At 70.0% G+C, this 54,799-nt stretch carries 52 protein-coding genes (2 of these 52 only partly in view); 28 read left to right on the top strand and 24 right to left on the bottom strand.

The genetic code is table 11. The features are described 5' to 3' along the window. The 6 genes from ACEUEL_RS01315 to ACEUEL_RS01290 form a co-directional block, all read right to left on the bottom strand. Positions 1–550, bottom strand: the 5' portion of a protein-coding gene (locus ACEUEL_RS01315) for an isochorismatase family protein (RefSeq protein WP_405701371.1). The gene continues 179 nt to the left of window position 1, outside the view; the window shows 550 of its 729 coding nt (coding positions 1–550); the start codon lies at positions 548–550; its stop codon lies off the left edge, out of view. Between the two features lie 255 nt (positions 551–805). Beyond that, the gene (locus ACEUEL_RS01310) at positions 806–2,029 is read right to left on the bottom strand and encodes a Zn-dependent hydrolase (protein ID WP_405701369.1); all 1,224 of its coding nucleotides are present in this window, start codon (positions 2,027–2,029) and stop codon (positions 806–808) included. Between the two features lie 40 nt (positions 2,030–2,069). Next, positions 2,070–2,861: an amino acid ABC transporter ATP-binding protein gene (locus tag ACEUEL_RS01305; RefSeq protein WP_405701367.1), complete on the bottom strand. Its 792-nt coding sequence runs from the start codon at positions 2,859–2,861 to the stop codon at positions 2,070–2,072. Then, positions 2,858–3,697 (bottom strand): amino acid ABC transporter permease, encoded by an 840-nt coding sequence (locus tag ACEUEL_RS01300; protein ID WP_405706507.1) that lies wholly within the window; start codon positions 3,695–3,697, stop codon positions 2,858–2,860. The genes ACEUEL_RS01305 and ACEUEL_RS01300 overlap by 4 nt, the downstream gene beginning before the upstream one ends. A 41-nt stretch (positions 3,698–3,738) precedes the next feature. Beyond that, on the bottom strand, positions 3,739–4,575 hold the full coding sequence (locus ACEUEL_RS01295) for an ABC transporter substrate-binding protein (RefSeq protein ID WP_405701366.1): 837 nt from the start codon (positions 4,573–4,575) through the stop codon (positions 3,739–3,741). A 111-nt stretch (positions 4,576–4,686) separates the two neighbouring features. After that, entirely contained in the window at positions 4,687–5,601 is a 915-nt protein-coding gene (locus tag ACEUEL_RS01290; protein WP_405701363.1) for a polysaccharide deacetylase family protein, read from the bottom strand. A 323-nt stretch (positions 5,602–5,924) separates the two neighbouring features. Between ACEUEL_RS01290 and ACEUEL_RS01285 the strand changes: the two genes are divergently transcribed. From ACEUEL_RS01285 to ACEUEL_RS01260, 6 genes are all read left to right on the top strand, one after another. Then, complete coding sequence (locus tag ACEUEL_RS01285; RefSeq protein WP_405701360.1) at positions 5,925–6,530, top strand: TetR/AcrR family transcriptional regulator; 606 nt, start codon at positions 5,925–5,927, stop codon at positions 6,528–6,530. A gap of 119 nt (positions 6,531–6,649) precedes the next feature. Next, positions 6,650–7,654, top strand: a complete 1,005-nt coding sequence (locus tag ACEUEL_RS01280) for a dimethylarginine dimethylaminohydrolase family protein (protein ID WP_405701358.1) — start codon at positions 6,650–6,652, stop codon at positions 7,652–7,654. Between the two features lie 2 nt (positions 7,655–7,656). Then, positions 7,657–9,249 (top strand): zinc-binding metallopeptidase family protein, encoded by a 1,593-nt coding sequence (locus ACEUEL_RS01275; protein WP_405701356.1) that lies wholly within the window; start codon positions 7,657–7,659, stop codon positions 9,247–9,249. After that, entirely contained in the window at positions 9,234–9,935 is a 702-nt protein-coding gene (locus tag ACEUEL_RS01270) for a nitroreductase (protein WP_405701354.1), read from the top strand. Before ACEUEL_RS01275 ends, ACEUEL_RS01270 begins: the two co-directional genes overlap by 16 nt. 14 nt (positions 9,936–9,949) lie before the next feature. Beyond that, the gene (locus ACEUEL_RS01265) at positions 9,950–10,723 is read left to right on the top strand and encodes a class II aldolase/adducin family protein (RefSeq protein WP_405701353.1); all 774 of its coding nucleotides are present in this window, start codon (positions 9,950–9,952) and stop codon (positions 10,721–10,723) included. Continuing rightward, positions 10,720–12,342, top strand: coding sequence for a thiamine pyrophosphate-dependent enzyme (locus ACEUEL_RS01260; RefSeq protein WP_405701352.1), 1,623 nt, complete (start codon positions 10,720–10,722; stop codon positions 12,340–12,342). The genes ACEUEL_RS01265 and ACEUEL_RS01260 overlap by 4 nt, the downstream gene beginning before the upstream one ends. 55 nt (positions 12,343–12,397) lie before the next feature. Here the strand turns inward: ACEUEL_RS01260 and ACEUEL_RS01255 are convergent, their stop codons facing one another. Next, the gene (locus ACEUEL_RS01255) at positions 12,398–13,870 is read right to left on the bottom strand and encodes a DMT family transporter (protein WP_405701350.1); all 1,473 of its coding nucleotides are present in this window, start codon (positions 13,868–13,870) and stop codon (positions 12,398–12,400) included. A 183-nt stretch (positions 13,871–14,053) separates the two neighbouring features. Between ACEUEL_RS01255 and ACEUEL_RS01250 the strand changes: the two genes are divergently transcribed. Next, positions 14,054–14,560, top strand: coding sequence for a hypothetical protein (locus ACEUEL_RS01250; RefSeq protein WP_405701348.1), 507 nt, complete (start codon positions 14,054–14,056; stop codon positions 14,558–14,560). Between the two features lie 102 nt (positions 14,561–14,662). On the opposite strand, the gene ACEUEL_RS01245 is transcribed toward ACEUEL_RS01250, so the two are convergent. The 4 genes from ACEUEL_RS01245 to ACEUEL_RS01230 form a co-directional block, all read right to left on the bottom strand. Beyond that, complete coding sequence (locus ACEUEL_RS01245; RefSeq protein WP_405701347.1) at positions 14,663–15,214, bottom strand: hypothetical protein; 552 nt, start codon at positions 15,212–15,214, stop codon at positions 14,663–14,665. Next, positions 15,204–15,956, bottom strand: coding sequence for a carboxymuconolactone decarboxylase family protein (locus ACEUEL_RS01240; RefSeq protein ID WP_405701344.1), 753 nt, complete (start codon positions 15,954–15,956; stop codon positions 15,204–15,206). Before ACEUEL_RS01240 ends, ACEUEL_RS01245 begins: the two co-directional genes overlap by 11 nt. 44 nt (positions 15,957–16,000) lie before the next feature. After that, positions 16,001–16,390, bottom strand: a complete 390-nt coding sequence (locus ACEUEL_RS01235) for a VOC family protein (protein ID WP_405701342.1) — start codon at positions 16,388–16,390, stop codon at positions 16,001–16,003. Between the two features lie 64 nt (positions 16,391–16,454). Beyond that, the gene (locus tag ACEUEL_RS01230; protein ID WP_405701340.1) at positions 16,455–17,630 is read right to left on the bottom strand and encodes a BKACE family enzyme; all 1,176 of its coding nucleotides are present in this window, start codon (positions 17,628–17,630) and stop codon (positions 16,455–16,457) included. A gap of 213 nt (positions 17,631–17,843) precedes the next feature. On the opposite strand from ACEUEL_RS01230, the gene ACEUEL_RS01225 reads away from it, so the two are divergent. From ACEUEL_RS01225 to msrA, 6 genes are all read left to right on the top strand, one after another. Further along, on the top strand, positions 17,844–18,875 hold the full coding sequence (locus ACEUEL_RS01225; RefSeq protein ID WP_405701338.1) for an AraC family transcriptional regulator: 1,032 nt from the start codon (positions 17,844–17,846) through the stop codon (positions 18,873–18,875). A gap of 86 nt (positions 18,876–18,961) precedes the next feature. After that, complete coding sequence (locus ACEUEL_RS01220; RefSeq protein WP_405701336.1) at positions 18,962–19,921, top strand: hypothetical protein; 960 nt, start codon at positions 18,962–18,964, stop codon at positions 19,919–19,921. A gap of 8 nt (positions 19,922–19,929) precedes the next feature. Next, entirely contained in the window at positions 19,930–20,454 is a 525-nt protein-coding gene (locus ACEUEL_RS01215; protein WP_405701334.1) for an FUSC family protein, read from the top strand. A gap of 208 nt (positions 20,455–20,662) precedes the next feature. Next, positions 20,663–21,145, top strand: a complete 483-nt coding sequence (msrB, locus tag ACEUEL_RS01210) for a peptide-methionine (R)-S-oxide reductase MsrB (protein ID WP_405701332.1) — start codon at positions 20,663–20,665, stop codon at positions 21,143–21,145. 5 nt (positions 21,146–21,150) lie between these two features. Further along, on the top strand, positions 21,151–23,088 hold the full coding sequence (locus tag ACEUEL_RS01205) for a cytochrome c biogenesis protein DipZ (RefSeq protein WP_405706505.1): 1,938 nt from the start codon (positions 21,151–21,153) through the stop codon (positions 23,086–23,088). A gap of 35 nt (positions 23,089–23,123) precedes the next feature. After that, positions 23,124–23,825, top strand: a complete 702-nt coding sequence (gene msrA, locus ACEUEL_RS01200) for a peptide-methionine (S)-S-oxide reductase MsrA (RefSeq protein WP_405701330.1) — start codon at positions 23,124–23,126, stop codon at positions 23,823–23,825. Between the two features lie 23 nt (positions 23,826–23,848). Here msrA and pcaF read toward each other — a convergent pair whose 3' ends face one another. Genes pcaF through ACEUEL_RS01185 form a run of 3 tightly spaced genes read right to left on the bottom strand, consistent with a single transcriptional unit; the run spans position 23,849 to position 26,452 of the window. Beyond that, complete coding sequence (gene pcaF, locus ACEUEL_RS01195) at positions 23,849–25,051, bottom strand: 3-oxoadipyl-CoA thiolase (RefSeq protein WP_405701328.1); 1,203 nt, start codon at positions 25,049–25,051, stop codon at positions 23,849–23,851. Positions 25,052–25,058: 7 nt separating this feature from the next. Continuing rightward, the gene (locus ACEUEL_RS01190; RefSeq protein ID WP_405701325.1) at positions 25,059–25,748 is read right to left on the bottom strand and encodes a CoA transferase subunit B; all 690 of its coding nucleotides are present in this window, start codon (positions 25,746–25,748) and stop codon (positions 25,059–25,061) included. Further along, on the bottom strand, positions 25,745–26,452 hold the full coding sequence (locus tag ACEUEL_RS01185; RefSeq protein WP_405701323.1) for a 3-oxoacid CoA-transferase subunit A: 708 nt from the start codon (positions 26,450–26,452) through the stop codon (positions 25,745–25,747). Before ACEUEL_RS01185 ends, ACEUEL_RS01190 begins: the two co-directional genes overlap by 4 nt. A gap of 123 nt (positions 26,453–26,575) precedes the next feature. Between ACEUEL_RS01185 and ACEUEL_RS01180 the strand changes: the two genes are divergently transcribed. Beyond that, positions 26,576–27,331, top strand: coding sequence for an IclR family transcriptional regulator (locus ACEUEL_RS01180; RefSeq protein WP_405701322.1), 756 nt, complete (start codon positions 26,576–26,578; stop codon positions 27,329–27,331). Between the two features lie 323 nt (positions 27,332–27,654). After that, entirely contained in the window at positions 27,655–29,016 is a 1,362-nt protein-coding gene (locus tag ACEUEL_RS01175; RefSeq protein WP_405701319.1) for an LLM class flavin-dependent oxidoreductase, read from the top strand. 173 nt (positions 29,017–29,189) lie between these two features. Here the strand turns inward: ACEUEL_RS01175 and ACEUEL_RS01170 are convergent, their stop codons facing one another. The 4 genes from ACEUEL_RS01170 to ACEUEL_RS01155 form a co-directional block, all read right to left on the bottom strand. Beyond that, positions 29,190–30,581, bottom strand: coding sequence for an MATE family efflux transporter (locus tag ACEUEL_RS01170; protein WP_405701317.1), 1,392 nt, complete (start codon positions 30,579–30,581; stop codon positions 29,190–29,192). Between the two features lie 86 nt (positions 30,582–30,667). Further along, positions 30,668–31,987 carry an MFS transporter gene (locus tag ACEUEL_RS01165; protein ID WP_405701316.1) on the bottom strand — a complete coding sequence of 440 codons (1,320 nt, stop codon included), beginning with the start codon at positions 31,985–31,987 and terminating at the stop codon, positions 30,668–30,670. Positions 31,988–32,039: 52 nt separating this feature from the next. Further along, complete coding sequence (locus ACEUEL_RS01160) at positions 32,040–32,438, bottom strand: MarR family winged helix-turn-helix transcriptional regulator (RefSeq protein ID WP_405701314.1); 399 nt, start codon at positions 32,436–32,438, stop codon at positions 32,040–32,042. 105 nt (positions 32,439–32,543) lie between these two features. Beyond that, the gene (locus ACEUEL_RS01155; RefSeq protein WP_405701312.1) at positions 32,544–32,849 is read right to left on the bottom strand and encodes a hypothetical protein; all 306 of its coding nucleotides are present in this window, start codon (positions 32,847–32,849) and stop codon (positions 32,544–32,546) included. Positions 32,850–33,128: 279 nt separating this feature from the next. Between ACEUEL_RS01155 and ACEUEL_RS01150 the strand changes: the two genes are divergently transcribed. Beyond that, the gene (locus ACEUEL_RS01150; protein ID WP_405701311.1) at positions 33,129–34,967 is read left to right on the top strand and encodes a monovalent cation:proton antiporter-2 (CPA2) family protein; all 1,839 of its coding nucleotides are present in this window, start codon (positions 33,129–33,131) and stop codon (positions 34,965–34,967) included. Here ACEUEL_RS01150 and ACEUEL_RS01145 read toward each other — a convergent pair. Then, complete coding sequence (locus ACEUEL_RS01145) at positions 34,964–35,869, bottom strand: AEC family transporter (RefSeq protein WP_405701309.1); 906 nt, start codon at positions 35,867–35,869, stop codon at positions 34,964–34,966. The two genes, ACEUEL_RS01150 and ACEUEL_RS01145, sit on opposite strands and share 4 nt — an antisense overlap. 88 nt (positions 35,870–35,957) lie before the next feature. Next, complete coding sequence (locus ACEUEL_RS01140) at positions 35,958–36,797, bottom strand: SDR family oxidoreductase (RefSeq protein WP_405701308.1); 840 nt, start codon at positions 36,795–36,797, stop codon at positions 35,958–35,960. A 140-nt stretch (positions 36,798–36,937) separates the two neighbouring features. Here ACEUEL_RS01140 and ACEUEL_RS01135 point away from each other — a divergent pair, with 140 nt between their 5' ends. From ACEUEL_RS01135 to ACEUEL_RS01125, 3 genes are all read left to right on the top strand, one after another. Further along, on the top strand, positions 36,938–37,318 hold the full coding sequence (locus ACEUEL_RS01135) for a winged helix-turn-helix transcriptional regulator (RefSeq protein ID WP_405701306.1): 381 nt from the start codon (positions 36,938–36,940) through the stop codon (positions 37,316–37,318). 295 nt (positions 37,319–37,613) lie between these two features. Further along, complete coding sequence (locus tag ACEUEL_RS01130) at positions 37,614–38,849, top strand: lipase family protein (RefSeq protein WP_405701304.1); 1,236 nt, start codon at positions 37,614–37,616, stop codon at positions 38,847–38,849. Positions 38,850–38,949: 100 nt separating this feature from the next. Then, on the top strand, positions 38,950–40,188 hold the full coding sequence (locus tag ACEUEL_RS01125) for a M23 family metallopeptidase (protein ID WP_405701302.1): 1,239 nt from the start codon (positions 38,950–38,952) through the stop codon (positions 40,186–40,188). 3 nt (positions 40,189–40,191) lie between these two features. Here ACEUEL_RS01125 and ACEUEL_RS01120 read toward each other — a convergent pair whose 3' ends face one another. Beyond that, positions 40,192–41,886, bottom strand: a complete 1,695-nt coding sequence (locus tag ACEUEL_RS01120) for a SulP family inorganic anion transporter (RefSeq protein WP_405701301.1) — start codon at positions 41,884–41,886, stop codon at positions 40,192–40,194. A 302-nt stretch (positions 41,887–42,188) separates the two neighbouring features. On the opposite strand from ACEUEL_RS01120, the gene ACEUEL_RS01115 reads away from it, so the two are divergent. The 4 genes from ACEUEL_RS01115 to ACEUEL_RS01100 are packed head-to-tail and all read left to right on the top strand — an operon-like array spanning position 42,189 to position 45,049. Further along, positions 42,189–42,461, top strand: a complete 273-nt coding sequence (locus tag ACEUEL_RS01115; protein WP_405701300.1) for a PepSY domain-containing protein — start codon at positions 42,189–42,191, stop codon at positions 42,459–42,461. A 2-nt stretch (positions 42,462–42,463) separates the two neighbouring features. Continuing rightward, positions 42,464–43,021 carry a cytochrome b/b6 domain-containing protein gene (locus ACEUEL_RS01110; protein ID WP_405701298.1) on the top strand — a complete coding sequence of 186 codons (558 nt, stop codon included), beginning with the start codon at positions 42,464–42,466 and terminating at the stop codon, positions 43,019–43,021. A 10-nt stretch (positions 43,022–43,031) separates the two neighbouring features. Next, positions 43,032–43,709, top strand: coding sequence for a response regulator (locus ACEUEL_RS01105; RefSeq protein WP_405701296.1), 678 nt, complete (start codon positions 43,032–43,034; stop codon positions 43,707–43,709). Next, positions 43,706–45,049 (top strand): sensor histidine kinase, encoded by a 1,344-nt coding sequence (locus tag ACEUEL_RS01100; protein WP_405701294.1) that lies wholly within the window; start codon positions 43,706–43,708, stop codon positions 45,047–45,049. Before ACEUEL_RS01105 ends, ACEUEL_RS01100 begins: the two co-directional genes overlap by 4 nt. A 7-nt stretch (positions 45,050–45,056) precedes the next feature. Here the strand turns inward: ACEUEL_RS01100 and cofH are convergent, their stop codons facing one another. The 3 genes from cofH to ACEUEL_RS01085 form a co-directional block, all read right to left on the bottom strand. After that, positions 45,057–47,510 carry a 5-amino-6-(D-ribitylamino)uracil--L-tyrosine 4-hydroxyphenyl transferase CofH gene (cofH, locus tag ACEUEL_RS01095; RefSeq protein WP_405701291.1) on the bottom strand — a complete coding sequence of 818 codons (2,454 nt, stop codon included), beginning with the start codon at positions 47,508–47,510 and terminating at the stop codon, positions 45,057–45,059. A 199-nt stretch (positions 47,511–47,709) separates the two neighbouring features. After that, the gene (locus tag ACEUEL_RS01090) at positions 47,710–47,991 is read right to left on the bottom strand and encodes a hypothetical protein (protein WP_405701290.1); all 282 of its coding nucleotides are present in this window, start codon (positions 47,989–47,991) and stop codon (positions 47,710–47,712) included. 605 nt (positions 47,992–48,596) lie between these two features. Next, the gene (locus ACEUEL_RS01085) at positions 48,597–49,301 is read right to left on the bottom strand and encodes a FadR/GntR family transcriptional regulator (protein WP_405701288.1); all 705 of its coding nucleotides are present in this window, start codon (positions 49,299–49,301) and stop codon (positions 48,597–48,599) included. 370 nt (positions 49,302–49,671) lie between these two features. Between ACEUEL_RS01085 and ACEUEL_RS01080 the strand changes: the two genes are divergently transcribed. The 5 genes from ACEUEL_RS01080 to ACEUEL_RS01060 all read left to right on the top strand — a co-directional run. Continuing rightward, positions 49,672–50,064, top strand: coding sequence for a VOC family protein (locus tag ACEUEL_RS01080; RefSeq protein WP_405701287.1), 393 nt, complete (start codon positions 49,672–49,674; stop codon positions 50,062–50,064). Positions 50,065–50,066: 2 nt separating this feature from the next. After that, the gene (locus tag ACEUEL_RS01075; RefSeq protein WP_405701286.1) at positions 50,067–51,131 is read left to right on the top strand and encodes an ABC transporter ATP-binding protein; all 1,065 of its coding nucleotides are present in this window, start codon (positions 50,067–50,069) and stop codon (positions 51,129–51,131) included. A 4-nt stretch (positions 51,132–51,135) separates the two neighbouring features. Then, positions 51,136–52,200 (top strand): ABC transporter ATP-binding protein, encoded by a 1,065-nt coding sequence (locus ACEUEL_RS01070; RefSeq protein WP_405706502.1) that lies wholly within the window; start codon positions 51,136–51,138, stop codon positions 52,198–52,200. Continuing rightward, on the top strand, positions 52,197–53,819 hold the full coding sequence (locus tag ACEUEL_RS01065) for an ABC transporter substrate-binding protein (RefSeq protein WP_405701285.1): 1,623 nt from the start codon (positions 52,197–52,199) through the stop codon (positions 53,817–53,819). Before ACEUEL_RS01070 ends, ACEUEL_RS01065 begins: the two co-directional genes overlap by 4 nt. Before the next feature lie 75 nt (positions 53,820–53,894). Next, positions 53,895–54,799: the 5' portion of an ABC transporter substrate-binding protein gene (locus ACEUEL_RS01060; RefSeq protein ID WP_405701283.1), read on the top strand. 679 nt of this gene lie beyond the right edge of the window; 905 of the gene's 1,584 nt are visible here — the first part of the coding sequence; the start codon lies at positions 53,895–53,897; the stop codon falls past the right edge of the window.

Here is a 54,799-nt window from a genome sequence, read left to right as displayed (position 1 = left end):
ATTCCACGCACATATTGGCCAGCATGCCGGCGAGGATCACCTGGTTGATGCCCTGCTTGCCGAGCTGCAGCTTCAGGTCGTTCGCCTGCGGCCCATAGAGCTTGTGCGGCGAACAGATGATGGTCTTGCCGTCCTCGATATAGGGCTTGAACTCCTCCATGAAGTCCGCGCCGGACGCCCGGAAACCTTCCACCGTATACGGACCCCGGCGGTCGAAGGCGCCGACATCATGCTGGAATTTCTCCAGCGGCGCCTGGCAGCGCCAGTGATGATCCCAGCCGTAATAATAGTGCGGCGACACCGCCACGACGATGCCGGCCTTCTTCGCCGCCGCGAACAGCTCGACGAGATTGGGCACCAGATTGTTCTCGGTGACGCTCTCGCCGACCGCCGGCCAGGCCTTGCCCTGCGGGCTCATCACATCGACCTGCGGATCGATCACCACCAGCGCGGTGCGCGTCAGGTCGAGCACCATGTCGACCGTCGGCAGCACGGGGGTCGCGGTGTCGGCGTAGAGTTCGGCGGAGCGGGGGGAATAGTCGGGCTTCATGGCACGGTCTCCAAGCGGGCTGGACGAGGATCGGCGACCGGAACAGAGCTGCGGCGGGTGGCAGCCGCGTCATGCCGGGCGATCCGCGAATCCCTGCCGGTCGCGTGATCCGGTCACGCCGCGAGCAACCCGCTTCCGCCGGCCGGCTGCATGTCGGGCAGCCGGGGCGAACAGTAGCGGATCGGGGCAGGCGATCGACGCCGTAGTTGCCTTGTTTCGGGCCACGCTCCCGCGCGCCGTCCCGCGGCCGCGTAGCTACCGGTCCGCGTAGGCGACGACGGCGTTGAGCAGGGTCTGCGCGCCGGCGGCGCAGTGCTCCGGGGTCGCGCTTTCGGCCGGATTGTGGCTCAGCCCGTCCTTGCAGGGGATGAAGATCATCGCGGTCGGCATGACCCGCGCCGCATAGACGGCATCATGACCGGCGCCCGAGACGATCTCGCGCGCGGCAAAGCCTTCCGCCGCCGCCCCGGCCGCGACCGCCGCGATGCAGCCGGCGTCGAAGACCACCGGCGGGCTGTCCCAGATGCGCGTCATCCGCGCCGGCGTGTCGTGGAAGTCCACGCCCGACAGGTAGTCCGTCATGGCGGCCTCGACCGCGTCCAGCACCGCCACCTCCGGATGCCGCACGTCGAGCGTCAGCCGCACCTCGCCCGGCACCACATTGCGCGAGGCGGCGACGACGCCGATCTCGCCGACCGTGGCCAGCGCGCCATGGGCGAGGGCGAGGCGCCGGGCCTCGAGCACCACGCGGGCCGCCGCGCACAGCGCGTCGCGCCGCAGCGCCATCGGCGTCGTGCCGGCATGGGCGGCGCAGCCCTCGACCACGAGATCGTACCAGCGCATGCCCTGCACGCCGGTGACGATGCCGATGGTGCGGTCCTCCGCCTCCAGCACCGGCCCCTGCTCGATGTGCAGCTCGAACATGGCGCCGAGCCGGGTCGCGCCGAGCGGCACCGTGCCGCGATAGCCGATGGCCTCCAGCGCCGCGCCGAAGCTGATGCCCTCGCCATCGGTGCGGCTGTTGATGTAGTCGGCGGTGAACACCCCGGCATGCGCGCCCGCCGCCATCATCGCCGGCGCGAAGCGCGAGCCCTCCTCATTGGTCCAGTTGACCAGCATGAGCGGGCGGCGGGTGACATAGCCGGCCGCGTCGAGCGTGCGCAGCACTTCGAGCCCCGCCAGCACGCCGAGCACGCCGTCGAACTTGCCGCCCGTCGGCTGGGTGTCGAGATGGCTGCCCATGGCGACGGGCGTCGCATCGGGGTCGCTCCCGGGCCGGAGCGCGAACATGTTGCCGAGCTCGTCGACCGTCACCGTGCAGCCGAGCGCCGTGCAGGCCGCGTGCAGCCAGTCGCGCACCTGCCGGTCCTCCTCGCTGAGGGCGAGGCGGCGCACGCCGCCGTCCGGCGTCCCGCCGAAGCGGGCCGTCTCCATCAGCGTGTCCCAGAGGCGGTCCCCGTCGATCTTCAGATTCGGCATCGCGCGCACCCGTCATGTTCGCGGGAAGGGTCGTCGGCCCCTACTCCCGCGTCAGCACCGTCTTCAGGAAGTTGCGCGTGCGCACCTCGACCGGATTGCTCATCAGCGCCTTGGCCTCGCCGGATTCCACCACGCGCCCCTGGTCCATGAACACCACCCGGTCGCCGACGTCGCGGGCGAAGCCAAGCTCGTGGGTGACGACAATCATGGTCATGCCGCTCGCCGCGAGATCGCGCATGACGCCGAGCACCTCGCCCACCAGTTCCGGATCGAGCGCGGAGGTCGGCTCGTCGAACAGCATGAGCTTGGGCTGCATGGCGAGCGCGCGGGCGATGGCGATGCGCTGCTGCTGGCCGCCCGAGAGGTGGGAGGGATATGCATCCGCCTTGTGCGCCAGCCCCACCTTGTCGAGCAGCAGCATGGCCGCGTCATGCGCCTCCTCGCGCCGGCGGCCGAGCACCTGCACCGGCCCCTCGGTGACGTTCTCGAGCGCGGTCATGTGCGGGAACAGGTTGAAGCGCTGGAACACCATCCCGGTCTTGCGGCGCTGGCGCGCGATCTCCTTGTCGCTCAGCGCGCGCAGGGCATCGCCCACGCGGCGGTAGCCGAGCAGTTCGCCGTCCAGCCAGAGGCCGCCGCTGTCGAACGTCTCCAGCTGGTTGATGCAGCGCAGGAAGGTGGTCTTGCCCGACCCGGACGGGCCGATGATGCAGACCACCTCGCCGGGCATGACGTCCATCGTCACATCGGCGAGGGCGTGATGCCCGCCGAATTTCTTGCCCACACGCACCGCGGAAACCATGGGCGTGGCGCCGGGGGAGCCGACCTTCATCGGGCGCCCCCGGTGCCGAAGCCGCGGCCGAAGCGCCGCTCCAGCATGCGCTGCAGCACGGTGAGGATGGTCACCACGACGAGGAACCAGAAGGTGGGCACCATGAGCAGTTCGATGACCTTGGCATTGGAGTAATAGATGTCCTGGGCGCTGCGCACGATGTCGCCGAAGCCGATGATCGAGGCGAGCGCCGTCATCTTGACGAGGCCGATGAATTCGTTCCCGAGCGGGGGCACCACGATGCGCATCGCCTGCGGCAGGATGATCCGCCGGAGCGCCGTGCCGTTGGTCATGCCCATCGCCTTGGCGGCTTCGTACTGGCCGCGATCGACGCCCAGCATGCCCGAGCGGATGATCTCCGACACATAGGCGCCGAGGTTGAGCCCGAGGCTCAGTATGGTCGCCACCGCCGGCGTGATGATCACCACCGTCTTGTATTCGAACAGGCCGGGAATGCCGATGGTGGGAAACACCAGCGCGAGGTTGAACCAGATTAGCAGTTGCAGGATGACCGGCGCCCCGCGGAAGAACCAGGCGTAGAATATCGCCGCCCCGCGCAGCACCGGGTTGGAGGAGCTCTCCGCCACCGCGCAGGCGAGGCCGATGACGAGGCCCACCGCCATGCAGACGATGGACATCCACACCGTATTGAACAGCCCCCACAGGATGGTGGGCCAGAACAGGAATTCCCACGTCGTCGCCCAGTCGATCTTGCCGTTGGCGAAGGCGCGCACGAGCAAGAAGGCGAGGACGAGGATCGCCGCGACCGAGGCGATCCTCCCGTAGCGCGGACGCCGGACATGGCGGAGGCGCGCGATATCGAGCTCCTCCGCCATGCTGGGTCCCCCGCGCGCGGTATCGGCGTGGGACGAAAGGCTCACGGCTGCGGTCCGGCGTTGATGGTGGCGTCGGTGTAGGTGGAGATGTCGAGCTTCCACTTCTTGATGAGCTCGGCGTAGGTGCCGTCGGCGATGACCTTCTTGAGCGCGTACTGGAAGGCGTCGCGCAGCATCGTGCCTTCCGCGTCCTTGTTGAAGGCCATGCCCATCAGCGCCGCGGAGATCGGCTCGCCGAGGATCATGAAGGTGCCCGGCTCGGTCTGGACGATGGTCGGGACGGCTTCGAGGCCCTGCACGCCGGCGACGGTGCGGCCGGTCTTCATATTGGTGATCTGCTGGCCGAGATTGGTGTCGAGGATGACCGTGATCGGCTCCTTGCCGACGCAGATCTTGTCCGAGAACGCCTTGATGACATCCGGATAGGAGGTGCCGCGCACGCTGGAGACGGTCTTGCCGCACAGGTCCTCGAGCTTCTGCACCTCCTTGTTGCTGGCGAGCGAATAGAACTGCGCGCCGGCCTTGAGGTAGTCGATGAAGTCGAAGATCGCGCGGCGCTTGGGCGTGTCGTAGAAGCCGCTCATGATCATGTTGACGCGGCCCGACTGCAGCGAGGGCGTCATCTGCTCGAAGGAGCCGTCATGGTGCTCGATCTTCACGCCGAGCACCTTGCCCATGGCGCGGGAGAGGTCGATGTCGAACCCCTCCAGTTCGCCGGCCGTGTTGCGCATTTCGAGCGGCGGGTAAGCCGCTTCGATGGCGATGTTCACCACCTTCGACTTTTCGATTTCGGGCGGGAGCGTCTGGGCGGAGGCGACGCCCAGCTGACCGATGAGGCCGAGGGTCGCGAGTACCGGAAGGATCGTCTTGGTGAGCATCGAGGTTCCCTGTTTTCTGATCGGGCCCTGCCGGGCCCTGGAAGGTTTTGGGGCGGAAGGCGTCGGCGGCGGAAAAGTGTCGGCGGCGGAAAACGTCAGCGGCGGAAAACGTCAGCGGCTCGCCCGCGCGAGTTGCGGCACGGGCTCGGGCCAGAACGGCAGGCGTTCGACGGGCGGGGCCCATTCACCCCGCGCGACAAGGCCGTCGATATGGGCGGCCATCTCGGCCAGCGTGGCGAACCAGACGCCACCCTTGGCCTGCATGTACTCGATGAGCTCGACCATCGCCTCGGCGCGGGCGAGGCGGCCCGACACGAACGGGTGCCAGATCGCCGCCCACACCCCGCCATGGTTCCAGGCGGCGTCGAACTCCGCCCGGAAGACGTCCATCGCCCGCGCCGGCGACTGGATCGTCATGCCCATGTTGAATTCCTTGAGGTTCACATATTGCGGCCAGTCGTCGAGCGTGTGGTCGGACGGCAGCTCGATCAGCCGGCCGCCCTTGCCTTCGAGCAGGTAGGGAATGTCGTCGCCCGGCAGCGAGGCGTCATAGGTGAAGCCGTGCTCGATCAGGAGGTCGAGCGTGTGCTCGGAAAAGGCTCCCGACGGGCAGCGATAGCCCACCGGCGGCTTGCCGGTGACCTTCTCGATCGCCGCCATGCCGCGCTCCAGCACGGCGCGCTCGTCGTCGCGCGAGAGCTGGTTGGGGCGCTCGTGCAGCCAGCCGTGATGGCCGAGCTCGTGTCCGTCGGCGAGCAGCGCCTCGATCGCGGCGGGGTAGGTCTCGATGCACCAGCCCGGCACGAACACGGTCTGGCGGATGCCGAAATGCTTCCAGATGCGGGCGATGCGCGGGACGGCGACCCGCGCGCCGTAGCGCAGCGAGGACGACAGGCTGATCCGCCGGGTCGCATCCTCGGGGTAGTAGAGGTGGAGCAGGCTTTCGGCGTCGAAGTCGAAGGAGAAGCACACGGCGCAGCGCGCGTCATTGGGCCACGGGGGCGGATTGTCGATCAGCTGCAACATGCGTCTCTCTCAGGGATCAGACGGCAGCGTGCGTCGCCGGTCATCGGGATACGCTGCCGAACCGCACCGACCGAACGCCACCCGGCTCCCGGCCATCGACATTCGAGCCCCGCTGGCACCGAAGTGCGTTGGCGATGGTTGCGGTGCCGATGTCCGCTATAATTCGAAGAGAAAATTTTATCGTCAACTCTATTTTTAGAGCAGAGTATATAGCGCACTCGGCCGCCGGTTCGGCTAAAAGCGACGGGAAATGAGGGAAGAGGTTGGCGATGGCGGGCGGCAGGCTAAGAGAGAAGCACAAGCGGCGCAGGGCTGAACAAGTTTTGGACGCTGCGGAACACCTGTTCAGCCAGAAGGGCTACGAGGCGACGCGCATCGAGACGATCGCCGAGAAGGCCTCCGTCGCACCCGCGACCGTCTACAATTATTTCGCCACCAAGCCGAACCTGCTGATGGAACTGGCGATGCGGCACGTCCACGCCGCCCTGCCCGAGCGCCGCAGCTTCATCCGCAACCTGCCCGACGATCCGGTCGCCGGCATGCTGGCCTTCGAGCGCCTGCTGGCGGAGCAGGCCATGCGCCACCTCTCGCGGGAATCCTGGCGGGTGATCATGTCGGCCCAGCATATCGAGCCGGAAGGGCGCGCCAGCCGCACCGGCGCACGGCTGAACACGCTGATCAAGCGGCACTACATCCGGCTGATCCGCACCTACCAGCAGCGCGGGCGGCTCGACCCGAACGTCGACCCGATCCTGCTGTCCGAGCTCATCGTCGGCATAACTACCTTCATCTTCAGCAATTTCGTGTCGAGTTCGAGCGGCACGGTCGAGGAGATGCTGAGCAAGGGTGCGGCCCATATCGACCTGATCCTGCGCAACATGGTGCGGGTGCCCGAACCCGAGCTGGCCGCCACCGCCGCGGTCGGCTGAGCGGCCGGCAATAATTTGGAGTGGACTCCAAATTATTGTTGCAACGCGGTGGACCCGCTCCTAGGCTTGCCCGCGAGCATCGTTGCGATGCGCGAGATCCAGCAAGTCCGGAGCCTGCCGTGGGCGCGATCACCGAGAATGAGTGGCGTTACAACCAGCTGATCAAGCAGTTCCCCTCCGAGGCCGAGCCGGCCTTCGAGGACGAGGAGCAGCAGCGCCGCTGGTGGGGCCGCAAATGGGGCTGCACCAACGATGTCGGCCGCTTGCGCGTCGTGCTCATGCACCGCCCCGGCCACGAGGTGAACGTCGTCGATCCCGCCCGGCGCCTCGACAACAACGCCTTCGGCGACACCCAGGCCGGCTGGTACTGGCGCGGCGACGAGCCGCCCGATCTCGCGGCCATGCAGGCCCAGCACGACGGCTATGTCGCCGCGCTGCGGGCGGAGGGCGTCGAGGTCGTGTTCATCGACGAAGCCGCGCCCGGCCGCATGAAGACCTGCTATACCCGCGACGCGGTGGTGGGCATCGGCGGCGGCGCGATGGTGATGCGCCTCGGCCCGCGCATCCGCCGCGGCGAGGAACTGCCCGCCACCCGCACGCTGGCGAAGATCGGCTGCCCGATCCTGCGCACCATCTCGGGCACCGGCGTCGCCGAGGGCGGCAGCTTCTGCTGGCTCGCCCCGAACATCGCCGCCACCGGCGTGTCCTCGCGCACCAACGAGGAGGGCGCACGGCAGATCGAGGAGGTGCTGCGCTCGCAGGGCGTCGAGCTGATCAAGGTGCCGCTCACCGGCTACCGTCTGCACATCGACGGCCTGTTCGTGATGATCGGCCCCGACCTCGCCCTCGCCAATTTCACCCTGCTGCCGTTCTGGTTCATCGAGCGGCTGACCGCGCTCGGCATCCGTCTCGTCGAACTCCATCACGAGGATGACGGCGCCATCATCAACTCGCTCGCCGTCGCGCCCTATCGCGTGCTGATGCCGGACGGCGTGTCCGGCTACACGCGGGACCGGCTCGCCCTGCACGGCGTCGACGTCATCACCGTGCCCTACGACAAGATGATCTCCGGCGGCGGCGGCCTGCACTGCTCGACCGCGCCGCTGATCCGCGACGAGATCTGACCATGAGCGACGGCACGCCCGACTGGAGCCCGGCGCAGGCCGGCGCCCTCGCCTTCCTCGCCGAGCGTCATGCGGCCTTCTCCGCCGACCACATGACGATCTGGAACCTGCACGAGCCGTCCTGGCGGGAATACCGATCCTCGGCCTGGTACATGGACCGACTGGAAGCGGAGGGCTTCACGGTCGAGCGCGGCACCGCCGGCATGCCGACCGCCTTCCGCGCGCGCTGGTCGAACGGACCGGGACCGGTGATCGCGGGCTACGCCGAGTACGATGCCGTGCCGGGCCAGGCGCAGGCGCCGGTGCCCTATCGCGCCCCGCGCGAGGGCGTGAGCCGCCACGCCGCCGGCCACACGGACCCGCATTCGGCGCTGGGCATCGGCTCCTTCGCCGGCTTCCTCGCCGCCAAGCACGCGATGGAACAGCATGGCATCGGCGGCACGCTGGTCTATTTCGGCGAGCCGGCAGAAAAGATGTGCGGCGCCAAGCCGGTGCATGCCGCGCATGGCTATTACGACGGGCTGGACGCGGCCTTCAGCTTCCACCCGCATTCCTTCCCGGCGCTCACCAATGGCTGCTTCTGGGAGACCACCAGCGCCCCCTATTGGAGCCGCATCTACACCTTCGAGTGCGCCAACCCGGAGACCTGGCAGAACGAGGCGGCCGGCGGCACGGTCAGCCATGTGCACGCCATGGCGCGAGCCCCCGGCGCCATCGACGCGGTGTGCCTGATGTACACCAACTCGAAGATGATGAAGGAATCCATGCTGCCGCATTCCGGCTCATGGACGCTGAACGAGTTCATCCCCATCGCCGGTCAGGCGGCGGCGGACAACATCGCCCCCGGCATCGGCCAGATCCAGTATTCGATGCGCGCGCCGACGCTGGCCATGTGCGAGGCCGCCTTCGCGGTGCTGGACCGCAATGCCGACCACATCGCCGCGATGACGCACTGCACGGTGGAGAAGGCGTGGATCACCAAGACCCGCGCCGGATTGCCCAACAAGGCGATGGCGGCGCTCACCTTCGCCAATTTCGAGAAGCTCGGCGCCCCGGTCTGGTCGGAGGAGGCAAAGACCTTCGCCCGCCAGCTTCAGGAGGGGCTCGGGCTCGCGCCGATGGACGAGCCGTTCCTCGCCGGCCTGCAGAAGCTGACCCCGCCCTGGGAGGCGGAGGAGGCGTTCCGTGCCCAGCTTCCCGCCTGGCAGCTCAACTACGCCGCCGACGACTATGTCGATTACACGTGGCACGCGCCGACCGTCCGCCTCTATGTCGCCCGCCCGACCCTCCAGCCCGCCGCACCCGGCCATCGCTATCCGGAGTGGACCCGCAACGCCATGGGCGGCGTGCCGGCCTGCATCGATCCGATGTGGAGCAAGGCGGCGCAGGTGATCGCCACCACCCTCCTCGACCTGATGACCCGCCCCGACGCGCTCGCCGCGATACAGGCCGAGTTCCGCGAGCGCACCGGCGGCGGCGTGGGCGGGAGCAAATGGGTGGCGCCGCTGCTGCCGCCGGATTTCGCGGCGCCGATCGGCTATCGCTGGCCGGAATATGTCGACACGCCGCGCGGCCGCGAATGGAGCGTGCCCTGATGGAGGGCGGCCGGCCCGCATTGAGCGTGTCGGACGCGGTGGACCGCCGCGCCGCGGTGCGCGCCTTCCTCGACCGGCCGGTCGAACGCGCCACGGTCGAGGACATTCTGCGCCGCGCCGCCCGCGCGCCGTCGAGCGGCAATCTCCAGCCCTGGGTGGTGCGCCTCGTCGACGGCCCGGAGATCGCCGCCCTCAAGGCGCTGATGCGCGACACGCTCAAAGAAATACCGGACGGCGAGCCGGGCGCGCCGGACTTCTACCCCGACCCGATGAAGCCGGCCTATCTCGCGCGGCGCCGGCGCAATGGCGAGATCCTCTATGGCGCGCTCGGCATCGACCGTAACGACGCCGTGGCGCGCAAGGCGTGGATCGACCAGAACTTCCAGTTCTTCGGCGCGCCGACCGGGGTGCTGTTGTTCATGGAGCGCCGCTCGACCCCCTATCAGTGGCTCGACATCGGCATCTATCTCCAGACCGTGCTGCTGCTCCTGCGCGAGGCCGGGCTCGACAGCTGCCCGCAGGCGGATTGGGCGCTGTTCGAGGCCACCGTGAAGCAGGCGCTCGACGCGCCGCCCGACCTCGCCCTCGTGTGCGGCATCGCCATCGGCTATGCCGACCCCGCCCACCCGGAGAATGTCGCCCGCACCGAGCGGGACGATCCGCTCGCCTCCTATTCCATCCGTTGACGCCGGAGCCCGCCATGCCCATCCCCTCGCAGCCTCCCGTGCCACCCCCGCCCGGCTATGAGCCGAGCGAGCAGGAACTGCGCGAGGATCTCGCTGCCGCCTACCGGCTGATCGCCCTGTTCGGCATGTCCGACACCGTCTTCACCCACCTGTCCGTGCGGGTGCCGGGCGAGGGCCATCGCTTCCTCGTCAACCCCTATGGCCTGCTGTTCGAGGAGATCACCGCGAGTTCGCTGGTGCTGGTCGATGCCGATGGCGAACCGACGCAGGCGACCTCCTGGCCGGTCAACCCGGCCGGTTTCGTGATCCATTCGGCGGTGCACCGCGAGCGCGCGGACGCCGCCTGCGTCATGCACACCCATACGCTCGCCGGCATGGCGGTCGCGGCGCAGGAAGGCGGGCTCCTGCCGCTCAACCAGATGAGCATCGAGTTCCACGGCGAGGTCGGCATCCACGACTATGAAGGGATCGCCGCCGACGACAATTTGAGCGAGCGCGAGCGGCTGGTGCGCGATCTCGGCGACAAGCACGCGCTGATCCTGCGCAACCACGGCCTGCTCACCGTCGGCGCCACCGTCGCCGAGGCGTTCTACTGGATGTATTACCTCGAACAGTCCTGCCGGCTGCAGATCGCCGCGCAGTCGACCGGCGTGCCGCTGTCCATGCCGCCGACGCAGGTGGTGGAGCGCACCGCCCGGCAGTTCGCCGGCGAGATCAACAAGGGCTGGCTGCCCTGGCAGGCCTTCCGCCGCAAGCTCGACCGCGACCAGCCGGATTACCGCTCATGACCGACCCCGCCACGCTTCAGACCGGCGGCGAGGCCGTCGTCGCCGCCCTCAAGGCCAATGGTGTCACCACGCTCTACGGCGTGCCCGGCATCCAGCTCGATCACCTGTTCAACGCCCTGCACGGCGCGCAGGACTGGCTGACCATCGTCAATGCGCGCCACGAGCAGGGCGTCGCCTACATGGCGCTCGGCCATGCCCAGTCGACCGGCGAGCCGGGGGTCTATGCTTGCGTGCCCGGCCCCGGCTTCCTCAACACCACCGCCGCGCTCTCCACCGCCTATGCCGTGCGCGCGCCGGTGCTCGCGATCATCGGGCAGATCGCCGCGCCGGCCATCGGCGTCGGGGGCGGCGAGCTTCACGAACTGCCGGACCAGACGGCGATCGTGAAGGGGCTGACGCGCTGGAACGGCATCGCCCGCAGCCTCGAGGAGGTGCCGGCGCTGATGGAGGCCGCCTTCGCCAAACTGAAGGCCGGCATCGCGCCGGTGGCGGTGGAACTCCCCGCCGACGTGCTCAAGGCGGCCGCCCTGCTGCCGCCGGCGCGCCCGGCCGCCGCGCCCGCCGCGAAACCCCCGCAGGACGCCGATATCGCCCGTGCCGCCGCCCTGCTGGCCGGCGCGAAGGCGCCGCTGATCCTCGTCGGCTCCGGCGCCTATGGCGGGGAAGCCGCCCTCGCCCGCCTCGCCGAGCATATCGAGGCGCCGGTCGTCGCCCATCTGCAGGGGCGCGGCGTGCTGCCGAGCACGCACCCGCTCGCCGTCGGCTTCGCCGAGGGCCAGCGGCTGTGGCCGCAGGCCGATGTCGTCCTCGCCGTCGGCACGCGGTTCCACGAGGCGCGCCGCAACTGGGGCGAGCCGGCCCATCACCAGGTGATCCGCATCGACACCGACCCGGCCCGCTTCGCGCTCGGCCGCGCGCCGGACCTCGCCATCGAGGCCGATGCGCCGCTGACCCTCGCCGCGCTCGCGGCCGCCGTGGAAGCGCTCGGACCGGACCGCACGGATCGCGGCCCCACCATCGCTGCGCTGAAGCGGGAGATCGCCGACGCCTTCACCGAGCGCCTCGCCCCGCAGATGGCCTATATCCGCGTCCTGCGCGAGGAACTGCCCCCGGCCGCGCGCATCGTCGCCGACTACACCCAGATCGGCTATGTCGCGACCGCCGCGCTCGACGTCGATGCTCCCCGCCGGATGCTGACCCCCGGCTATCAGGGCACGCTCGGCTTCGCCTACGCGACCGCGCTCGGGGCGAAGTCGGCCAATCCGCACGTACCCGTCGTCGCCCTCTGCGGCGATGGCGGCTTCCTCTTCACCGGCAACGAGCTCGCCACCGCCGTGAAGCACGCCATCGCGGCGATCGGCATCGTCTTCGTCGACGGCGCCTTCGGCAATGTGCGGCGGATGCAGGAAGACCTTCACGGCGGCAAGGTCGTCGCCACCAGCCTCGCCAACCCGGATTTCGTGCGCTTCGCCGAGAGCTTCGGGGCGAAGGCGCGCCGCGCCGAGGGGATCGACGCCTTCCGCCGGGCGCTGGCCTGGGCCGTCGCCGAGACCGGGCCGACGCTGATCGAGGTGCCGGTGCCGAAATTCCCCGACCCCTGGGACCTCGTCGAGCCCTGACGCGGCCGCGCCGGAGCCGGAAAGGCCGGGTCGCGCGAGCGCCCGGCCCTTGTCGTCACGCGGCGGCGATGTCGGTGACCTGGTGGTCGTAGGGGTCGCCCTTGGTGACCGAGGGCACGACCTTGACCGTGCCGTTGGCGTTCACCGTGAAGCCGCGCACGCCGGCATAGGAAATGCCGTTATCCTCCAGCAGCTTCTGCGCCACCGCCTCCTGGCCGGCCGGCACATAGACGAAGAAGTGCTTCACATGCGTCGGGGTGTCGTTGTCGGTGAGTTCCGAACCGGCCTTGAGATAGGGCACCGCCTCCGGGCCGATGTTCATCTCGACCTCGCCGAGCTCGCGCACCCGGCCGGTCCGGTCGGTGATCACGATGTCCGGATAGTGCTCGCCCGCCGGGGTCGGGATGGCGGACTTGCGCTCCGGCACATTGGTCGTGGTCACGTAGCCGTCCGGCCAGGTGGTCTGCCCCGGGAACGGGAAGCGGTACTTGGCGATGTAGTTCACCACGAGGTCGTGGGTATCCTTCGACATGGTCGTCTCCTGTTGCGAAGGGGGGAGGAAAGCGGCGAGCGGCAGCGCGGGCACCGCCGCGATGTCCGCCGCCGGCATGCGCGTGGCGCGCGAGCGGGCATGCTCGATCAGCACCACCTGCACGCCCGAGGCGATGACCAGGCAGGCGCCGAGCGTGACCAGCGCGGTCGGCACATCGCCGAACATCAGGTAGCCGAGCGCAAATCCGCTGATCAGCCCGCCATATTCGAGAACGGCCAGCACATGCGCCGGCAGATGCCGGGCCGCCTCGTAGAGCGCGAACTGCCCGGAGCCGCCGACCACGCCGATCAGCACCATGGCGCCGGTCTGCGGCCAGGAGGCCTGCCAGCCGAGCCAGGGCAGTTGCACCGCCGCGGCCAGCACGAAGACGCCGTTCGCCACCGCCACCTGCACGAGGCTGCTCTCCTCGCTCGCCATGGAGCGCAGCATCAGCAGCGCCGCCGCCCACAGCGCCGAGGACAGCAGCCCGATGGCGACGGCCGTCGAGACCTCGAACGTCACCAGCCCGCTCGCCGTCACCACGCCGGCGAAGCCGACCGCGATGGCCAGCCAGTGGCGCGGGCCCGGCCACTCGCCGAGCACCGGCCCGGAGGCCACGGCGACGAGGATCGGCGAGACGAAATAGAGGGTGATCGCCTGCGCCAGCGGCAGCGAGCGCATCGCGATGTAGAAGGTCGTCCAGGCCGCGAACATGACCAGCGCGCGGATGAGCATGGTGCGCCGCAGGCGCGAGTGAATGATGCGGGAGACCATCGGCGCCCGGCCGATCGCCAGCACCAGAACGAGCACGGTGAAGCTGCGCACCAGCAGCACCTGCGCCACCGGCAGGCCCTCGACCAGCATCTTGGTCAGCGCGTCCTGCAAGGGCAGCAGCAGGTTAGCGACCATGACCAGCGCCACCGCGAGCGGAAACACGCCCCGCCCCGCCGTCAGCGCAAGCGCCCAGGAGCCAGGAGGTGCGGGACGGCCGATCATGCAGGTGAGATCCCGGGCGCGCTCGAAGGAGGAGGCACAGCGCACCGCGCCAGCAGCGCGATACAAACTTGATGCAGACTCTATTTTTGGAGTTTGATCTGAAATTCGCGGCCCGTCAATCGACCCCTCGCCCGCGCGGGCGCCCGCCGACACGGCACGCAGCGGGAGCGATCACCGATATCCGTGGCGCTCGGCAGCGCTCTGCGGAAGAATGGCGGCAGCGGCACGGGCCGGCCCGCCCGGCCGGCACGTCACCCCCCGACCGGACGGCCCGACGATGGAGATCGCGACGCGCAGACGCCGGCCGACCGTCGCAGCCGGGAGCCGCCGGGCATGCTGATCTGGCGGTCGATCCTGTTGTTCTTTCTCGGCCTGTTCGCCAACAAATATTACGATCACATGTATGTCTGCGACGATGCCGGCAGGAGATGCGTGACGATCGCGCACGAAACGGGCGCGTCCTTCAATTCAAGCACCGAGACTTACGTATTCATCGGAAAATACCAGGCGATACCGTCGATCGATAAAAAATATCTCAAGTTTGAAGACGGAGTCGACCTGTGCGTCCGGCATGAAGCCGACGGAAAAATACATGTATATCACCGATACCCGCCGATCCTGAATACGATCGACGGGGAACTGACCTTGGAGGATTGGCACGGGGCGCCCGGCACTTGCGTGTGGCCTTGACCGCCATGCCCGCGCTTTCGGCCCGCATCACCACGACTGCGGCCCTTGCCGACCCGCCACGGCGCGGCGGCATCGGCCGGCGGGGTCATCGCCGGCCGCCCCTCACCACTCGTGCGGCGGGCGGTGGAACAGCACCCGCCGCATGCGGTCGGGGCCGATCGCCCGCGCCACGTTCTTGAAGGCGAAGAAGGGGAGCATCGACACGAACAGGATCACCGCGACGATCAGCACGCCCGCGAAGCCGCCGCCGCCGATCGCCACCTCGCGGGTCGCCTCGCCGGGCCCTCGGAAATAATCCACCACATGCCGTTCGAGCACGTGGAAGAGCAGGAAGAAGGTAGTGCACAGCGCCGCCTCGTAGATGATCACCACGATCGCCGGCCGGCTGCGCAGCCACCGCGCCAGTTCGAGGCCCTCGACCACCAGCATCACCTTGGCCAGCACCAGCGCATTGATCAGCGCGAAGCCCTGCAGCTTGAGATCGAGCCCATGCTCGCGCGAGACCACCGTCTCGTTGAGCACGAACAGGCTGAGCAGCACCCAGAGATAGACGAACATGATCAGGAAGCTGCGCACCTCGTGGAGGGCGCGCTGCTTGAGCGCGTGCGTCTTGCCGGCCGGCCGGCCGCCGTGATGGGGGGTCTCAGGCGTCATGATCGGCTCCCGGCGGCGGAACGTTGCGCAGCTCTTCGGCGAGGATAGGTATCGCGATATTGGCCGCGCAGATTCCACGCCCGACGCAGATTTTCAAGACCTCCATGATTTCCGCAACACGCGCGCCGGCCGCCAGCGCGTTGCGGATGTGCCGGCGCGTGCCGGGCGCGTACATGTGGGTGAAGGAGGCATCGAAAGCGATGCTGAGCAGCTCGATCTCCGTCGCCGTGAAGACCCCGCCGGCATAGATGCCGGCCCCGGTCGCCATGAACGCATCGGTCCAGTGCGGATCGAGCTGGAAGAACGGGTCCCACGCCGCATTCCACTGCCCCATCGCCTTCATGCCGTCGCAGGCCGGCGTCGCGCCGGCCGGCCGTGCGGCAGCGGCGAGGGCGGCGGCGCCGGCCTCCTCGATCAGGATCGGCGCGGCGAGGCTGCAGGAATGGATCGCCATCACGCAGCCCATCTTGATCACGGTGAGGATCTCGTCGCGGCGCGCGCCGGCCTCGAGTGCCGCCCGGATGTGGCGGCGCGTCCCCTCGGCGTCACGGCTGGTGCAGGCGGCGCTGACCGCCAGCGCGATCAGCTCGACCAGCCGCGGGGAGAGGATGCCGGAGGCCCAGGGATCGGCGCTCATCGCCCGGCATTGCCGGGCCCAGGCGGGATCCCAGGCGTCGAGCTGGGCGAGCGCCGCCGCGTCCCAGGGGCCGAGCGGTTCGCCGGCATCGCGAGATGGGTCCATGACAGTCTCCGGAATAGGCGATGGGCGCGGGGCGCCGCCGCGCCTCAGTCCGCCTCGGGCAGGGGAAAGGCGAGCGGGTCCGGCTCCCAGATCAGGAAGGCGTTGCCGGCGGGATCGGCGATCACCGCATGCCACGCCGTGCGCGGCACCGCGGTCTTTTCCTTCAGCACCCGGCCGCCGAGGCGCGGGGTGAGCGCCAGCGCGTCATCGACCGAATCCACCTGGAAGAAGTTCATCCAGCCGGTGTGCCCGAAGGCCGGCGGGCGGGTCAGCCCGCCGCCGGCGAGCGCCGGCGCGGCGGCATCGATCGGGATGCGCCAGTAGTCGACACCCTCCACCCGCTCGATCGGCCAGCCGAACAGCGCGCGATAGAACGCGGCGAGCGCTTCCGGATCGTCGCCATAGATCTCGAAATTGGTCAGGCGTGCCGCCAAGATTGTCTCCCTTGTCTGGGGAAGGGCGGCGCCGCCCGCGCCGCCCTCGGCTGCGGTCGCGGGGTCAGCCCTTGGCCTTCGCGGCGGCCGCGGCTTCCATGGCGAGCTTGGCGGTCGCCGGCGGCACCATGCAGTAGGCCATCGGGTGGGAATCGCCGCCGGTCTTGGAGATGGTCTTGCGGCCGTCCGTCTCCCAGTTGAGGAAGCCCGTCTCGCCATCGCGGCGGTTGGGCGGCAGGCCGAGATGGCGAAGCGTCTCCTCGACGCTGTCGTACCAGACGCCGACCTTCAGGATCTGGCGCGCCTCGTCCGCCGTGGCGACCTTGCGGCCGAACTCCTCGCAGATGCGCACGGCGCCTTCGACCTGCTGCACCGAGGTGCGGCGCTTCTTGTCCGGCCCCCAGAGATTGTCCTCGTTGCCCACGCGCACATGCTGGCCGAGCACGATCGCCATGGCGGAGAGCGAGATCAGCCCGCGCATGCTCGACCAGAAGGTCGGCACCGACCCCTGCGGGACGCGGCGGACGAACTCCATCCAGTCGAACGGATTGCGGCCCAGCGTGCCGCCGCCATAGCCGGCGATGGCGAGGTTCATCGGCCCCATATAGACGCCGGCGCGGATCAGCCGCTCGATGATCTCGAGCTGGTGGACGCTGCCCGGCACGAAATAGGGCTGGATGCGGTTGGCGCGCAGCCGCTTCAGATGCTCGAGATAGAAGGCCGGGCCGGCGTCCACCCACATGCCCGACCAGGCCTTCTGGACCTCCGGGTTGTTGTCGAGATGGGTGCCCTTGATGTCATCCGGCACGAACATCGAGACCACGTCCCACTGCGTCGTGCCGGTCGCGATCGTGACGAATTCCGGCTTGGGATCGAGTTCGGCGAGCATGTGGCGCGTGTCGTAGTCGAGCCACTTGGCCTTGGCCTCGGGCGTGTGCGGCGCGAAGGAGATCGAGCCGCCCACCTGCAGGATCATCTTCGGCACCGCCTGCCTCAGGCGACCGAGGAAGTAGTTGTACTGGTCGAAATTGACCGAGCCCTGGCCGGTGGCGGGGTCGCGCACATGCACGTGCAGCATGGTCGCGCCGGCATTGTAGCAGTCGACCGCCGCCTGCACCTGTTCGTCCCAGGTCAGCGGGATGTCGGCGTCGCCGGGAAGCCACTGCGGCCCGAACGGTGCGGCCGTGATGATCAACGGCGCCATGTTCTCGGGCAGGATGGAATCGTCCGTGTAGTACATGCGTTTCCCCTCGGGATTGCGGCATCCGGCGGGAGACGGACGCAACTTCCCGCCCCCGGCTCGCGGCGGAGCGGTGGTGCGGAGGCGTTCATGGCTCCGGCGGGGCCGACCTTCTTGATGACGGCAGGAACGTAGCACCGCCGCTCGCGCCCAACTTGCGAGTTTCCGACAGCCGTGAAAATCTTGCCGTCGGTAAGCTGGTGAGAGACCGGGATGACAACGGGACAGCAGCGCGTCGGGGCCCTGACCCATGTGCCGGACGTGCTGCGCGGCTTCGGCATCGACCCCGCGATCGTCGCCGCCGACGCCGGCCTTGCCCTTTCGGACCTTGCCGACCGCGAAGGGCAGATTCCGTTCACGGCCGCGTGCCGGCTGATGCAGGCGGGCTCCGAGCACGCGCGCTGCCCCCATTTCGGCCTGCTGGTCGGCCAGCGCAACGCCAGCGAGAGCCTCGGCATCGTCGGCCGGCTGATGCGCAACGCGCCGACGCTTGGCCGCGCCCTGCTCGACCTCGCCGAAAACCAGCACCGCTATGTGCGGGGCGCCGCGCCCTATGTGATCGTGCGCGGCGATCTCGTCTGGACGGGCTATGGCGTCTATCAGCGCGATGCGATCGGCTACGAGCACATGGAGGACGGCGCCGTCGCGGTCGGTTTCAACCTGATGCGGGAGCTGAGCGGCGTCGCGCCGACGGAAGTGCGGCTCGCACGCCGGCCCCCCGCCGACCCGCGCCCCTATCACAGCTTCTTCGGCGTCCCCGTGCGGTTCAACGAGAACCAGTCCGCCCTGGTCTTCCCGGCGAGCCTGCTCGAGCGCCCCGTCGCCGGTGCCGATGGCGCCGAACGCCGCCTGCTGGAGGCGCGGGTGCGCGACTACTGGGCGATCGAAATGCCGCGCGTCTCGGATCAGGTCGCCCGCCTGCTCCGCTCCCGCATCCTCTTCGACGACGCCGGCATCACGGCGGTGGCGCGCGCGCTGTCGATGCATCCGCGCCTCCTCGAACGGGCGCTGAAGCGGGAGGAGACCACCTTCCGCGACCTGCTCAACCAGACCCGTGCCGAGGTGGCCCGGCGGCTGCTCACCGCGACGCGGCTCAGCGTCACCGAGATCGGCGCGGCGATCGGCTATGGCGATACCAGCGCCTTCAGCAACGCCTTCCGCCGCATGACCGGCGCCTCGCCCCGCGCGTGGCGTTCGCGGCCCAGCGAAGGCGTCCGCGATGCCGGCGCGATTGTCGCAAAATAACAAGCGGCGCGGTGCACCGCATGCTACGTGAGTACCGACTGCAGGTCCGGCGGCGGCGCGCCGGAGCGATCCGGGAAGATGACGCCATGGCAAAAGCGGCGGCGAAGAAGAAACCGGCAGGCACTCAGACCCGCGCGAGCGCGAGCCCACCGGCCGGCAAGGCGAAAGCGGCCGAGCCGGCCCTCTACAGCGACGGCAGCCCGCAGGACGAGGTGCAGTACCTCGAATGCAAGCTGATCCTGAAGCCCGACCGCTTCACCTCCGCCAAGGTCTTCTTCGAGTACGGGAAGCTGGTGGCGCGGACCGCCGAGAAATTCGGCATCGGCTTCTCCGACAAGGGCATCGTGCTGAATCCGGTGCTGCGCGAGGTGGTGTTCCTCGATACCGCCGATTTCCGCCTCTACAACAGCGCCTTCATCCTGCGCCGGCGCATCCGCTACGAGAACGGCTTTCCCGCCGGCGAGCCGGAAGTGGTGTTCAAGTTCCGCCATCCCGATCTCGCCACCGCCGCCACCATGGATGTCCGCCCGAACATCGCCGGCCAATACCGCATCAAGTTCAAGGCCGAGGCGCTGCCGCTGAAGAACGAGGTCGGCGGGCTGCGGCTGCTCTATTCGCACAATGTGCAGTTCGGCCTCAGCCAGGCGCCGGAGGGCGACCGCACCTCGATGGCGATGCTGGCCGATGTGTTCCCCGCCCTCGCCCCGCTCAAGGCCGCCGGCGCCGAGCGGGTCGAACTGGTCAACCAGACCATCGTCGAGGAAGTGCTGCAGGATCTCGGCGTGCTGAATTTCGGCAAGGGCGTGAAGGCCAAGGCGAACATCGCGATCTGGCGCGAGCGCGGCACCCACCACGCGCTGTGCGGCGAATTCGCCTTCCAGGCGAAGTTCGAGCGCGCCAACCAGCTCCACGACAAGGCGCGGGAACGCTGCAAGGCCTTCTTCATCGAGCTGCAGCAGGCCGGCCGCGACTGGCTCTCGCTCGGCACCACCAAGACCGGCCTCGTCTACCGGCTCAAGGGCAATCCCCCGCAGGCGCACGAGTAGACCCGCCCATGGCGCGCGAGCGCGTGCTCGACCGGATGCGGCAGGACGCCTTTCTCGGCGTCCATCTTGCCCTCAACATCTTCGTCGGCAGCCTGCTGCTGTGGCTGATCCTGCGCGTCATGGTCGGCGTGAACCCGATCTGGGCGATCGCCTCGCTGGTGGCGGCGAGCGACCCGCAGGTGAAGCAGGCGATCGCCAATTTCCGCGCCCGCCTGTGCAACGGCTTCGTCGGCTGCCTGGTCGGCCTCGCCTTCCTCGCCATCGGCGGCGCCAACGAATGGACACTGCCCTTCGCCATGGGTGTGAGCGCGCTCGTCTCCGCCTATGTCGTGCGCATCCCCACCATGTGGCGGCAGGGGCCGATCACCGCGGCGCTGGTGATCGCGTCGGCCGCGGCGGGCCATTCGAGCCTGACCGGCTTCGAGATCGGCCTGCGCCGCGTCGCCGAGGTCATTCTCGGCTGCGTCGTCGGCGCCGCCATCTCCTGGCTGATGTCGCGGATCTGGCACGTCCCCGCCAAGCCGGCGAAGTAGCGGGCACCGGGCCGAACGGCGCGAATGGCGCTACAACAACCCGTGAACGGGCCCCTCCGTAACGATATGGCCTTCCCGCTCGTATCTGAGGCAGAGTTGACGCGGACGCGCGACCGGCGACGAGCCCTCCCGGCTTCCCGCCGCCCCGGCCGGCATCGGCTCATCTGGATCCTCGACGGCGGCCCGCGGGCCGCTCACGGAGTGCACCATGCTCTCACGACGACTCGCACTGCTCGCCGGCGCCGGCATCGCCTTTCTCGGCCTGCGCGGCCAGGGCGGCGCCGCGACCGGCGCCACCTTTCCGGTGACCTATACCGACGAGGAGTGGCGCAAGCGCCTGACCCCGCAGCAATACGCCGTGCTGCGCCGCGACGGCACCGAGCGGCCCTATTCCAGCCCGCTGAACGAGGAGCACCGTCGCGGCACCTTCGCCTGCGCGGGCTGCGAGAACGACCTGTTCTCCTCCGCCACCAAGTTCGACAGCGGCACCGGCTGGCCGAGCTTCTGGGCGCCGCTCGACAAGGCGGTGGTCGAGACGATGGACGGCTCGTTCGGCATGGTCCGCACCGCGGTGAGCTGCGCCCGCTGCGGCGGCCATCTCGGCCATGTGTTCAATGACGGGCCGAAGCCGACCGGGCTGCGCTACTGCATGAACGGGGTCGCCATGACCTTCAAGCCGCTGGCCGCGTGACGATCATGATCCTGTTCGTGCTCGCCTTTCTCGGCGGCGTGCTGACCATCGTCAGCCCCTGCATCCTGCCCGTTCTGCCCTTCGTCTTCGCCCGCGCCGGCCAGCCCTTCCTGCGCGGCGCACTGCCCATGCTGGTCGGCATGGCGGCGAGCTTCGCCTTGGTGGCCACGCTCGCGGCGGTGGCGGGCAACTGGGTGGTGGAGGCCAACCAGTATGGCCGGCTCGCCGCCCTGCTGCTGCTCGCCTTGTTCGGCCTCGCCTTGCTGTTCCCGGCGCTGGCCGAGCGGATGAGCGCGCCGCTGGTGCGTCTCGGCGGCCGCATGTCGGAATCGGGCGCGCCGGGGGGTGGTGCACGGGGGGGCGTCGGGTCCTCGCTGGTGCTCGGCGTCGCCACCGGCCTGCTCTGGGCGCCCTGCGCCGGGCCGGTGCTCGGGCTGATCCTCACCGGCGCCGCGCTGAACGGCGCCAATGCGCAGACCAGCGCGCTGCTGCTCGCCTATGCCGCCGGCGCGGCGACCTCGCTGGCGCTGGCGCTGCTGGTCGGCGGCCGGGTCTTCGCGGCGATGAAGCGCTCGCTCGGCGTCGGCGAATGGGCGCGCCGGGGGCTCGGGGCGCTGGTGCTGGTCGCGGTCGGCGCCATCGCGCTGGGCCTCGATACCGGCTTTCTCACCCGCGTCTCGCTGGCCGGCACCAACGCGCTCGAGCAGCGCCTGATCGACCGCCTCGCCCCCGACGCCTCCCCTACCCCGCCCACCATCGCCGACGGCGCCGGCCCCGCCATGATGAGCGCCAACCCGGCCATGACCGGCGGCCCCGCCATGATGAGCGCCAACCCCGCCATGACCGGTGGGCCCGCCATGATGAGCGCCAACCCCGCCATGACCGGCGGCCCCGCCATGATGAGCGCGAACCCGGCTATGATGGCGGCCAACCCCGCCATGATGGCCGCGCCGGGCGCGGCGCCGGCGGAGCAATTGCCGGTCGAGGGCACCCTGCCCTCGCTCGCCGGCGCCACCGACTGGCTCAACTCCGCCCCGCTCACCGCCGAGGGCCTGCGCGGCAAGGTCGTGCTGATCGACTTCTGGACCTATTCCTGCATCAACTGCCTGCGCACCATTCCCTATGTCCGCGCCTGGGCGGAGAAATACCGCGACAAGGGGCTGGTGGTGATCGGCGTGCACACGCCCGAATTCGCCTTCGAGCGCGACCTCGGCAATGTGAAGAAGGCCATCGCCGACCTGAAGATCGGCTACCCCGTCGCGGTCGACAACCAGTACGCCATCTGGCGCGCCTTCCAGAACCGCTACTGGCCCGCGCACTACTTCATCGACGCGCAGGGCCGCATCCGCCACCATCATTTCGGCGAGGGCGGCTATGAGGAGTCCGAGCGGGTCATCCAGCAGCTGCTCGCCGAGGCCGGCCGCACCGACGTCGCCGGCGCCGGCACGGTCACGGTCGCGGCGACCGGCGCCGAGGCGCCCTCCGACCAGAAGGACGTGATGTCGCCCGAGACCTATGTCGGCTTCGAGCGCGCCGAGAATTTCGTCTCGCCCGGCGGCCAGCGGCGCGGCGAGCCGGCGGTCTATGCCTCCGGCGATCCGCGCCTCAACGAATGGGGGCTCACCGGCACCTGGACGGTGGCCGCCGAGCACGCCGCGCTCGACGCCCCGGACGGCGCCATCGTCTACCGCTTCCACGCCCGCGACCTGCACCTCGTGCTCGGCCCGGGCCGCGACGGCAAGCCGGTGCGCTTCAAGGTCACCCTCGACGGCGCCCCGCCCGGCGACGCGCACGGCATGGACGTGAACGCCGACGGCGAGGGCGTGGTGAGCGACCAGCGGCTCTACCAGCTGATCCGCCAGCCCGGCGCGGTCGGCGAGCGCACCTTCGAGATCCGCTTCCTCGACCCCGGGGTCGAGGCCTACGCCTTCACCTTCGGCTGAACACAGCCGCTCGATCGAACCTTCGGAGAAAGCCGATGAGAACCGCTTCGCTTCTGGTTGCCGGCGCCGCCCTTCTGGCCCTTGCCGGCCTCGCCCGGATGGAGCCCGCCACCGCTCAGGAAGGCATCGCCATTCCCGCCCCCGCCGTCGACGCCGCCCCGGCCGCCGACAGCGAAGTCGCCGTGCTGGCGGGCGGCTGCTTCTGGGGCGTCCAGGGCGTGTTCCAGCATGTCGACGGCGTCACCAGCGCCGTTTCCGGCTATGCCGGCGGCACACAGGCGAACGCCCATTACGACATGGTCAGCCGCGGCAGCACCGGCCACGCCGAGGCGGTGAAGGTGACCTATGATCCGCGCAAGATCAGCTACGGCCAGCTCCTGCAGATCTTCTTCTCGGTGGCGCACGATCCCACCCAGCTCAACCGGCAGGGCCCGGACCGCGGCACGCAGTACCGCTCGGCCATCTTCCCGACCAGCGACGAGCAGGCCCGCGTCGCCAAGGCCTATATCGGCCAGCTCAACCAGGCTCGGGTGTTCAACGCGGCGATCGTGACGAAGATCGAGGCGCCGCAGCCCTTCTTCGCGGCCGAGGCCTATCACCAGGATTTCCTGACGCTGAACCCGACCTATCCCTATATCGTCATCAACGACCTGCCGAAGATCGAGAACCTCAAGCGCCTCTTCCCGGCAACCTATCGCGACAAGCCGGTGCTGGTCGCCGCCACCGCCGGCCAGTAGGCCGGCGCCGGCGGGGGAGCGCCTCAGGGCCGCTCGAGGGCGATGGCGATCCCCTGCCCGACGCCGATGCACATGGTGGCGAGCGCCAGCTTGCCGCCGGTCAGCCCGAGTTCGAGCGCCGCCGTGCCGGTGATGCGCGCGCCCGACATGCCGAGCGGATGGCCGAGCGCGATGGCGCCGCCATTGCGGTTCACCCGCCCGTCGTCGTCGGCGATGCCGAGCAGGCGCAGCGTCGCGAGGCCCTGCGAGGCGAAGGCCTCGTTCAGCTCGATCACGTCGAGCTTCTCCGGCGTCAGCCCGAGCCGGGCCAGCAATTTCTGACTGGCCGGGGCGGGGCCGATGCCCATCACCCGCGGCGGCACGCCCGCCGTGGCGCCGCCGAGGATGCGCGCGATCGGCGTGAGCCCGTGCCGCGTCGCCGCCGCTTCCGAGGCGATGATCAGCGCGGCAGCCCCGTCATTGACACCCGAGGCGTTGCCGGCGGTCACCGTGCCGCCCGCCCGGAACGGCGTCGGCAGCTTCGTCAGCGCCTCGATCGTGGTGGCGCGCGGGTGCTCGTCCCGGTCGACCACCACCGGATCGCCCTTGCGCTGGGGGATGGTGACCGGGGTGATCTCGCGCCCCAGCCGGCCATTGGCCTGCGCGGCGGCGGCCTTGGCCTGACTCCTCAGCGCGAAGGCGTCCTGATCGGCACGGGAGACGCCGTAGTCCTCGGCGACGTTCTCGCCGGTCTCCGGCATGGAATCGACGCCGTATTGCTGCTTCATCAGCGGGTTGACGAAGCGCCAGCCGATGGTGGTGTCGTGAATCTCGGCGTGGCGCGAGAAGGCGGCATCGGCCTTGGGCATCACGAAGGGCGCCCGGCTCATGCTCTCGACGCCGCCGGCAATCATCAGCTCCGCCTCGCCCGCCTTGATGGCGCGCGCCGCCGCGATCACCGCGTCCATCCCCGAGCCGCACAGCCGGTTGATGGTGCTGCCGCCCACCGAGACCGGCAGGCCCGCGAGCAGGGAGGACATGCGCGCGACGTTGCGGTTGTCCTCGCCCGCCTGGTTGGCGCAGCCGAAGATGACGTCGTCCACCGCCGCCCAGTCGAGGCCGGCGTGGCGCGCCATCAGCGCCTTGAGCGGCACCGCGCCGAGATCGTCGGCGCGGACGGTCGCCAGCGCGCCGCCGAAGCGGCCGATCGGGGTGCGGATATAGTCGCAGATAAAGGCTTCGCTCATGGGTGCCTCACAGCTCGGGCGCGACGAGGTCGCCCACCGCCCCATCGAGATGGAGCAACGCGCCGGTCATCGCCTGCAGCTCGTTCAGGGAGAGATCGGGCAGCTTCTCGCGCAGCACGAAGCGCCCGCCGGCGATGTCGACCACGGCGTGGCTGGTATAGACGCGGGTGACGCAGGCGACCCCGGTCAGCGGGAAGCTGCACCTCTCCACCAGCTTCGGCTCGCCGGTCTTGGTCATGTGCTCGGTGATGACGAAGACCTGCTTCGCCCCGTGCACGAGGTCCATCGCCCCGCCCACCGCCGGCACGCCCTTGGCGCCGACCCGCCAATTGGCGAGATCGCCCTGCTGCGAGACCTGGTAGGCGCCGAGGATGGCGACGTCGAGATGGCCGCCGCGCACCATGGCGAAGCTGTCGGCGTGGTGGAAGAAGGAGGAGCCCGGCTTCAGCGTCACCGCCTTCTTGCCGGCGTTGATGAGGTCCCAGTCCTCCGTGCCCGGCGCGGGCGGCTCGCCGAAATTGAGCAGCCCGTTCTCGGTGTGGAAGATCGCCTCGCGGCCCGGCGGCTGATAGCTCGCCACCATCTCGGGAAAACCGATGCCGAGATTGACATAGGCGCCGTCGGCGATGTCCTGCGCGGCGCGCCAGGCGATCTGGGCGTTGGACAGCCGGCGGTTGTGGTGCGGGTCGGTGGTCATGGATAGGAGGCTCCCGCCCGGATGAGGTCTTCTTCCTGCTGGGGGTCGGGCACCTCGACGACGCGGTCGACGAAGATGCCGGGCGTCACCACCGCTTCCGGGTCGATACCGCCGGCCGGCACGAGATGCGCGACCTGCACGATGGTGGTGCGCGCCGCCATGCACATCAGCGGGCTGAAGTTCCGCGCCGCCTTGTTGTAGGTGAGGTTGCCCTGCTCGTCGCCGAGCTGCGCCTTGATCAGCGCGAAATCGGCCTTCAGCCAGCGCTCCTGCACATAGGGGCGCCCGTCGAACTCGGCGATCACCTTGCCCTCGGCGAGTTCGGTGCCGTAGGCGGTCGGGGTGTAGAAGGCGGGAATGCCCGCCCCGCCGGCCCGGATGCGCTCGGCCAGCGTGCCCTGCGGCACGAGTTCCAGCTCGATCTCGCCGCGCAGGTAGCGCTCGGTGAAAGCGCGCGGATCGGAGGAGCGCGGAAACGAGCAGACCATCTTCGCGACCATGCCGGCGTCGATCATCGCCGCGAGGCCGACCCGGCCGGTGCCGGCATTGTTGTTGATGATGGTGAGCCCGCGCGGGCGCTTGTCGATCAGCGCGTGGATCAGCTCGATCGGCGCGCCGGCCCCGCCGAAGCCGCCGACCATCACGGTGGCGCCGTCGCCGATGTCGCGCACCGCCTCCGAAAGCTCCCGGACCGTCTTGTCCACGATGCCCTCACTCCCTGCGCCGGCGTCTCGCCCGGCGATCGAGCGATAGGTCCGGCACCGCTGGACGGCAAGATTTTTGTGCGATATACGATTTTTGTTCATATAACGCACAAACCGATGGACATGAAGCAGACCGACTTCATCGGCGGGTTCGCCAAGGGGCTGCGGGTGATCGAGGCCTTCGACGCCGCCAGCCCGAAGATGACCATCGCCCACATCGCCGCGACCACCGGGCTCGACCGCGCCACGGCGCGGCGCTGCCTGCTGACCCTCGCCGAACTCGGCTATGCCCGCTACGACGGCAAGTATTTCGAGCTGACCCCGCGTGTGCTCAGGCTCGGCCACGCCTATCTCGCGGCGACGCCGCTGCCCCGCCTCCTCCAGCCCCATCTCGACCGATTGTCCGAGGAGGTCGGCCAGAGCGCCTCGGCCAGCGTGCTGGAGGGCACCGAGATCGTCTATGTCGCCCGCGCCGCGCAGAAGCGGGTGATGTCGATCAACCTCACCCCCGGCTCGCGCCTGCCGGCCTGGTGCGCCTCGATGGGGCGGGTGCTGCTGGCGGCGCTGCCGGAGGGCGAGGCGCAGGCGATCCTCGCGCGCTCCGACATCCGCCCCCACACCGGCCTGACCCGCACCGAGCCCGGCGCGCTGATGGCCGAGATCGCGCGCATCAGGGCGCAGGGCTATGCGGTGATCGACCAGGAACTGGAACTCGGTCTCTGCTCCATCGCCGTGCCGCTGAGGGATGCCCGCGACCGCGTGGTGGCCGCGCTCAACATCGGCGCCTCCGCCGCCCAGATGCCGGCCGCCGACATGCCCGGTCGCTTCCTGCCCGCGCTGCGGAAGGTGCAGGCCGAATTGCGCCCGCTGCTGCCCTGAACCTCCGGGAGCCCGCCCGGATGCTCGCCACAAGCGTCATCCCGGAACGGCCGGCAGGCCGTATCCGGGATCGCGTGGGCATGCGGGAGCGATCCCGGCTCTTTGCCTGCGGCTGCGGCCGGGATGACGGTGCGCCGATTGGCCAAACCGGGCCCGAGGCCCCGAGGACCGCCTGTTCCCGCGCGGAGCACGGGCGGGTACCATCCCGCCGCCGGCGCGGGGGCGCGCCATCCGCGAAATTATGTATAGACCTTTCCGGCCGCGGAGCGCTAGGCTCGCGCCCCGAGCCCCCGGTTCAACCCGCGTGAGGAAGACAATTGGCCATGGCCCGTCCGGACAAGCTGAAGCTCGGCACCTTCGTCTACACCTTCGGCTACAACCCGGCCGGCTGGCTGCACCCGGCGAGCGACGTGAACGGGGCCAACCACATCGCCCATCTCGCCAATGTCGCGCGCGTCTCGGAAGAGGCGAAGTTCGACTTCATGTTCCTCGCCGATTCCCCGGCGAGCGCGATCGGCGACCCGGAGGCGCTGTGCCGCCTGCCGACCAAGATGAACCGCTTCGAGCCGCTGACGCTGCTGGCGGCGCTCGCCATGTCGACCTCGCGGCTCGGCCTCGTCGCCACCGCCTCGACCTCCTATTACGAGCCCTACAACCTCGCCCGCATCTTCGCCTCGATCGACCATCTCTCGGGCGGGCGGTCCTGCTGGAACGTCGTCACCTCCGACCATGACGAGACCGGCTACAACTTCAACCGCGAGGGGCTCGATCCGCACGCGCTGCGCTACGAGCGCGGCAAGGAATTCGTCGACGTCGTGTTCGGCCTGTGGGATTCGTTCGAGCCCGACGCCTTGCTGCTCGATCGCGAGACCGGCGTCTATTACGACAAGGACAAGCTCCACACGCTGAACCACAAGGGCAAGCACTTCCAGGTGCGCGGGCCGCTCAACATCGCGGCCTCCCCGCAGGGCCGCCCGGTGATCGCGCAGGCGGGCGGCTCGGAAGCGGGCATCGAGCTCGCCGCCGAGACGGCAGAGGTAGTGTTCTCGCTCGCCTCCAACCTCAAGCGCAGCCAGGATTTCTACGCGACGCTGAAGGAGCGCATGGGCAAGTTCGGCCGCCAGCCGGACGAGCTCAAGGTGATGCCGGGCGTCGTCATCAATGTCGGGCGCACCGAGGCGGAGGCGCGCGAGAAGGTCGAGTTCCTCGCCAATGCGCTGCACCCCGATGTCGGCCGCGCCATGCTGGCGGAATTCCTCGAAGCCGACCTCTCCGGCGTGCCGCTCGACCAGCCCTTCCCGAAGGACCGCCTGCCGGCGGCGCCGAAGGGCTCCAAGGCGCTGTTCGACGAACTCACCGATTTCGTCATGAAGGGCCACACGGTGGGCGAGCTGATCAAGCTGTTCAGCGAGAAGCACACCGGCAACGGCATCACCGGCACGCCGGCGGTGGTGGCCGACTTCATGGAGGAGTGGTTCCAGGGCCGCGCCGCGGACGGCTTCATCGTGATGTGCCCGACCCTGCCCGCGGCGCTGACCGACTTCACCGAGCTGGTGGTGCCGGAGCTGCGCCGGCGCGGCCTGTTCCGCGACGAATATGAGGGCACCACACTGCGCGCCAATCTCGGCCTGCCCGTGCCGGAGAATCGCTACGCCCGTGCCCGCCGCCAGTCCGGCGCGGCGTGAGCGACAGTCGGCGAGGCGGGCGGGAGCCGTCATCCCGGACGCGGGCAGCGCCCGCGAGCCGGGATCGCTCGCCGCAATAGCCGCTCGTCATGACATCCAGGCGATCCCGGATACGGCCTGCGGCCGTTCCGGGATGACGCCGCTGGACAAAGTTTCGGATCGTTCCTGCAGGGCTAACGCAGCCATGCCCCCGAACGCACCGCCGCGAAGATGACGAGGCCGTAGACCGCGAGCGCGGCGGCGAGCGCGGCGAACAGCGCCTCGATCGACCCGGTGAGGCGCAGCGCCAGCCAGCCGCCGCCCAGCGCGACGGCGATCCGCAGCCCGCCCGCCACGATCGGCCAGAACAGCCGCCCCGCCCCCTGCGCCGCGAAATAGAGCGCGAGGCCGAGGCCGAAGAAGCCGTAGGCCGGCCCGACGATGCGCAGATAGGCACTGCCGGCCGCGATCATGCCCGGCTCGGCGCTGAACAGGGAGAGCCAGGCGTGCGGAAACAACGCCGCCGCCAGCCCGATCGCCTCGGTCACCGCGAAGGCAAGCAGCCCCCCTGCCAGCGCGATGTGCCGCGCCCGGTCGGCGCGGCCGGCGCCGATATTGGTGCCGACCATCGCCACCATCGGCGCGCCGATGCCGAAGATCAGCGGGATCAGCAGGTATTCGAGCCTGACGCCGGTGCCGTAGCCCGCCAGCGCCTGCGCCCCCGCCGCGGTGGCGACCAGCGCGGTGGCGCCGGCGATGACGAGATTGGTCTGCAGCGCGTTGAGCGCCGAGAGCCCGCCCACGCGCAATATGTCGGCGAAGGGCGCCCGGCGGATCCGCACCCAGCGGAAGCGGGCGGGGTTGCGGCCCGAGAGGATATAGGCGGCGAGCGCCAGCGTTCCCGCGCCGAAATAGGTGATCAGCGCCACCGCCCCGCCGGCGATGCCGAGCGCCGGAACCGGCCCCGCGCCGAAGATCAGCACCGGCGAGACCGGGATCAGGAACAGCACGCCGCCGCAGGTCACCGCCGCCGGCACCAGCATGTTGCCGGTGCCGCGGATGACGCTGGCCAGCCCGTTCATCAGCCAGATGAGGACGATGCCGGCGAACAGCACGTCGGAATAGGTCAGCGCCGCCGCCAGCTCGCCCTCGGTGCCGCCGAGGAAGCGGTAGATCGCCGGGCCGAAGATCAGGAAGATCGCCGAGCAGGCGAGCCCGAGCAGCAGGCAGACCACCACCGCGTGCAGCACCAGCCCGTCGGCCTCCTCCCGCCGCCCCGAGCCGAGCGCCCGCGCCACGGCGGAGGAGATGCCCCCGCCCACCGCGCCGCCCGAGATCGCCGTCATCAGCATGAAGGCGGGGTAGACCAGCGCCATGCCGGCGAGTGCGTCGGTGCCGAGCTTCGCCACCCACCAGGTCTCGATCAGCCCGGTCGAGGCCTGCGCCAGCATGATCAGCACGTTCGGCCAGGCGAGGCGCAGCAGCAGCGGCAGCACCGGCGCCTCCAGCAGCTGGCGCGTGCGCGGATCGGCGCTCCGCGCGCCCGCCGGCGGAGCGCTCGCCCCGTTGCCGTCCTCGACCCTCATGCCGCCCGTGCACCCTTCTGCCGCGACCGGCGGCCGCGCTTCATCGCACGGCACCGCGCGCCCGTCAGCATCGCCCCGCCTCTCGCTCACGCCGCGGCCGGCACCGCCGCGCCGTCGCGCGGCTCGCGCACGGCGAGGATGGCGATGGCGGCGACGAAGCACAGCAGGCCCGCGACGAAGAAGGCCGGCAGATAGGTGGCGTAGAGCGTGCGGGTCAGCCCCGCGCCATAGGCCGCCGCCGCCGCGCCGAGCTGGTGGCCGGCGAAGATCCAGCCGAACACGAGGTTGGCGCGCTCGCCGAAGCGGTCGGCCGCCAGCTTCACCGTCGGCGGCACCGTCGCCACCCAGTCGAGCCCGTAGAACACCGCGAACAGCGACAGGCCGTAGAAGCTGAAATCGGTGAAGGGCAGATAGACCAGCGAAAGCCCGCGCAGGCCGTAATACCAGAACAGCAGCGTGCGGCTGTCGAAGCGGTCGGACAGCCAGCCCGAGCCCACCGTGCCGGCGAAGTCGAACAGGCCGATCATCGCCAGCACCCCGGCCGCCGCCACCGGCGCCATGCCGAAATCCCCGCACAGCGCGACGAAATGGGTCTGCACCAGCCCGTTGGTGGAGGCGCCGCAGATGAAGAAGGTGCCGAACAGCACCCAGAAGGTCCGCGACCCCGCCGCCTCGCGCAGCGCCAGCAGCGGCGAGGCCAGCATGGCCGCGAGGCTCAAAGGACCGGCCGGCGCGGGCACCGGCGCGTCGGCGCCATAGGGGGCGAGGCCGAGCTCGGAGGGCCTATCGCGCATCAGCGCCAGCACCGCGACCGCCGCCACCAGCATCAGCGCCAGCACGAAGGCCAGCGCGCCCCGCCAGCCGACCCTCTCGGTGAGCCGCGCCAGCAGCGGCAGAAAGACGAGCTGCCCGGTCGCCGTGCTGGCGGTCAGCAGCCCCATGACCAGCCCGCGCCGCGCCACGAACCAGCGCGTCGCCACCGTCGCGCCCAGCACCATGGCGGTGAGCCCGGTGCCGAAGCCGACCACCACGCCCCACAGCAGCAGGAGGTGCCACAGCTTCGACATGAGGAAGGAGCCGAGAATGCCCGCGGCGATCAGCGCCAGCGCCACGCTCGCCACCCGCCTGAGGCCGAAGCGGTTCATGAAGGCGGCGGCGAACGGCCCCATCAGCCCGAACAGCACGAGCCGCACCGCGAAGGCCGAGGAGATGGCGGCGGTGTCCCAGCCGAATTCGGCCTGCAGCGGGCCGATCAGCACCCCGGGCGTGCCGACCGCGCCGGCGGTGACCAGCATGGTGAGGAAGGTCACCCCGGCCACCACCCAGCCATAATGGATGCCGCGCCGGGCCAGGGCACGCGACAGGGCGGAATCGCCGGCAATCGCCGGCGCGGAGGTCGTCGTCATCGGGCGTCCTATCTGCGGGTATATACCCGCGTAACAGCAAAAAAACGTCGCGTCAGACCGCCTGCAGCAGCTCGTCCAGCGCCTCGATCCGCTCCGGCCCCAGCCGCGCCTCCACGGTGCGCTGGCACGCTTCCCACAGCGGCGCCGCGCGGATGAGCAGCTCCGCCCCCGCCGCCGTCAGCGTGACCACCGATTCCCGCTGGTCCTCGCCCCGCCCCGCCGCGGCGAGCCCGAGCCGCTCCAGCACCCGCACATTGCGCCCCATGGTCGAGCGGTCGAGTTCGGCGACGCGGCCGAGCTCGGTCAGGCTCACCTTCTGCCGGCGCTCGATCATGCGCAGCAGCGCGAACTGCGCCACGTTGATCCCGAGCGGCTCCAGCGCCGCGTCGTAGATCGCGGCGATACGGCGGCCGGCGGCGCGGAGCCGTGTGCAGTAGCAGGGCGACAACATGATGCGTGTATATACCCGCTTCCGACGCCCTGTCCAGCGCGCGCCACGCCGGCCGACGCAGGAGCGCCCGCGAATCCGGCAGGCGCGGGCGCGCTATCGTGCGATTCAGAAACGGCCGGCGCGCGGCCTCGCCCGGACGGCGAGCAGCCGCGGCACCGGTCGGCCGCGGCCCGGCCCCGCGTCCGGCTCCTCCGCGCCCAGCAGCATCACCGCCATGCCCATCTGCACGCTGCCGAAGGTGATGCCCAGCGCGATGGTGAGCGCGACCACGGCGAGCGGCCCGGCGGAAGACTGCGTCACCAGCGTGCCCAGCCGGGCGATGTCGAAAGAGATCAGCCCGCCGACGCATAGAACGGCGATCGCGATGCCGATCAGCGCATGGCGCAGGAGAAAGCGCACGAGATGGGGCATGGTCGCACTCCGCGGCTCGCACGGCGTCGGGCGGGCGGCACCCGTGCGTCGTGCCGGGGTCGAGGATAGGGCACGCGCGAGCCGGCGCAACGCGGAATGAGCCGCACCCACTGGCGCGGACCGCCCGGCACGGTTTTCGCGAGCCCCGGCGCAGGTCACAAAACCCCCGGCACGGGTCTCGCACGCCAACGCCGGCGCCGAGCGTGACCGCGCGGCAACGGGCGCCACATCACGGGCATGGTATGGCTCGGTTTCGAGTCGGATCGAGAGGGAGAGCGCATGGCAGCCGGGGCGGGTGAACTTCATGCGGCGGAGGCCGCGGCTCATGGCGGCGTCGATCTCCTGCCGATCGTCGTGCTGCTCGGCGCCGCCGTGGTCGCGGTGCCGCTGTTCAAGCGGCTCGGCCTCGGCTCGGTGCTCGGCTATCTCGCCGCCGGCCTCGCCATCGGCCCGTTCGGCTTGCGCGTCTTCACCGATCCCCAGTCGATCCTGCATGTCGCCGAGCTCGGCGTCGTCATGTTCCTGTTCATCATCGGGCTGGAGATGCAGCCCTCGCGGCTGTGGGCGATGCGCGGGGAGATCTTCGGGCTCGGCCTCGCGCAGGTGGGCGTGTGCATCGGGCTGCTCACCTGCGTCGGCCTCGCGCTCGGCTACCCGGTGGCGGAGAGCTTCGTCGCCGGCACCGGCTTCGTGCTCACCTCCACCGCCATCGTCATGCAGATGCTGGACGAGCGCCGCTCGCTCGCCTTGCCCAAGGGCCGGCGCATCGTCGCCATCCTGCTGCTGGAGGACCTCGCCATCGTGCCGCTGCTGGCGCTGGTGGTGTTCCTCGCGCCGGGCGGGGGCCACGTCACCCTCGGCGAGCGGCTCACCGGCATCGCCGTCGCCCTCGCCTCGGTCGCCGCGCTGATCCTCGCCGGGCGCTATCTGCTCGACCCGATGTTCCGCATCCTCGGCAAGGCCAAGGCGCGCGAGGTGATGACCGCGGCGGCGCTGTTCGTGGTGCTCGGCGCGGCGTTCGCCATGCAGCTGGGCGGGCTTTCCATGGCGATGGGCGCCTTCCTCGCCGGCGTGCTGCTGTCGGAATCCTCGTTCCGCCACCAGCTGGAGGCGGATATCGAGCCGTTCCGCGGCATCCTGCTCGGCCTGTTCTTCCTCGGTGTCGGCATGGCGCTGGATCTCACCGTGATCGTCGCCAGCTGGCGGCTGATCGCGGTCTCGGTGCTCGCCTACATGGTGCTGAAGATGATCGGCATCTTCGTCATCGCCAAGCTGTTCCGGACCGGCAACCGCGAGGCGATCGAGCGCGCCGTGCTGATGGCGCAGGGCGGCGAATTCGCCTTCGTGCTCTACGCGGCGGCGACCTCGGCCGGCCTGATCGACGCCGAATCCAACGCCATCCTCACCGCCACCATCATCGTCTCGATGGCGCTGACCCCGCTGATGATCATCGCCCATGACCGGCTGATGCCCAAGGCCGCGCCCTCGCTCGACGGGGTGGAACGGGCGGAGAACCTCGAGGCCAGCGTGCTGATGATCGGCTTCGGCCGCTTCGGCCAGATCGTCAGCCAGCCGCTGCTCGGCCATGCCTGCTCGATCTCGCTGATCGAGACCGACCCCGAGCTGATCCGCGTCACCCGCGATTTCGGCTTCAAGGTCTATTACGGCGACGGCACCCGGCTCGACATCCTGCACGCCGCCGGCGCCCACCATGCCCGGCTGATCATCGTGGCGGTGGACGATGCCGAGGCTGCGCTGAAGATCACCGAGCTGGTCAAGGCCGAGTTCCCGCTGGTGCCGATCCTCGTGCGCGCCCATGACCGCGAGCACGCCGCCGCCCTCATCAATGCCGGCGCCGATTTCCAGATCCGCGAGACCTTCGAATCCGCGCTGACCCTCGCCGACAAGGCGCTGGAGATGATGGATGTCGAGCCGGAGGAACGCGCCGAGGTGATCGCCGACATAAGGCGCCGCGACGCCGACCGCCTCGCCCTCGAACTCACCGAGGGGCTCTACAGCACCGCCGCCCGCGCCCTCATCCTCGGCAACCTCCCGCTCAAGCCCGCCCCGCAGCCGGAGGCCGAGCCCGCCCCCGTACCCCGTCCCGCACCGGTCTAGAGCGCCGCGATCAGGCTCCACCAGCCGAAGGCGGTGAGCAGCGAAAGCGGCACGCCGATGCCGATCACCAGCGCGACCAGATCCGGTTCGAGATCGTGGTCGAGCGCGATGATGCTCGCCCCCAGCATGGGCGGCATCGCCATCTCCAGCATCGCCACCTTCGCCACAGGATCGCCCGCCTGCCCGAGCGCGAGATAGAGCGCGAGGATGGCGAGCGGCGCCGCGACGAGCCGGAAGCCGAGCGCGACCGCGAGCGCGGCCAGCCGCCCGCCGATCTTGTCGAGCCGCAGCGCGAACCCCACCGCCGCCAGCGCCACCGGCGTCAGCGTGCCCGCGAGCGTGCCGAACAGTTCGCTGAGCCAGTCCGGCCGCGCCACATGGTTGGTGGCGAAGGCGACGAGGATGGCGATGAAGGGCGGGAAGGTCGCGATCCGCCGCAGCACCGCGCCGGCGTCGAGATGGCCCGCGCTCGCCACCGTCGCCACCGCGAGGCCGAGCGTCGACAGCGCGAGATAGGAGCCGAACAGGTCGATGACGATGCCGAGGCCCAGCCACTGGCTGCCGGCGAAGGCGGCGATCATCGGCAGCCCGACGAAGGAGGTGTTGCCCCAGCCGGCGACCAGCAGCAGCGCCCCGGTGCGCTGACGGCTCCAGCCGAGCGCGCGGGCGAGCGGCACCAGCACGAGAATGGCGAGCCCGGCGCCGATCCACGGCGTCGCCGCCGCCAGCCACCAGTCGTCGGCGATGGTGAGCCCGTGCACGCTGTGGAGCGCCGCCGCCGGCAGCGCGACATTGATCACCCAGCCGCCGAGCACCTTGGTGGCGTTGTCCGGCAGCCGTCCCGAAAGGCGCAGCAGCACGCCGATGCCGAGGCACACGAGTATCAACGCGATCTGCTGCACGCCGCCCCCGGTTGAACCGTACCGTCCCCGCCCCAGCTTGAAACAGGAATGGCGGGCGCGCGCCACTCCTATTCGCGCGCCGTGCGCCTCAGCCCCGGAACAGCGCCGCGTGGTCCCGCGCATAGGTCGCGAGCGGGCGCGGCGGCGCGCCGGTGAGCGCTTCGACATCGCCGGTCACGCCCGCCGCCCAGCCTTCCCGCACGGGATGGAAGATGGTGGCGAGGAAGCCGGCATAGTCCGCCGGCACCCCGGCGCCCGTGAGCATCGCGACGAAGGCGGCGTCGTCGATCGGCGTGTAGGCGATGGGCTTGCCCGCGACTTCCGCGAGGATCGCCGCCGCCTGCCCATAGGAGAGAGCCTCCGGCCCGGTGAGGTTGAACGCCCGGCCCTCGAAGCGCGCCTCGGTCAGCGCCGCCGCGGCGCTGGCGGCGATGTCGCGGGCGTCGATGAAGCTGGTCCTGCCCTCGCCCGCCGGCAGCGCGATCACGCCATGGTCGATGCCCGGCTTCCAGAAGGTGTGGAAATTGTCGGCGAACCAGTTCGGCCGCAGGATCACGAAGGGCACGCCGGATGCCTCCAGCGCCAGCTCGACCTGGCGATAGGGGATGGAATCGTCCGCATCGACGCCGAGCGCGGTCTGCAGCACCACCTTGACGCCGCGCGCCGCCGCCGCCGCGATCACCGGCGCCAGCAGTTCCTTCACATTGGTATGGCCGGTGGGCAGCAGCACATAGGCGCGGTCGACGCCGTCAAAGGCGGCCGCGTGGGTGGCCGGATCGGCATAGTCGAACGCGACGCTCTCCGCGCCCGCCACCGCGGCGCCGCTGCGGCTCGCGGCCCGCACCTTTTCGCCTTTCGCCAGCAGCGCCGCCACCAGCGGCGTGCCCACCGTGCCGCGGGCGCCGAGCACGAGAATCCGTCCAGCCATCGCTCTCTCCATGGTATCCATTTGAAACCAGCTTTCGAGATGATACATACCTCCCGATGTGAAAGGCCGGAAGAAGGCACTTTCCGCTCACCTGATGTCCTCGCGGTAACCGCCCCCGGCCGGGCGCACAGGAGGTCCGCATGCAGCCCGCCTACGACGTCTACGAGGACCGCTGCCCCACCCGCCTGGTGCTGGACCGCATCGCCGACAAATGGGCGGTGCTGATCCTCCACACGCTCGAAGAAGGCCCGGTGCGGTTCAACCGGCTGCGCCGCGACATCAAGGGCATCTCGCAGAAGGTGCTGTCGCAGACGCTGAAGAAGCTGGAGCGGGACGGGCTCGTCACCCGCACCATCTTCCCCACCGTGCCGGTCACGGTCGAATACGCGCTGACCCCGCTCGGCCGCACGCTGACCGACACCATCGCCGCCCTCGCCCATTGGGCGGAGGCCAATATCGAGGCGGTGCTGGCCGCGCAGAAGAGCTACGACGCGGCGCGGGACCCGCAGCCAAGCGTCTGAGAGAGGGTTTGGCCCCCTCGGCGCCGTCCCGGACGGGGCCTCCGGCAAGGAGCCGCCACCGACCGCCGGAATACCGAAGCGATCCCGGATACGGCCTCCGGCCGTCGCGGGGTCACGCGGGCCGGGGAATTTCCGGCCCCGCCCTGAACCGCGGAGGTCGCGGGCCGCGCCGTCCGCGGCCATGCATTCCCGCACTCGGCCATGCCCTTGCGCAAGAAGCCCGGCCCGGTCGGGCGCATTCCTGTGCGGAACGGGGCGGCACGGGCCGTCGCCGCCATCGCGGGGGGAAACGCCGATGCGCCCGAAACTGCCGAAGACCGCCCGGAAGGCCGGCATCGCTGTCGCCGCTGCCGCCGTCGCGATGATGGCTCTTGCACCCGACGTGGCCGCCGCCACCGCCGCCGATGCGTTCTACACGGTCGCGGCCCAGGACATCCCCGGCCGTCCCGGGACGCTGCTGCGCCTCGAACCCGTCGCGGCGCCGCGTGGGGCGGCGAGCGCCTACCGCATCCTCTACCGCTCGCGCGGGCTGTCGGGCGAAGCCGTCGCCGTCTCGGGCGTGGTCGCCGTTCCCGCTGGCGGCGAGCCGCGCGGCGGGCGCGGCATCGTCACCTGGGGCCACGGCACCACCGGCATCGCCGCCGGCTGCGCCCCCTCCCGCGCCCCTGCACGCGACTTCGCCGCCATCGAGGGGCTGAACGGCCTGCTCGCCGCCGGTGATGTCGTCGTCGCCACCGACTATCAGGGCCTCGGCGCCGGCAACGGCCACCCCTATCTCGTCGGCGTCAGCGAGGCGCACGCGCTGATCGACGCGGCCCGGGCGGCCCGCCACGTGCCCGGCGCCGATGCCGGCCGCCGCGTCGCCAGCTGGGGTTTCTCGGAAGGCGGCCATGCCGCGCTCTTCGCAGGCGCCCTCGCCCGCCGTTATGCGCCCGACCTCGACCTCGTCGGCGTCGCCGCCGCCTCGCCGCCGACCGAGCTGCGCCGCCTGCTGCGCGCCGATATCGGCTCGCTCTCCGGCAAGGTCATCGCCTCCTACGCCATCTGGTCGTGGAGCCACGCCTATGGCGCCCCGGCCGGTGCGGTGGTGCAGGGGCGGGCCATGCCGGATCTCGCGCGTATCGCGACGACCTGCAGCCTGACCCCCGGCGACGACCTCACGCTCGGGCTCACCGCCATCGACTACGGCGCGACCGGCTTCCTGACCAGGGATGCCGTCCGCCAGACGGCGTGGAACCGCCTGATCGCGCGCAACTCCGCGCCGCAGCGCGAGGGCGCGCCGGTGTTCATCGCGCAGGGCACGATGGACCAGGTGGTCGGGCCGGCGCCGACGCGGGACTACGTGACGCGCCTCTGCCACACCGGCGCCCGCGTCGACTATGTCGAGGTGGAAGGCGCCTCCCATGGCGGCGCCGAGCGCGGGGCGGGACCTGCGGCGGTGACATGGCTCACCGCGCGGCTCGACGGGCAGCCGGCGCCGGATGATTGCGGCGAGGCGCCCGACACCATCCCGGCGCGGCCGGGGCACTGACGCCTCGACCGCTTGTCCCCGTTCGATCGGGCCGTGGATCCCGCTTTTCTCCCTCGGTCCGCTCGGCCATGATCGGTCAGAACGAGGGGGAGAGCGCAGGATGGAGATACTGAACGTGCCGGCGCTCGCGCGCCGGCTTCTGGCCGCCGGCGTGGTCGCCGGCAGCTTCGTCGTCACCCTCACCGGGACGCTCCCGGCCGGCGCGGACGAACGCCCGTTCACCGCGCTCGCCGTCTCCCATCTCGCCGACCCCCGTCCGGTCGCCGGCGCCGACGGGCGCACCCACCTCGTCTACGAGCTTTCCCTCGTCAACATGACCCGCCTCGTGGTGCGGGTCGACGCCATCGAGGCGACCGACGGCCCCGGCGGCAAGCCGCTCGGCCGGCTCGACGGCGACGGCCTCGCCGCCGTGTTCCGCATCAATGGCGGCGATCCCGGCGTGGTGCTCGGCCCCTCGCAATCGGCGCTGGTGTTCATGGATGTGGCGCTGCCGGCCGGCGCCCCGGTGCCGGCCGCGCTCGGCCACCGCATCGCCACCACCCGCATGAAGAAGGCGGCGGGCACCGACATCCACAAGGGGCTGCCGCTCGGGCCCAGCGACGGCATCCCCGCCGAGGTGACCTTCGAGACGGCCCCGGTCGGCGTCGACGCCCGCCCGGCGATCCGGCTGTCGCCGCCGTTGCGCGGGCCCGGCTGGCTGGCCGCCAACGGCTGCTGCGACACCATCACCTCGCACCGCGGCGGCGTCATGGCCTTCGACGGCACGCCCTATGCGCCCGAGCGCTTCGCCATCGACTTCGTGCAGATCGACCGCGACCACCGCCTCGCCACCGGCCCGATCGACCAGCTCGCGAGCTACCCCTATTTCGGCGTGCCGATCCACGCGGCGGCGGACGGCGTCGTGGTCGGCCTCAGCGACGGCGCGCCCGAGCGCACGCCGGGCGAACTGCCGACCGACACCACCATCGCCAATGCGACCGGCAATCACATCGTGGTCGACATGGGCGCGGGCAATTTCGCCCTCTACGCCCACCTCAAGACCGGAACGGTGGCGGTGAAGATCGGCGACCGGGTGAGGCGCGGCGACGTCATCGCCCAGCTCGGCAACACCGGCAACACCGACGGCCCGCACCTGCATTTCCACGTGATGGACGGCCCCTCCCCGCTCTCCTCGAACGGGCTGCCCTATGTGTTCGACGCCTTCACCGGCCAGGGCCGGCTGCAGCCGGACGACGCGTTCTTCGCCGGCAAGCCGGGCGCGCTTGAGCCCGGCTGGCTCGCCGGGCCGCACGCGAACCAGCTCCCGCTCAACAACGAGGTGGTCGACTTCGGCCCCTGACCCTCACGTCCGGCGGGGCGCGGGCGCCGTTTCCGCCCGCGCGAAGGCGGTGGCGGCGTCCTCGAGGTCCTCGAAGATCATCCCCCGCCCGATCCGCTCCAGCAGCCCCGCCCGCGCGAGGATCTCGCCCGGATCGGCGTGCAGCTCGGCGATGCCGAGCGCGATGCCGCGGCGGGCGAGATCGGCGCGGAACGCCTCCAGCATCGCCGCCGCGGTGGAATCGACCTGCACGATGGCGCTGGCGTCGAGCACGAACCAGCGCGTGCCGGCGGGCAGCGCGCCGGTGATCTCGCCGATCTGGCCGCGCACGAAATCGACGTTGAAGAACAACAGGCTGCCCTGGATCAGGCACAGCGCCAGCCCCGGCACCGGATGCGCCTCGGGCGCGCGGTGCAGCTTGTAGAAGCCGGCGCGCCCGTCGATGCGGCCGAGCAGCGCGATGTGCGGGCGCATCTCCTTCAGCAGCACGTAGATCAGCGTCGCCGCCACCGCGATGACGACGCCGTTCAGCACGCCGAGGCTGACCGCCCCCCACATGCCGATCAGCGCGAAGGCGAATTCCATCCGGCTCACCCGCCACAGCTCGCGGAAGCCGGAAATGTCGATCAGGCTCAGCGCCGCCGAGGCGAGGATCGCCCCCAGCGCGGGCGCCGGCAGCAGGCTCAGCCCGTCATTGAGGAACAGCAGCATCCCGGTCAGCGTCGCCGCCGCGACGAGGCCGGCGAGCTGCGAGCGGCCCCCGACCGACAGGTTCATCGCCGTGCGCGAATCCGACACGGTGACGGGAAAGCCGCTGAACAGCCCCGAGGCGATGTTGGCCCCGCCCAGCCCCACCAGCTCGGCATTGGCCTCCACCTCGAACTTGCCCCGCGCGCCGAAGCTGCGCGCCGCCACGATCCCCGAACCGAAGCTCACCAGCCACACCGCGCCCGCCCCGAGCAGCAGTTCCTTGAGCGGCAGGCTGGTAACCGGCAGCGACCAGCCCGGCAGCGCTTCCGGCAGGCTCCCGACCACGTTGATCCCCATCCCGCGGAAGTCCAGCAGCGCCGAGGCCGCCACCGCCACGACCACCACCACCAGCGGCCCCGGCACGGGGAAGCGCCCGCGCTGCAGCGCCACCAGCAGCGCGAACATCGCCGCCCCCAGCATCACCGAGGGCGCGTGGATCGCCCCCGCCTTGCGCGCGAGTTCCACCAGCGGCGGCACCAGCCCGTCCGATTCGATCTTCAGCCCGGTGAAGCGGCCGATCTGCCCGATCAGGATGGAGAGCGCGATGCCGCTGATGAAGCCCACCAGGATCGGCCGCGACAGGAAGGCGGTGATGGCCCCGAGCCGCAGCCGGCTGGCAATCAGGCAGAACAGCCCGACGGCGAGCGCCAGCGCCGAGGCCGTCGCCACCCGGTCGGCGACATTCGCCGCCGGCAGGCTGGCCAGCACCGCCGCCAGCACGGTCATGGTCGGCGCGTCCGGCCCCACCACCAGCTGGCGCGAGGGCCCGAACAGCGCGTAGCCGACCAGCGGCAATATGCTCGAATAGAGCCCGACTTCCGGCGGCAGCCCGGCGATCGCCGGATAGGCGATGGCGCTGGGGATCGCCACCGCCGCGATGGCGAGGCCGGCGGTGAGGTCGTGGCGCAGCCAGTCCGGGCGATAGCCGCGCAGGCCGCGCGGGATGAACCGGTCGGGACGCAAGCTCATCGCCGCCCCTCCCCCGCGCCGCCCGCCGGCAGGCCACGGCCGCCGCGGGGCGCTCGGACGACGGCATGGGCACGCATGGCTTCACTCCGGCATGGACGCACGGATCGCGCGCCCGACCGGAGCCGATCCTAGCCCCGAGCACCGCAGGTGTCTTCCCGCAGGTGTCTTCCCGCCAGCATCTTCCCACCGCCGCATCCAACCGCATCCCGCTTCCCGTCGGCATGGACGGCTGGCTGACAGATTCGCCCGGCTAGCGTGCCGCCATCGCCGAACATCTCGCGATCACAGACAAGGGATTCGACATGCGCTACACGCTCGCCGCTCTTCTCGCCGCCGCCGTCCTGGTGCCGGCCGCCGCGTCCGCCTCTCCGGCCTGCACCAAGGAGCCCAAGGACAAGTGGATGTCCGAGGACGCGATGAAGGAGAAGGTCACCGAGATGGGCTACCAGAAGATCAAGACCTTCAAGGTCACCGGCAGCTGCTACGAGATCTACGGCTACACCAAGGACAACAAGAAGGCCGAGGTCTATTTCAACCCGGTCACCGGCGCGGTCGTGAAGTCCGAGATCGACTGACGATGGCGGGGGATGCTTCCGCGGCCGGGGTGGAGAACGCCCCGGCCGGCCCTGCGACCGTCGCCGTCTGGGACCCGGTCGTGCGCCTGTTCCACTGGACCGTCGTCGCCGGCTGTCTGCTCAACCTGTTCGTGCTGGAGGATCGCCCCCACGAGGTGGTCGGCTACATCGTCGCCGCCGCGCTCACCATCCGCGTGGTCTGGGGCTTCATCGGCACGCGCTACGCGCGCTTTGCCGATTTCGTGCCCGGCCCGCGCCGCCTCACCGCCTATCTCGCCGCGCTGGTGCGCGGGCGCGAACCGCGCACGCTCGGCCACAACCCGGCCGGCGCGGTGATGATGCTGCTGCTCATGGGCCTGCTCGCCGCCGTCTCCCTCACCGGATGGATGATGAGCCTCGACGCCTTCTGGGGCGAGGACTGGCTGGAAGAGCTGCACGAAGGCATCGCCAATGCCATACTCGTCCTCGCTCTCCTGCATGCGGGCGCGGCTCTGTTCGAGAGCTGGCGGCACCGGGAGAACCTCGTCTGGTCGATGGTGACCGGGCGCAAGCGGGCGTGAGGCATCGGAAATGCGGCTGCTGCTGGTCGAGGACAGCGCGCGTCTGCGCGCGCTGGTCGCGGAAACCATCCGCGAGGCCGGCTGGCGGCTCGATCCGGTGGGCGATGTCGCCCATGCCGAGGCGGCGCTGGCCACCACGCGCTATGACCTGCTGCTGCTCGATCTCGGCCTGCCGGATGGCGACGGGCTGGAGCTGATCCGCCGCCTGCGCCAGCGCAAGGACCAGACGCCGGTGCTGGTGCTCACCGCGCGCGGGGCGGTGGACGAGCGCATCGCCGGGCTCGATGCCGGGGCCGACGACTATCTCGCCAAGCCCTTCAACAACGGCGAATTGCTGGCCCGCGCCCGCGCCCTGCTGCGCCGGGCGCCGCTCGCCGTCGATCCGGTTCTGGAAGCCGGCGCGCTGCGCTTCGACCCGGCGACGCAGGATGCGAGCTGCGCCGGGGAGGCCATCGCGCTCGCCCCGCGCGAGCGCGCCGCGCTGGAGATCCTCATGCGCAACGCCGGCCGCGTCACGCCCAAGCGCGGCCTCGAATCCATGCTGTCCGAATTCGGCGACGAGGCGACCACCAACGCGGTCGAACTGGTGATCTCGCGGCTCCGGCGCAAGCTCGCCGCCTGCCCCACCGGCGTCGCCATCGAGACGGTGCGCGGCGTCGGCTACCTGCTGCGCGAGACCGCGGCGTGAGCGCGGAGACGGCCCGCCCGCTCGGCCGGCTGGTGGCCAGCCGCATCGTCCTGTTCGCCGCCATCGCCATGCTCGCCCAGCTCGTCGCGGTGCTGCTCGAATATGGCCGCGACCCCGACAATCTCGCCCGGCTGATGCTGGAGCAGGAGACGAGCGACGTCGCCGCCGGGCTCAGCCGGCACGGCACGCGCCTCGCCTTCGAGCTGCCGCCCGCGCTCGCCGAGCGCTACGACCGGATCGGCTCGGGCTATGTGGCGCGGGTGCGCACCGCCGGCGGCGCCGTGCTGTTCTCCCATTGCGACGCCGCCTGCACCGACCATTTCCTGCCCCTCGACGTGCACCCGCCGGATTTTTGGCTGCGCCGGACCGCGCCCGGCTTCCCGCTCTCCATCGCCGGCGGGCGCACCGTCGGGGTCGGCGACCGCGCGGTGTTCATCGAGATCGCCATCGACCGCGACCCCGGCCGCGCCGTCTGGGGCGTGATGGCCGAGGAGGCGCTCGACCACATGCTGGTGCCGATGAGCCTCACGCTCATCTTCGTGCTGGGAGCGACGCTGCTCTCGATCCGCGCCGCGCTGCGCCCGGTCGCGCAGGCGGCGGAGGCGGCCGACCGGCTCGACCCGCTGAACCCCGATGCGCGGCTCGACGTCACCGGCATGCCGCGCGAGATCGCCCGCCTCGTCGGCGCGGTGAACCGCAGCCTCGAGCGCACCCGGCGGCTGATGGACGCGCAGAAGCTGTTCACCTCCGCCATCGCCCACGAGATCCGCACGCCGCTGGCGGTGATCCGGCTGGAACTGGAGCGGATCGACCACCCCCGCGCCGCCCGCGCCCGCGACGAGCTGGACGAGCTGACGCGCTTCCTCGAACAGCTCGTCATGCTGGCCCGGCTGGAGGCGACCGACCGCGCCGGCTTCGCCACCGTCCGCCTCGACGATCTCCTGGAGGAGGTGGTCGGCGCGCTCGCCCCCTTCGTCTACGCGCACGGCGCCTCCATCGCCCTCGAAGGCTCGGACAACCGGCCGGTCGCGGTCCACCCGGCGCTGCTGAAGGACGCCATCCGCAACCTCGTCGAGAACGCCGTGCGCCATGGCGGGCCAGGCGTCGCGGTCACCGTCGCCGCGCACCCCGACGCCAGCATCACCGTCACCGACGACGGCACCGGCTTCGCCCCCGCGCCGAAGGTGGAGGCGCCGGGGCACTACCGCAGCAGCGGCGGGCTCGGCATCGGGCTGGAGATCGTGCGCCGCATCGCCGCCCTGCACGGGGGCACGCTGGAGATCGGCCCCGCCACCCCGCGCGGCACCCGCGCCCGCATCATCCTGCCGCCGCCGGCGTGAGCGCGCGTCAGGCGGGCGGCGCGCCCGCCCGCTGCCAGGCCTCCGGCGCCTCATAGGCCTGCCGCACCGTCTGGCGCCGCGCCTCGGGCGCATCGGCGTAGAGCGTGGTGCGCGGGCGCGGCGTGCGGCCGAGCGCGCGGATCGCCTCCTCCATGCGCCGCGGCGCGAGGTCCTGCCCATGCGCCGCCCCCGCCGCGCGGGAGATGCTCTCGTCCATCAGCGTGCCGCCGAAATCGTTGGCGCCGGCTTCGAGACACAGCTTCACGCCCTCGACGCCGAGCTTCACCCAGGAGGCCTGGATGTTGGGGATGAGCGGGTGCAGCGCGAGGCGCCCCACCGCGTGCATCAGCACCGCCTCGCGAAGCGTCGCCCCGGCGCGGGAGCGGCCCTTGAGATACATCGGCGCCTCCATCGGCACGAAGGGCAGCGGCACGAATTCGGTGATGCCGCTGGTGCGCGCCTGCAGCCGCCGCAGCCGGATGAGGTGCCGCGCCCAGTGCACCGGACGCTCGACATGGCCGTACATGATGGTCGACGTCGTGCGCAGGCCGAGCTCGTGCGCGGTGCCGATCACCTCCAGCCACTGGTCGGTGGTCACCTTGTCCGGGCAGATCACCGCGCGCACCTCGTCGTCGAGGATCTCCGCCGCGGTGCCCGGCAGGCTGCCGAGCCCCGCCGCCTTCAGCTGGCCGAGGAAGTCGCGCAGCGGCAGGCCGAGCGAGGCCGCCCCCTGCCAGATCTCCAGCGGCGAGAAGGCGTGGATGTGCATCTGCGGCACCGCCGCCTTCACCGCCGCGAGGATGGCGAGGTAGTGCGCGCCGGTATAGGCGGGGTGGATGCCCCCCTGGATGCACACTTCGGTCGCGCCACGCGCCCACGCCTCCCCGGCCCGCTGCGCGATCTCCGCCAGGTCGAGGTCATAGGGCCGCCCGCGCAGGTTCTCGCTCATCTTGCCCTTGGAGAAGGCGCAGAACTGGCAGCGATAGGTGCAGACATTGGTATAGTTGATGTTGCGGGTGACGACATAGCCGACGCCGTCGCCGACGCGCGCCCGCCGCACCGCATCGGCCGCCTCGCACACACGCCAGAAATCATCGCCCCGCGCCGCGAACAGCTGGGTGATCTCGTCCTCACCGAGTTCCTCGCCCGCCGAGGCGCGGGCGAGCGCCCGCTCCAGCCCCGCCCGCGCCGGGGTCATCCGGTGCCGCAGCTTGTGGCGCGCCTCATACGCGGCAGCTCCCGGCGGCGCCTCCACGCCCGGTGTCCAGTCGCCGGTGCGGGCGAAGCCCTCGGCGTCGGAGAGCCGCAGCGCCTGCGGGCGCAGGGCCGGATCGATCCAGCGCTCGGGATCGGCGAGATGGCGGGGATGGGCGGCGAGGCGCTCGACCAGCACCTTGCCTTCGCACGCCGTCTGCGCGGCCAGCGCGTCGAGATGCGGCCAGGGCGCCTCCGGGTTCACATGATCGGCGGTCACCGGCGAGACCCCGCCCCAGTCGTCGATGCCCGCCCCGATCAGCCGGCCGAGCGCGCCCGGCTGGAGATTGGGCGGCGCCTGGATGCTGATGCCCGCGCCCATCACGATGCGCGCTACCGCCACCGTCCACAGGTGATCCTCGACATCGGGCTCGGGCGAAGCCGCCATCCGCGTATCCGGCTTGGCGCGGAAGTTCTGGACGATGATCTCCTGGAGATGGTCATGCGCGTCGTCGAGATCGCGCAGCGCGAGCAGCGCCTCGATGCGCTCGGCCCGCGTCTCGCCGATGCCGATCAGCAGGCCGGAGGTGAAGGGCACCTGCGCGGCGCCCGCCGCCGCGATGGTGGCGAGCCGCACGGCCGGGTGCTTGTCCGGCGAGCCGAAATGCGGCCCGCCCCGCGCCGAGAGGCGCTCGGCGGCGGTCTCCAGCATGATGCCCATAGAGAGCGAGACGCGGCGCAGCCGCGCGATCTCCGCCGCGCTCATCACGCCGGGATTGAGGTGCGGCATCAGCCCGGTGCGCTCCAGCACCAGCTTCGCCATGGCTTCGAGATAATCGAGCGTGGTGGCGTGGCCGAGCGCGTCGAGCGCCTCGCGGGCGGCGCGGTAGCGCAGCTCCGGCTTGTCGCCGAGCGTGAACAGCGCCTCCTTGCAGCCCGCCGCGCGCCCCGCCTCGGCGATGGCCAGCACCTCGCCCGGCGACAGATAGGCCGGCCCGGCCCGGCGCGGCGCCTTGGCGAAGGTGCAGTAATGGCACACGTCGCGGCACAGATGCGTCAGCGGAATGAACACCTTGCGCGAATAGGTGATGCGATCGCCGAAGGCGGCGTCGCGGATCGCGGCGGCGGTCGAGGCGAGCGCGGCGAGATCGTCGACGCCCGCCAGCGAGAGCGCATCGGCGGGTGAAGGGCGAACGCCGGCGCGGGCGGCGGCGAGAATGCCGGCGGGGGCGGCCGGGGCGGCGATCGGAAAGGCGCGGGGTGTCATCGTGCCGGCGGCTCGGTCGGTGGCGAGGCCGGCAGGATAGCCAATATCGCTCCGGAGAAATGCGTAGCTTCCGGAGAAAATGCCGCATGGCACCCGCCCCCGCCATGCGCGGGGCGCAAGGATCGCCGGGCAGGCGGCGCGGCGCAGCGGCGGGGCTGGCGCGCGCGGGCCGCCCGCGGCGGCGGCGCGGCCGGTCGGCCTACTGCATGATCTGCGGCGTCCCGCAGCGCGGCGGCGCGCAGTCCGGCAACGTGAAGGCCTCGGCGGGATCGGCCGGCGGCGGCACCGGCAGAGGCACGGTCTCGCCCGTCACCGGATTGGGCGCGGACGGATCATAGGACGGCGCGTCGGGCGGCAGCGGCTGGTCGACCGGCGGCAGCGTCGGATCGGGTATCGTGACGTCGCTGTTCTGCGCGAACGCCGTTGCCCCCGCCGCGATCAGCAGGGCGGCTGCCGTGAGCCAGCCGATCGGTCTCCTCATGCGCGCCCCCTGTCTGCGATCACGTGCCGTGCCGTGATGTCAAAGGTGGCCTGTCGCGCGCCCGCGCGCAAGGCGCTTGCAAGGGAGCCGACCGGTTACCGATCCGCTCACGAGGTGGTGGCTTTCCAGCGCGCCCGCGCGAGGGGCGCTTGGGGCCGGCACCCGCCGAACGCCCCCTCGCGCAGGCGCCTTGCGCGGAACAGGGTCGGGCGCGGCAACCAGGGTCTCGCGCCACGGCGCATGAGCCCCCTCGCCGGCAGAGCGGGCATCGAACACGGCGCCACGCCCGCAGCCCACGCGGAAGATGCGGGTCCTCGGCCCGGGTCTTCGAGACAGGCGGGCGTCATTGAGACAGGCGGGCGTTATCGAGAAAGGCGCGTGTCTTCGAGGCAGGCGGGCGTCATAGAGACGGACGAGCGACTCCGGCGCCCGCGGCAGGGCGGGAGGCGGTCATCCCGGCCCGCGCACCGGGGCGGCCGGTGCGATCGAACCCGGTCGGTGCGATCGGCCCGATCGTTCTGACCATCCACCTCACTGCACCGACCGGTCCGTCCGGTTCCGGCCCGAACGACGCCGGCGGGGCGGCGGGCGCGAGCGCGAGCGCGTCAGGCGCCCAGCATCTTGCGCGCCACGCTTTCCAGATGGCCGCGCATAAGCCGTTCCGCCTGCTCGTTATTCCGGTCGGCGATGGCCTGCACGATGTCCTCGTGCTCCTTGAAGCTGTGATGCGAGGGGTCCGGCCCCTGCGGATCGGGGCGCAGCCGCCCCCAGACCACCGCGCGGCGGACATTGTTCAGCGTATCGAACATGAGGACGATCAAAGGGTTGCGCGTGGCTTCGGCGATGGCGCGGTGGAACCGGTTGTCCCAGTTCTCGTAGCGTCGCCAGCTCTTCGCCTCGCGGCTGCGGGCGATGCACACGCGCATTTCCGCGATATTGGCCGACGTCGCCTTGAACGCCGCCTCGCGGCACATCATCGGCTCGAACAGCACCCGCGCGCGCATCACTTCGGCCGGACTGGTCAGATGCGCGACATTCGCCAGCTCCGCCATACTCTCCGCCGGGCGGGGGCCGAGGAATGTGCCTTTTCCGACGTGCCGCCAGAGCTGGCCGTCGGCCTCGGCGATCGCCAGCGCCTTGCGAAGTTCGCCCCGCGACACGCCCAGCAGGTCGCACAATTCGCGCTCCGGCGGCAGCCGCTCATTCGTAACCAATTCCGATTGGGCCAGATAGGCTTGCAACTGAGTGTAGGCCGCATGAGCCTCACCCGGCTCGATATCGCCGGCTTCCGTGATGTCCGCGATCTTCATCGCGCTCTCCGTATCGCACGCCGCGGGACACGACGTCCTCCTCGTGTGATGGCCAGCACAACCCTAACTGTCAAGGGGCGCGTCACTAGCGGAAAGTCGATGGAGGCTTGCCAACCAATCTTGAATGGTTTCTTAATTGATCCAAGGATTGGTCAGGATCGGTTCCGCATTGGACACGGTCTTCGGCTGCGCCTTCCGCAAGGAACCGAAAGATGACCTCTCGATCCATGCAGGCCGTACGGACTGCCGTTGATCCCGTGCTTTCGGATGCACCTGCGACATCGTCCGCAACGTTCTACTCGGGCGAAGGTGGTCCGACCGGCGGGTCGCACCGGCCCGCCTCCCACGTGCTGTTTCTCAGGAGCCTCCCATGATCGTCGGCATCGACCACATCGAGATTATTGTCCGGGACGTCAAAGAATACGTCGAGTTCTATCAGAAACTCGGTTTCAAGCTGCTGAACTGGACCGATCATCACGGCGGGTCCGCCGAGCTTCAACTGCCGGGCGACAACCAGCCGATCTTCGAGATTCACCAGTTGCTCACGGAGGAAAACCCCGGGATCAACCACATCTCCTTCAAGGTGCGCGACATCGACGCCACGCACGCCGATCTCGTCGGCAAGGGCGTCACCTTCTACAAGGACGTCCACCCCTCCCCGTCGACCGGCCGCAAGAACGCCCTTCTGCGCGACCCCGATGGCTGGCGCCTCCAGCTCAGCGATGAAACGCGGGTCGAGCACACCAAGCACGACACGGTGTGACGATGCAGCGGGCGAGCACCATCGGCGATGGATGCTCGCCCTCCCGGAAAATCCAGTCTGCACGGGGTGAGAGCGTCTTGTCCGAGGAGGCCCTCAGCATCCGAAACCTCCACACGCACTTCAGAACCGAAGAGGGTGTGGTCAAATCCGTTCGCGGCGTCGATCTCGACGTCGGCCGTGGCGAGGTGGTCGGATTGGTTGGGGAATCCGGCTCCGGCAAGAGCGTCACCGCGCATTCGGTGATGCGGCTCATTCCCTCGAACGGAAGCATCGTTTCGGGCGAGATCCTTTTTGAAGGCGAAGATCTGGCGCGGGCGACCTCCCGGCAGATGCAGAAGGTGCGGGGCAACCGCATCGCCATGATCTTCCAGGAACCCATGACCTCGCTCAACCCGGTGCTGCGCATCGGCGAGCAGGTGGCCGACGTCCTGCGTCTGCACCGCGGGCTGTCGTCGCGGCAGGCACTGGAAGAAGCACGGAACCTCCTCGAACGTGTCGGCATTCCCGATCCGCAGGCCCGCCTCGCGGCCTTCCCACACGAACTGAGCGGCGGCCAGCGCCAGCGCGTGATGATCGCGACCGCCCTCGCCTGCCGCCCGACCCTCATCATCGCCGATGAGCCGACGACCGCGCTGGACGTGACGATCCAGGCGCAGATCCTGGACCTTCTGCGCGATCTCAAGCGCGATTTCGGCTGTTCCGTCCTGCTCATCACCCATGATCTCGGCGTCATTTCGGAAACCGCCGACCGCGTGGCGGTGATGTATGCCGGCCAGATCGTGGAAATCGCCGATGTGGAGACCCTGTTCGAGGAACCCCTGCATCCCTACACGATCGGGCTGATGCGGTCCGTTCCCAGCCTCGAGAGCGAGCTGACGGAGGACCGGCTGCTGCCGGTCATCGGCGGCGTCGTGCCCAATCTCGCCGATCTGCCGGCCGGCTGCGCCTTTCAGACCCGCTGCTCCCATGTCCACGACCGCTGCCGCACCGACGAGCCGCCGCTGCGGCCGACGGGTCCGGGGCATCAGGTGCGCTGCTGGCTGCATGAGGCCCGTCATGAAGCCTGAACGCATGACGCCGGTTCAGGATGCCCCGGCTCGCGATGGCGAAGCGGGCACGCCCTTGCTCCAGCTCGTCGACGTGCGGAAGTATTTCCCCGGCCGGAAGGCTTTTCTCAAAGGCGGCGCGCCGGCCGTGAAGGCGGTCGACGGCATCTCGCTGTCGGTGCGTCGGGGCGAAACCCTCGGGCTGGTCGGTGAATCCGGCTGCGGCAAGAGCACGCTCGGGCGCTGCATGCTTCATCTCGAAGTGCCGAGCGAAGGCGAAGTTCTGTTCGAGGGCCGCGATCTCGCCAGCCTTTCGCCGGACGAGATGCGCGCCCGCCGGCGGGACATGCAGATCGTCTTCCAGGACCCCTATTCGGCTCTCAATCCGCGCAAGACCGTCGGCGCGATCCTCACCGAGGCCTATCGCATCCACGGGCTCTACACGCCGCAGGAACGCGTGGAGCGGGTACGGGCGCTGCTCGAACTCGTCGGCCTGCGCTCGGAACACGTACATCGCTACCCGCACGAGTTCAGCGGCGGCCAGCGCCAGCGCATCTGCATCGCGCGCGCGATCGCGCTCGATCCCAAGCTGGTGATCGCGGACGAGGCCGTCTCGGCCCTCGACGTCTCCGTCCAGGCTCAGGTCCTCAACCTGCTGGTGGACCTCCAGCGACGCCTGGGCCTGACCTACGTCTTCATCTCGCACGACCTGCGGGTGGTGCGGCACATCAGCGACCGGGTCGGCGTGATGTATCTCGGCCGTCTGGTGGAACTCAGCGAGACGGCCGAACTCTATCGGCGCCCGCTCCATCCCTATTCGCAAGCTCTGCTGTCGGCCGTACCACGCCTTGGGGCGCGTCGGGACGAGGCGCGCATCGTGCTGAAGGGCGATATCCCCTCGGCGGTCAATCCGCCGAGCGGCTGTGCCTTTCATCCGCGCTGCCCCCACAGGCAGGAGCGCTGCGCGGTGGAAAGGCCGGAACTGCGCCAGCTGGCGCCCGGGCGGTTCGCCGCCTGCCACTACCCGCTTTTCGAGCCCACCTCACCCAACCAACAAGAGCACCTCCAGAGCACAGGGGCGTTTCCATGACGATGGTCGTCGCAAGAGCCTTCTGCCGCGTCGTACGCGGCACCCGTCTTCCCCTTCTCGCGATCGCGCTTGCGCTGGGGGCGGCACCGGCCGCGACGGCCGCCCCGGAAGGCGGCAAGGACGGCGGCACGATGGTGGTCGCGCTGCCGGGCGATCCGCCTGTGATCAACTCGACCGTCACCACCGACATTTCATCCAGCAACATCTCGGGCCAAGTCTACAGCACCATCGTGCGGCTCGACCGCGACGGCAAGGTGCTGCCCTATCTCGCCAAGTCCTGGGACATCTCGCCGGACGGCCTGACCTACACGTTCCACCTGTATGAAGGCATCAAGTGGCATGACGGCACGCCGTTCACGGCCGAGGACATCGCCTGGAGCCTGGTGAACGTCAACAAGAAGTACAACGGGCCGGCCTCGGGCCTGCTCGCCCCGGTGGAATCGATCACCGCCACCGATCCGAACACCGTGGTGTTCAAGCTGAAATACCCCTCGCCGCCGCTGCTGCGCGGGCTCGCCTATTTCAACTCGTCGACCATCGTGCCCAAGCACATCTTCGACAACGGCCAGGACCCGCGCAACAACCCGGCCAACCTCAAGCCGGTCGGCACCGGCCCCTTCGTGTTCAAGGAATACAAGAAGGGCAGCCACATCATCCTGGAGAAGAACCCCAATTTCCATCTGCAGGGGTTGCCCCATCTCGACCGGCTGGTGTTCCAGATCATCCCGAATGAAGGCGCCCGCGCGATCGCGCTGGAAAAGGGCGACATCGACTTCATTCCTTATTACGCCATGCCGCTCGGCGAGACCGAGACGCTGCGCAAGAACGACAAGCTGGTGGTCGCCTTCGCCAAGCGGATGATCGCCGGCGAATACATGGCGTTCCTCAATACGCGCGAGGGTCCGCTGGCGAAGAAGGAAGTGCGTCAGGCGCTCTATTACGCGCTGAACCGTCCGGACATGCTGGAGAAGGCCGGTTTCGGCTACGGCAAGGTCGCGGCCGGCCCGATCTCCTCGGAACAACCGATCTTCTACACCGAGAATGTGCGCAAGTACGACTACGACCCGGCGCTCGCCAACAAGATGCTGGACGAGGCGGGCTACCCCCGCGGCGCCGACGGCAAGCGCTTCAAGCTGCGCGTCAGCTTCGACCTCAAGGAAGGTCCGATGAACGACGTCGCGCGCCTGATGCGCGTGAACTTCGCCGCGGTCGGCGTCGACCTCGACATCCAGGGCATGGACAGCGGCGCCTGGCGCGACACCGCCTTCAAGGACTGGAATTTCGACATCACCATGGGCAGCTTCTCGACCGGTCCCGACCCGGCGGTGGGCGTCGAGCGCATCTATGTCTGCCGCAACATCGAGCGGCTGATGGCCCGCAACGCGTCCGGCTACTGCAACCCGAAGCTCGACGAGATCTTCGACAAGGCGAGCCGCGAGGGCGACGAGGCCAAGCGCGTCGAACTCTATCACGAGGTGCAGAAGACCCTCGTCGAGGATGCGCCGCACTGGTGGCTCTGGGACCGCTATTACCCGATCGCCTTCAGCGGAAAGGTCGAGGGTCTGCTGGAAGATCCCACCGGCTACGGCGCTTTCGACATCGTCTACTGGAAGAAGTGACTTCCCGCACAGGCGGGCGCGGGTGAATTCCGCGCCCGGACGATCATTCCATCCGTTCGTTTCCGGAGAAACGCCATGACCGTCGGACGCCGCTCGTTCCTGTTCGCCACCGCGCTGTGCGCGCTCGCCCCCTCGCTTGCCGCCGCCCAGGGCAAGCCCATCCGGACCTTCGTCGTCGGCATTCCCGGCGATGTCGCGGTGATCAATTCGACTATCACCACGGACATATCGTCCAGCATCGTCGGCGGCCAGATGTACAGCACCGTCGTCCGCCTGGACAAGGACGGCAATGTCATCCCCTCGCTCGCCAAGTCCTGGGACATCTCACCCGACGGGCTGACCTATACCTTCAAGTTCTATGACAACATCAAGTGGCACGACGGCAAGCCCTTCACCACCGAGGACGTCGCCTGGAGCCTCTGGAACGTCAACAAGAAGTACAACGGCCCCGCCTCCGGCCTGCTCGAGGCGGTCGAGTCGATCACCGCGCCGGACGCGACGACCGCGGTGTTCAAGCTGAAATACCCCTACCCGCCGCTGCTGCGCGGCCTCGCCTATTTCAACTCTTCGACCATCGTGGCGAAGCACATCTTCGATGATGGCGGCGACCCGCGGAAGAACGCGAGCAATCTGAAGCCCGTCGGCACCGGCCCCTTTATCTTCAAGGAGTACAAGAAGGGCGCCTTCATCTCGATGGAGCGGAATCCCGACTACCACGTGAAGGGCGAGCCGCACATCGATCGCCTCGTCTTCCAGATCATCCCCAATGAAGCCGCGCGCGGCATCGCCATCGAGAAGGGCGACATCGACTTCATCACCTATAACTCGATGCCGCTCGGCGAGGTCGACCGGCTGCGCCAGGCCAAGAACGTCACCGTCGCCTTCCAGAAGCGCGTCATCGCCGGCCAGTACCAGGCCTTCCTCAACACGCGGAAGGGTCCGCTCGCCAAGAAGGAAGTGCGCCAGGCGCTGTATCACGC

The organism is Ancylobacter terrae, from assembly GCF_045108345.1.
Lineage (GTDB): Bacteria > Pseudomonadota > Alphaproteobacteria > Rhizobiales > Xanthobacteraceae > Ancylobacter.
Note: the sequence above shows the minus strand (reverse complement) of the source record. Positions and strands in the feature narration are given on the sequence as shown.

What these genes read in the sequence shown, in the direction of transcription:
- pcaF (WP_405701328.1), bottom strand. Translation starts at nt 25,051, where the DNA reads ATGAGCGAAGCCTTTATCTGCGACTATATCCGCACCCCGATCGGCCGC.
- ACEUEL_RS01190 (WP_405701325.1), bottom strand. Translation starts at nt 25,748, where the DNA reads ATGACCACCGACCCGCACCACAACCGCCGGCTGTCCAACGCCCAGATC.
- ACEUEL_RS01180 (WP_405701322.1), top strand. Translation starts at nt 26,576, where the DNA reads ATGAAGCAGACCGACTTCATCGGCGGGTTCGCCAAGGGGCTGCGGGTG.
- ACEUEL_RS01220 (WP_405701336.1), top strand. Translation starts at nt 18,962, where the DNA reads ATGGCAAAAGCGGCGGCGAAGAAGAAACCGGCAGGCACTCAGACCCGC.
- ACEUEL_RS01230 (WP_405701340.1), bottom strand. Translation starts at nt 17,630, where the DNA reads ATGTACTACACGGACGATTCCATCCTGCCCGAGAACATGGCGCCGTTG.
- ACEUEL_RS01150 (WP_405701311.1), top strand. Translation starts at nt 33,129, where the DNA reads ATGGCAGCCGGGGCGGGTGAACTTCATGCGGCGGAGGCCGCGGCTCAT.
- ACEUEL_RS01110 (WP_405701298.1), top strand. Translation starts at nt 42,464, where the DNA reads ATGGCGGGGGATGCTTCCGCGGCCGGGGTGGAGAACGCCCCGGCCGGC.
- ACEUEL_RS01225 (WP_405701338.1), top strand. Translation starts at nt 17,844, where the DNA reads ATGACAACGGGACAGCAGCGCGTCGGGGCCCTGACCCATGTGCCGGAC.
- ACEUEL_RS01240 (WP_405701344.1), bottom strand. Translation starts at nt 15,956, where the DNA reads ATGGACCCATCTCGCGATGCCGGCGAACCGCTCGGCCCCTGGGACGCG.
- ACEUEL_RS01205 (WP_405706505.1), top strand. Translation starts at nt 21,151, where the DNA reads ATGATCCTGTTCGTGCTCGCCTTTCTCGGCGGCGTGCTGACCATCGTC.
- ACEUEL_RS01130 (WP_405701304.1), top strand. Translation starts at nt 37,614, where the DNA reads ATGCGCCCGAAACTGCCGAAGACCGCCCGGAAGGCCGGCATCGCTGTC.
- msrA (WP_405701330.1), top strand. Translation starts at nt 23,124, where the DNA reads ATGAGAACCGCTTCGCTTCTGGTTGCCGGCGCCGCCCTTCTGGCCCTT.
- ACEUEL_RS01275 (WP_405701356.1), top strand. Translation starts at nt 7,657, where the DNA reads ATGAGCGACGGCACGCCCGACTGGAGCCCGGCGCAGGCCGGCGCCCTC.
- ACEUEL_RS01175 (WP_405701319.1), top strand. Translation starts at nt 27,655, where the DNA reads ATGGCCCGTCCGGACAAGCTGAAGCTCGGCACCTTCGTCTACACCTTC.
- ACEUEL_RS01065 (WP_405701285.1), top strand. Translation starts at nt 52,197, where the DNA reads ATGACGATGGTCGTCGCAAGAGCCTTCTGCCGCGTCGTACGCGGCACC.
- ACEUEL_RS01075 (WP_405701286.1), top strand. Translation starts at nt 50,067, where the DNA reads ATGCAGCGGGCGAGCACCATCGGCGATGGATGCTCGCCCTCCCGGAAA.
- ACEUEL_RS01300 (WP_405706507.1), bottom strand. Translation starts at nt 3,697, where the DNA reads ATGGCGGAGGAGCTCGATATCGCGCGCCTCCGCCATGTCCGGCGTCCG.
- ACEUEL_RS01295 (WP_405701366.1), bottom strand. Translation starts at nt 4,575, where the DNA reads ATGCTCACCAAGACGATCCTTCCGGTACTCGCGACCCTCGGCCTCATC.
- cofH (WP_405701291.1), bottom strand. Translation starts at nt 47,510, where the DNA reads ATGACACCCCGCGCCTTTCCGATCGCCGCCCCGGCCGCCCCCGCCGGC.
- ACEUEL_RS01090 (WP_405701290.1), bottom strand. Translation starts at nt 47,991, where the DNA reads ATGAGGAGACCGATCGGCTGGCTCACGGCAGCCGCCCTGCTGATCGCG.
- ACEUEL_RS01070 (WP_405706502.1), top strand. Translation starts at nt 51,136, where the DNA reads ATGACGCCGGTTCAGGATGCCCCGGCTCGCGATGGCGAAGCGGGCACG.
- ACEUEL_RS01085 (WP_405701288.1), bottom strand. Translation starts at nt 49,301, where the DNA reads ATGAAGATCGCGGACATCACGGAAGCCGGCGATATCGAGCCGGGTGAG.
- ACEUEL_RS01170 (WP_405701317.1), bottom strand. Translation starts at nt 30,581, where the DNA reads ATGAGGGTCGAGGACGGCAACGGGGCGAGCGCTCCGCCGGCGGGCGCG.
- ACEUEL_RS01245 (WP_405701347.1), bottom strand. Translation starts at nt 15,214, where the DNA reads ATGACGCCTGAGACCCCCCATCACGGCGGCCGGCCGGCCGGCAAGACG.
- ACEUEL_RS01215 (WP_405701334.1), top strand. Translation starts at nt 19,930, where the DNA reads ATGGCGCGCGAGCGCGTGCTCGACCGGATGCGGCAGGACGCCTTTCTC.
- ACEUEL_RS01105 (WP_405701296.1), top strand. Translation starts at nt 43,032, where the DNA reads ATGCGGCTGCTGCTGGTCGAGGACAGCGCGCGTCTGCGCGCGCTGGTC.
- ACEUEL_RS01165 (WP_405701316.1), bottom strand. Translation starts at nt 31,987, where the DNA reads ATGACGACGACCTCCGCGCCGGCGATTGCCGGCGATTCCGCCCTGTCG.
- ACEUEL_RS01125 (WP_405701302.1), top strand. Translation starts at nt 38,950, where the DNA reads ATGGAGATACTGAACGTGCCGGCGCTCGCGCGCCGGCTTCTGGCCGCC.
- msrB (WP_405701332.1), top strand. Translation starts at nt 20,663, where the DNA reads ATGCTCTCACGACGACTCGCACTGCTCGCCGGCGCCGGCATCGCCTTT.
- ACEUEL_RS01120 (WP_405701301.1), bottom strand. Translation starts at nt 41,886, where the DNA reads ATGAGCTTGCGTCCCGACCGGTTCATCCCGCGCGGCCTGCGCGGCTAT.
- ACEUEL_RS01115 (WP_405701300.1), top strand. Translation starts at nt 42,189, where the DNA reads ATGCGCTACACGCTCGCCGCTCTTCTCGCCGCCGCCGTCCTGGTGCCG.
- ACEUEL_RS01310 (WP_405701369.1), bottom strand. Translation starts at nt 2,029, where the DNA reads ATGCCGAATCTGAAGATCGACGGGGACCGCCTCTGGGACACGCTGATG.
- ACEUEL_RS01305 (WP_405701367.1), bottom strand. Translation starts at nt 2,861, where the DNA reads ATGAAGGTCGGCTCCCCCGGCGCCACGCCCATGGTTTCCGCGGTGCGT.
- ACEUEL_RS01135 (WP_405701306.1), top strand. Translation starts at nt 36,938, where the DNA reads ATGCAGCCCGCCTACGACGTCTACGAGGACCGCTGCCCCACCCGCCTG.
- ACEUEL_RS01270 (WP_405701354.1), top strand. Translation starts at nt 9,234, where the DNA reads ATGGAGCGTGCCCTGATGGAGGGCGGCCGGCCCGCATTGAGCGTGTCG.
- ACEUEL_RS01140 (WP_405701308.1), bottom strand. Translation starts at nt 36,797, where the DNA reads ATGGCTGGACGGATTCTCGTGCTCGGCGCCCGCGGCACGGTGGGCACG.
- ACEUEL_RS01290 (WP_405701363.1), bottom strand. Translation starts at nt 5,601, where the DNA reads ATGTTGCAGCTGATCGACAATCCGCCCCCGTGGCCCAATGACGCGCGC.
- ACEUEL_RS01265 (WP_405701353.1), top strand. Translation starts at nt 9,950, where the DNA reads ATGCCCATCCCCTCGCAGCCTCCCGTGCCACCCCCGCCCGGCTATGAG.
- ACEUEL_RS01255 (WP_405701350.1), bottom strand. Translation starts at nt 13,870, where the DNA reads ATGATCGGCCGTCCCGCACCTCCTGGCTCCTGGGCGCTTGCGCTGACG.
- ACEUEL_RS01155 (WP_405701312.1), bottom strand. Translation starts at nt 32,849, where the DNA reads ATGCCCCATCTCGTGCGCTTTCTCCTGCGCCATGCGCTGATCGGCATC.
- ACEUEL_RS01260 (WP_405701352.1), top strand. Translation starts at nt 10,720, where the DNA reads ATGACCGACCCCGCCACGCTTCAGACCGGCGGCGAGGCCGTCGTCGCC.
- ACEUEL_RS01160 (WP_405701314.1), bottom strand. Translation starts at nt 32,438, where the DNA reads ATGTTGTCGCCCTGCTACTGCACACGGCTCCGCGCCGCCGGCCGCCGT.
- ACEUEL_RS01080 (WP_405701287.1), top strand. Translation starts at nt 49,672, where the DNA reads ATGATCGTCGGCATCGACCACATCGAGATTATTGTCCGGGACGTCAAA.